This window comes from Micromonospora sp. LHW51205 (assembly GCF_003315815.1).
Taxonomy (GTDB): domain Bacteria; phylum Actinomycetota; class Actinomycetes; order Mycobacteriales; family Micromonosporaceae; genus Micromonospora; species Micromonospora chalcea.
This window is the reverse complement of sequence record NZ_QMEZ01000001.1, coordinates 511605-568145: the sequence shown is the minus strand read 5'-3', so window position 1 is coordinate 568145 and position 56541 is coordinate 511605. Positions and strand designations below refer to the sequence as shown.

The 56541-nt window shown below is 73.7% G+C and carries 54 protein-coding genes and 1 tRNA gene (2 of these 55 running past the window's edge); 25 read left to right on the top strand and 30 right to left on the bottom strand.

Annotation, left to right across the window (positions count from 1 at the left end; genetic code table 11):
* Positions 1-387, bottom strand: the start of a protein-coding gene (locus DQE82_RS02585) for a cellulose binding domain-containing protein (protein ID WP_043326220.1). The gene continues 750 nt to the left of window position 1, outside the view; 387 of the gene's 1137 nt are visible here — the first part of the coding sequence; it begins with the start codon at positions 385-387; the stop codon falls past the left edge of the window.
* 329 nt (positions 388-716) lie between these two features.
* On the opposite strand from DQE82_RS02585, the gene DQE82_RS02580 reads away from it, so the two are divergent.
* Positions 717-1823, top strand: coding sequence for an FAD-dependent monooxygenase (locus DQE82_RS02580; RefSeq protein ID WP_043326218.1), 1107 nt, complete (start codon positions 717-719; stop codon positions 1821-1823).
* Between the two features lie 127 nt (positions 1824-1950).
* The gene (ctaD, locus tag DQE82_RS02575; protein ID WP_113971902.1) at positions 1951-3708 is read left to right on the top strand and encodes a cytochrome c oxidase subunit I; all 1758 of its coding nucleotides are present in this window, start codon (positions 1951-1953) and stop codon (positions 3706-3708) included.
* A 678-nt stretch (positions 3709-4386) separates the two neighbouring features.
* Here ctaD and DQE82_RS02570 read toward each other — a convergent pair.
* From DQE82_RS02570 to DQE82_RS02555, 4 genes are read right to left on the bottom strand one after another with little or no spacing between them, the layout of a single operon-like run.
* Positions 4387-5628, bottom strand: a complete 1242-nt coding sequence (locus DQE82_RS02570) for an MFS transporter (RefSeq protein WP_113971901.1) — start codon at positions 5626-5628, stop codon at positions 4387-4389.
* A gap of 39 nt (positions 5629-5667) precedes the next feature.
* Positions 5668-6249 carry an isochorismatase family protein gene (locus tag DQE82_RS02565; protein WP_113971900.1) on the bottom strand — a complete coding sequence of 194 codons (582 nt, stop codon included), beginning with the start codon at positions 6247-6249 and terminating at the stop codon, positions 5668-5670.
* A gap of 11 nt (positions 6250-6260) precedes the next feature.
* Positions 6261-7547 carry a nicotinate phosphoribosyltransferase gene (locus DQE82_RS02560; protein ID WP_043326210.1) on the bottom strand — a complete coding sequence of 429 codons (1287 nt, stop codon included), beginning with the start codon at positions 7545-7547 and terminating at the stop codon, positions 6261-6263.
* 16 nt (positions 7548-7563) lie between these two features.
* Positions 7564-10236, bottom strand: coding sequence for a LuxR C-terminal-related transcriptional regulator (locus DQE82_RS02555; protein ID WP_113971899.1), 2673 nt, complete (start codon positions 10234-10236; stop codon positions 7564-7566).
* A 192-nt stretch (positions 10237-10428) separates the two neighbouring features.
* Here DQE82_RS02555 and DQE82_RS02550 point away from each other — a divergent pair, with 192 nt between their 5' ends.
* The 9 genes from DQE82_RS02550 (at position 10429) to rdgB (ending at position 17177) form a co-directional block, all read left to right on the top strand.
* A complete protein-coding gene (locus DQE82_RS02550) occupies positions 10429-11958 on the top strand; it encodes a hypothetical protein (RefSeq protein WP_113971898.1) in 1530 nt (509 codons plus the stop codon).
* A gap of 115 nt (positions 11959-12073) precedes the next feature.
* Positions 12074-12364, top strand: coding sequence for an ATP-dependent Clp protease adapter ClpS (clpS, locus tag DQE82_RS02545; protein WP_030501849.1), 291 nt, complete (start codon positions 12074-12076; stop codon positions 12362-12364).
* The gene (locus DQE82_RS02540) at positions 12361-12864 is read left to right on the top strand and encodes a DUF2017 domain-containing protein (RefSeq protein WP_030501848.1); all 504 of its coding nucleotides are present in this window, start codon (positions 12361-12363) and stop codon (positions 12862-12864) included. Before clpS ends, DQE82_RS02540 begins: the two co-directional genes overlap by 4 nt.
* A gap of 54 nt (positions 12865-12918) precedes the next feature.
* The gene (locus tag DQE82_RS02535; protein WP_030501847.1) at positions 12919-13407 is read left to right on the top strand and encodes a Mov34/MPN/PAD-1 family protein; all 489 of its coding nucleotides are present in this window, start codon (positions 12919-12921) and stop codon (positions 13405-13407) included.
* Positions 13408-13474: 67 nt separating this feature from the next.
* Positions 13475-13813, top strand: coding sequence for a MoaD family protein (locus DQE82_RS02530; protein WP_030501846.1), 339 nt, complete (start codon positions 13475-13477; stop codon positions 13811-13813).
* Between the two features lie 11 nt (positions 13814-13824).
* A complete protein-coding gene (locus tag DQE82_RS02525; protein ID WP_043326204.1) occupies positions 13825-14790 on the top strand; it encodes a PLP-dependent cysteine synthase family protein in 966 nt (321 codons plus the stop codon).
* A 224-nt stretch (positions 14791-15014) separates the two neighbouring features.
* Positions 15015-15761, top strand: coding sequence for an MBL fold metallo-hydrolase (locus tag DQE82_RS02520; protein WP_043326202.1), 747 nt, complete (start codon positions 15015-15017; stop codon positions 15759-15761).
* Positions 15762-15834: 73 nt separating this feature from the next.
* Positions 15835-16563: a ribonuclease PH gene (gene rph / locus DQE82_RS02515; RefSeq protein WP_043326200.1), complete on the top strand. Its 729-nt coding sequence runs from the start codon at positions 15835-15837 to the stop codon at positions 16561-16563.
* Positions 16560-17177 (top strand): RdgB/HAM1 family non-canonical purine NTP pyrophosphatase, encoded by a 618-nt coding sequence (rdgB, locus tag DQE82_RS02510; protein ID WP_043326198.1) that lies wholly within the window; start codon positions 16560-16562, stop codon positions 17175-17177. Before rph ends, rdgB begins: the two co-directional genes overlap by 4 nt.
* Before the next feature lie 2 nt (positions 17178-17179).
* Here the strand turns inward: rdgB and hutH are convergent, their stop codons facing one another.
* Genes hutH through DQE82_RS02480 form a run of 6 tightly spaced genes read right to left on the bottom strand, consistent with a single transcriptional unit; the run spans position 17180 to position 24981 of the window.
* On the bottom strand, positions 17180-18718 hold the full coding sequence (gene hutH / locus DQE82_RS02505) for a histidine ammonia-lyase (RefSeq protein ID WP_069087525.1): 1539 nt from the start codon (positions 18716-18718) through the stop codon (positions 17180-17182).
* Positions 18715-19884: an imidazolonepropionase gene (gene hutI / locus DQE82_RS02500; RefSeq protein ID WP_064446923.1), complete on the bottom strand. Its 1170-nt coding sequence runs from the start codon at positions 19882-19884 to the stop codon at positions 18715-18717. The genes hutH and hutI overlap by 4 nt, the downstream gene beginning before the upstream one ends.
* Positions 19881-21245: a formimidoylglutamate deiminase gene (locus DQE82_RS02495; protein WP_199495957.1), complete on the bottom strand. Its 1365-nt coding sequence runs from the start codon at positions 21243-21245 to the stop codon at positions 19881-19883. The genes hutI and DQE82_RS02495 overlap by 4 nt, the downstream gene beginning before the upstream one ends.
* A complete protein-coding gene (locus DQE82_RS02490) occupies positions 21242-22462 on the bottom strand; it encodes an allantoate amidohydrolase (protein WP_113971896.1) in 1221 nt (406 codons plus the stop codon). Before DQE82_RS02490 ends, DQE82_RS02495 begins: the two co-directional genes overlap by 4 nt.
* 11 nt (positions 22463-22473) lie before the next feature.
* The gene (hutU, locus tag DQE82_RS02485; RefSeq protein WP_113971895.1) at positions 22474-24120 is read right to left on the bottom strand and encodes a urocanate hydratase; all 1647 of its coding nucleotides are present in this window, start codon (positions 24118-24120) and stop codon (positions 22474-22476) included.
* A 12-nt stretch (positions 24121-24132) separates the two neighbouring features.
* Positions 24133-24981 (bottom strand): MurR/RpiR family transcriptional regulator, encoded by an 849-nt coding sequence (locus DQE82_RS02480; protein WP_113971894.1) that lies wholly within the window; start codon positions 24979-24981, stop codon positions 24133-24135.
* A gap of 114 nt (positions 24982-25095) precedes the next feature.
* On the opposite strand from DQE82_RS02480, the gene DQE82_RS02475 reads away from it, so the two are divergent.
* Positions 25096-26289, top strand: coding sequence for a hypothetical protein (locus tag DQE82_RS02475; protein ID WP_113971893.1), 1194 nt, complete (start codon positions 25096-25098; stop codon positions 26287-26289).
* 13 nt (positions 26290-26302) lie between these two features.
* Here DQE82_RS02475 and DQE82_RS02470 read toward each other — a convergent pair whose 3' ends face one another.
* Positions 26303-27907, bottom strand: a complete 1605-nt coding sequence (locus DQE82_RS02470) for a hypothetical protein (protein WP_147265115.1) — start codon at positions 27905-27907, stop codon at positions 26303-26305.
* Between the two features lie 153 nt (positions 27908-28060).
* On the opposite strand from DQE82_RS02470, the gene DQE82_RS02465 reads away from it, so the two are divergent.
* Positions 28061-29764, top strand: a complete 1704-nt coding sequence (locus tag DQE82_RS02465) for an O-antigen ligase family protein (protein ID WP_147265114.1) — start codon at positions 28061-28063, stop codon at positions 29762-29764.
* On the opposite strand, the gene DQE82_RS02460 is transcribed toward DQE82_RS02465, so the two are convergent.
* The 8 genes from DQE82_RS02460 to rfbA are packed head-to-tail and all read right to left on the bottom strand — an operon-like array spanning position 29680 to position 37403.
* Entirely contained in the window at positions 29680-30972 is a 1293-nt protein-coding gene (locus tag DQE82_RS02460; protein ID WP_113971890.1) for an acyltransferase, read from the bottom strand. The two genes, DQE82_RS02465 and DQE82_RS02460, sit on opposite strands and share 85 nt — an antisense overlap.
* Before the next feature lie 15 nt (positions 30973-30987).
* The gene (locus DQE82_RS02455) at positions 30988-31794 is read right to left on the bottom strand and encodes a glycosyltransferase family 2 protein (protein WP_231915517.1); all 807 of its coding nucleotides are present in this window, start codon (positions 31792-31794) and stop codon (positions 30988-30990) included.
* Between the two features lie 23 nt (positions 31795-31817).
* A complete protein-coding gene (locus tag DQE82_RS02450; RefSeq protein WP_233514569.1) occupies positions 31818-32726 on the bottom strand; it encodes a glycosyltransferase family 2 protein in 909 nt (302 codons plus the stop codon).
* 5 nt (positions 32727-32731) lie between these two features.
* On the bottom strand, positions 32732-33808 hold the full coding sequence (locus DQE82_RS02445) for a glycosyltransferase family 4 protein (protein ID WP_113971888.1): 1077 nt from the start codon (positions 33806-33808) through the stop codon (positions 32732-32734).
* Positions 33805-34656 (bottom strand): glycosyltransferase, encoded by an 852-nt coding sequence (locus DQE82_RS02440; protein WP_113971887.1) that lies wholly within the window; start codon positions 34654-34656, stop codon positions 33805-33807. The genes DQE82_RS02445 and DQE82_RS02440 overlap by 4 nt, the downstream gene beginning before the upstream one ends.
* 1 nt (position 34657) lies before the next feature.
* Positions 34658-35926 (bottom strand): hypothetical protein, encoded by a 1269-nt coding sequence (locus DQE82_RS02435; RefSeq protein WP_233514568.1) that lies wholly within the window; start codon positions 35924-35926, stop codon positions 34658-34660.
* Positions 35923-36525, bottom strand: a complete 603-nt coding sequence (locus tag DQE82_RS02430; RefSeq protein ID WP_064446934.1) for a dTDP-4-dehydrorhamnose 3,5-epimerase family protein — start codon at positions 36523-36525, stop codon at positions 35923-35925. Before DQE82_RS02430 ends, DQE82_RS02435 begins: the two co-directional genes overlap by 4 nt.
* The gene (gene rfbA, locus DQE82_RS02425; RefSeq protein WP_043326169.1) at positions 36522-37403 is read right to left on the bottom strand and encodes a glucose-1-phosphate thymidylyltransferase RfbA; all 882 of its coding nucleotides are present in this window, start codon (positions 37401-37403) and stop codon (positions 36522-36524) included. Before rfbA ends, DQE82_RS02430 begins: the two co-directional genes overlap by 4 nt.
* Positions 37404-37489: 86 nt before the next feature.
* Between rfbA and rfbB the strand changes: the two genes are divergently transcribed.
* The gene (gene rfbB / locus DQE82_RS02420; RefSeq protein WP_113971886.1) at positions 37490-38491 is read left to right on the top strand and encodes a dTDP-glucose 4,6-dehydratase; all 1002 of its coding nucleotides are present in this window, start codon (positions 37490-37492) and stop codon (positions 38489-38491) included.
* Positions 38488-39366: a dTDP-4-dehydrorhamnose reductase gene (rfbD, locus tag DQE82_RS02415; RefSeq protein WP_030501823.1), complete on the top strand. Its 879-nt coding sequence runs from the start codon at positions 38488-38490 to the stop codon at positions 39364-39366. The genes rfbB and rfbD overlap by 4 nt, the downstream gene beginning before the upstream one ends.
* Here the strand turns inward: rfbD and DQE82_RS02410 are convergent.
* Both DQE82_RS02410 and DQE82_RS02405 read right to left on the bottom strand, forming a co-directional pair.
* Positions 39335-40777: a sugar transferase gene (locus DQE82_RS02410; RefSeq protein WP_069087512.1), complete on the bottom strand. Its 1443-nt coding sequence runs from the start codon at positions 40775-40777 to the stop codon at positions 39335-39337. The genes rfbD and DQE82_RS02410 overlap by 32 nt on opposite strands.
* Positions 40778-40886: 109 nt before the next feature.
* Positions 40887-41954: an LCP family protein gene (locus tag DQE82_RS02405; RefSeq protein ID WP_043326162.1), complete on the bottom strand. Its 1068-nt coding sequence runs from the start codon at positions 41952-41954 to the stop codon at positions 40887-40889.
* Positions 41955-42119: 165 nt separating this feature from the next.
* On the opposite strand from DQE82_RS02405, the gene DQE82_RS02400 reads away from it, so the two are divergent.
* Positions 42120-42419, top strand: coding sequence for a hypothetical protein (locus DQE82_RS02400; RefSeq protein WP_043326160.1), 300 nt, complete (start codon positions 42120-42122; stop codon positions 42417-42419).
* 71 nt (positions 42420-42490) lie between these two features.
* Positions 42491-43489 carry an expansin EXLX1 family cellulose-binding protein gene (locus DQE82_RS31360; protein ID WP_113971885.1) on the top strand — a complete coding sequence of 333 codons (999 nt, stop codon included), beginning with the start codon at positions 42491-42493 and terminating at the stop codon, positions 43487-43489.
* A 139-nt stretch (positions 43490-43628) separates the two neighbouring features.
* Here DQE82_RS31360 and DQE82_RS02390 read toward each other — a convergent pair whose 3' ends face one another.
* The 3 genes from DQE82_RS02390 to bcp all read right to left on the bottom strand — a co-directional run bounded on the left by DQE82_RS02390 (position 43629) and on the right by bcp (position 44895).
* On the bottom strand, positions 43629-44156 hold the full coding sequence (locus DQE82_RS02390) for a GNAT family N-acetyltransferase (protein WP_064446937.1): 528 nt from the start codon (positions 44154-44156) through the stop codon (positions 43629-43631).
* An 84-nt stretch (positions 44157-44240) separates the two neighbouring features.
* Positions 44241-44316: transfer RNA gene (locus DQE82_RS02385), tRNA-Leu, on the bottom strand.
* Positions 44317-44424: 108 nt separating this feature from the next.
* Positions 44425-44895, bottom strand: a complete 471-nt coding sequence (gene bcp, locus DQE82_RS02380) for a thioredoxin-dependent thiol peroxidase (RefSeq protein WP_043326156.1) — start codon at positions 44893-44895, stop codon at positions 44425-44427.
* 123 nt (positions 44896-45018) lie between these two features.
* Here bcp and DQE82_RS02375 point away from each other — a divergent pair, with 123 nt between their 5' ends.
* From DQE82_RS02375 to DQE82_RS02360, 4 genes are read left to right on the top strand one after another with little or no spacing between them, the layout of a single operon-like run.
* Positions 45019-45738, top strand: a complete 720-nt coding sequence (locus tag DQE82_RS02375) for an energy-coupling factor ABC transporter permease (protein WP_043326154.1) — start codon at positions 45019-45021, stop codon at positions 45736-45738.
* Positions 45735-46172, top strand: coding sequence for a PDGLE domain-containing protein (locus DQE82_RS02370; protein ID WP_064446938.1), 438 nt, complete (start codon positions 45735-45737; stop codon positions 46170-46172). Before DQE82_RS02375 ends, DQE82_RS02370 begins: the two co-directional genes overlap by 4 nt.
* A gap of 2 nt (positions 46173-46174) precedes the next feature.
* Positions 46175-46945 (top strand): cobalt ECF transporter T component CbiQ, encoded by a 771-nt coding sequence (cbiQ, locus tag DQE82_RS02365; protein ID WP_043326150.1) that lies wholly within the window; start codon positions 46175-46177, stop codon positions 46943-46945.
* Positions 46942-47703, top strand: a complete 762-nt coding sequence (locus DQE82_RS02360; protein WP_113971884.1) for an energy-coupling factor ABC transporter ATP-binding protein — start codon at positions 46942-46944, stop codon at positions 47701-47703. Before cbiQ ends, DQE82_RS02360 begins: the two co-directional genes overlap by 4 nt.
* A gap of 246 nt (positions 47704-47949) precedes the next feature.
* Here DQE82_RS02360 and DQE82_RS02350 read toward each other — a convergent pair whose 3' ends face one another.
* From DQE82_RS02350 to DQE82_RS02335, 4 genes are read right to left on the bottom strand one after another with little or no spacing between them, the layout of a single operon-like run.
* Entirely contained in the window at positions 47950-49041 is a 1092-nt protein-coding gene (locus tag DQE82_RS02350) for a hypothetical protein (RefSeq protein ID WP_231915520.1), read from the bottom strand.
* Entirely contained in the window at positions 49038-49754 is a 717-nt protein-coding gene (locus DQE82_RS02345; RefSeq protein WP_043326145.1) for a thioredoxin domain-containing protein, read from the bottom strand. Before DQE82_RS02345 ends, DQE82_RS02350 begins: the two co-directional genes overlap by 4 nt.
* A complete protein-coding gene (locus tag DQE82_RS02340) occupies positions 49747-50271 on the bottom strand; it encodes a MauE/DoxX family redox-associated membrane protein (RefSeq protein ID WP_113971883.1) in 525 nt (174 codons plus the stop codon). The genes DQE82_RS02345 and DQE82_RS02340 overlap by 8 nt, the downstream gene beginning before the upstream one ends.
* A 30-nt stretch (positions 50272-50301) precedes the next feature.
* Positions 50302-50889 (bottom strand): sigma-70 family RNA polymerase sigma factor, encoded by a 588-nt coding sequence (locus tag DQE82_RS02335; RefSeq protein WP_064446940.1) that lies wholly within the window; start codon positions 50887-50889, stop codon positions 50302-50304.
* A 222-nt stretch (positions 50890-51111) separates the two neighbouring features.
* On the opposite strand from DQE82_RS02335, the gene DQE82_RS02330 reads away from it, so the two are divergent.
* The 3 genes from DQE82_RS02330 (at position 51112) to DQE82_RS02320 (ending at position 54522) form a co-directional block, all read left to right on the top strand.
* A complete protein-coding gene (locus tag DQE82_RS02330; protein ID WP_113972345.1) occupies positions 51112-52779 on the top strand; it encodes a copper resistance CopC/CopD family protein in 1668 nt (555 codons plus the stop codon).
* A gap of 16 nt (positions 52780-52795) precedes the next feature.
* Positions 52796-53530 carry a YcnI family protein gene (locus DQE82_RS02325; protein ID WP_043326141.1) on the top strand — a complete coding sequence of 245 codons (735 nt, stop codon included), beginning with the start codon at positions 52796-52798 and terminating at the stop codon, positions 53528-53530.
* Positions 53531-53670: 140 nt separating this feature from the next.
* Positions 53671-54522, top strand: a complete 852-nt coding sequence (locus DQE82_RS02320) for a hypothetical protein (protein ID WP_113971882.1) — start codon at positions 53671-53673, stop codon at positions 54520-54522.
* Between the two features lie 100 nt (positions 54523-54622).
* Here the strand turns inward: DQE82_RS02320 and DQE82_RS02315 are convergent, their stop codons facing one another.
* Positions 54623-55918, bottom strand: coding sequence for a glycosyltransferase 87 family protein (locus DQE82_RS02315; protein WP_113971881.1), 1296 nt, complete (start codon positions 55916-55918; stop codon positions 54623-54625).
* Between the two features lie 74 nt (positions 55919-55992).
* Between DQE82_RS02315 and orn the strand changes: the two genes are divergently transcribed.
* Positions 55993-56541, top strand: the 5' portion of a protein-coding gene (orn, locus tag DQE82_RS02310; protein ID WP_082931010.1) for an oligoribonuclease. 42 nt of this gene lie beyond the right edge of the window; the window shows 549 of its 591 coding nt (coding positions 1-549); the start codon lies at positions 55993-55995; its stop codon lies beyond the right edge, outside the window.

The following is a 56541-nucleotide window of genomic DNA, read 5'->3' as shown; positions in this document are numbered from 1 at the left end:
GAAGATCGCGCCGCTGACGTAGTTGTAGCTGATGCTGGACGGTGCGCTGCTGATGTTCTTCACCTGCACCGGCAGGTTCGTGCCGGGCGAGCAGTTGGTGTAGTGGCAGCCCACGAAGATCGACGGGTAGGCGACCGGCGCCCCGTTTGTCGGCGCGGAGCCGTCCGCCCGGGTGATCGAGAAGCCGGTCGAGGTGACGTTGATGCACTGCTGGGCGCTGGTGCCCCAGCGGTTGTTCTGCACCACGTACTTGCCGCCGATGGTGGTCGAGCCGTACTGCTCGCAGATCTGCGTGTCGGCGGAGGCGGTGCCGCCGAGCGCTACGGCGACGATGGTGCCGGCGGCCAGCAGGCCGGCTGCGGCGAGAGCCCTGAGTGGACGCTTCATGATGCTCCTTGGCTCGGCGCGGGGACGGCGCCGGTTCGGTCGGTGCTACGGACGGGAGCGCTCCCACGGTGCAGGGAATACATTTACATGTCTCAAATCATTGCGCAAATGCGCCGGGCTCGTTAACGCTCCGCGTACGGCCGGTGGTGCGACCGAGTGCCGCGGCCGACCCCTTCCCCCAGATGGAGGCGGGATTCCTGCCGGTGGGACGGGGTGTGCCGCCGACCGGCGGTCCGTGCCAGGGCGAGCGGGCACTTCCGCCGCCTGGTTGCGGCGAGTAATGTCTTGCCTCCAACGCGTGCCGTTCCCCTCCGGAGGCGTAACCCACCATGGGTGGTTCACCCCTGCGCGTCCTCGTCGTCGGCGCGGGCATCGCCGGACTCGCCGTCGCCCGGGCGCTTCGCCTGGCGGGATTCCGGCCCGACGTCACCGAGCGGCTGCCACCCGCGGAGTCGACAGACACCGGCCTCTACCTGCCGGGCAACGCGGCCCGGGCGATGCGCCGGCTCGACCTCGACGGCCCGCTGCGCCCGCTCGGCCAGGTGATCCACCGGCAGCGCTTCCTCGACGCCGCCGGTGCGCCGCTGTGCGAGGTCGACCTCGACGCGCTCTGGACCGGAGTGGGGGAATGCCGGGCGCTGCCCCGGGCCGAGCTGCACCGGGTGCTGCTCACCGGCGCCGGCGGCGCGGTCCGCCACGGCGCCGAGGTCAGTACCGTCGACCCGCTGCCCGGAGGCGTGGCGGTCGGCTTCACCGACGGCACCAGCGCGGAGTACGACCTGGTCGTCGGCGCGGACGGCCCACGCTCGGCGGTACGCACGCTCGCCGCGCTCGGCGGGCCGCCCCGCCCCGCCGGTCACGTGGTCTACCGGGCCCTCGTGCGCGGCGGCCCGCGGATCGCCGACTGGACCGCCCTGCTCGGCCAGCGGGCCGGGTTCCTGGTGGTGCCGCTCGGCGCCGGGCGGCTCTACTGCTACGCCGACGAGGCCGGCACCGACCTGCCCGCCGACCCGCTCGCCCGGCTGCGCGAGCTGTTCGGCTCCTACGGCGGCCCCGTCCCGGAGGTGCTGGACGCGCTGGAGACGGTGTGCGTCGAGCGCACCGAGGAGGTCGAGCTGGGGCGGTGGTTCCACGGCCGGGTGCTGCTCGTCGGTGACGCCGCTCACGCCACCGCGCCGACGCTCTCCCAGGGCGCGGCCATGGCGCTGGAGGACGCCGTCGTGCTCGCCGAGTCGCTGCGCGCCGCCGGCAGCGTCGACGCCGCGCTGCTGGCGTACGAGAGTCGCCGCCGCCCGCGTACCCGCTGGGTGCGGGACCGGACCCGGGACCGCAACCGCACCCGCGACGTGCCGCCGGCGCTGCGCGACCCGTTGCTGCGCGGACGCGGCGGACGGATCTTCCGGGAGCACTACCGGCTCCTGACCGGCCCGCTCTAGGCGGCCGGAGATCGTAGCCGCCCACCCCACGCGGCGGGGCCACCTACCGGGGACTATCCTCCTTGCGGATGACGGCTGCGCCGATGACCAGCGCGCCGAGCGGGACAACCAGAACCGGAGGCCACTCGTGACCACCGTCGCACCCAAGCCGGTCGTGACCCGGCCCTGGCCGGTCCGGGAGCCGGTCAAGGGGTCGGCCCTCGCGCGGCTGTTGCGCACCACGGACGCGAAGCAGATCGGGATCATGTACATGGTCACCGCGTTCGTGTTCTTCATGATTGGTGGCCTGATGGCCCTGATCATGCGTGCCGAACTGGCGCGGCCGGGCCTGCAGTTCCTGTCGCCCGAGCAGTACAACCAGCTCTTCACGATGCACGGCACGATCATGCTGCTGTTCTTCGCGACGCCGATCGTGTTCGCCTTCGCGAACTACGTGGTGCCGCTGCAGATCGGCGCGCCGGACGTGTCGTTCCCGCGGCTCAACGCCTTCGCGTACTGGCTCTACCTGTTCGGCGGCACGCTCGCCACCGCGGGCTTCATCGCCCCGGGCGGCGCGGCCGACTTCGGCTGGACCGCGTACACGCCGCTGAGCACCGCCGACCACGCCCCGGGCGTCGGCGCGAACATGTGGGTCGTCGGCCTGGCCATCTCCGGTCTGGGCACGATCCTCGGCGCGGTCAACCTGATCACCACGATCCTGACCCTGCGCGCGCCCGGCATGACCATGTTCCGGATGCCGATCTTCACCTGGAACATGCTGGTCACCAGCCTGCTGGCGATCCTGGTCTTCCCGCTGCTGGCCGCCGCGCTGTTCGCGCTCGCCGCGGACCGCCTGATGGGCGCCCACGTGTACGACCCGGCGACCGGCGGGCCGATGCTGTGGCAGCACCTGTTCTGGTTCTTCGGCCACCCCGAGGTGTACATCATCGCGCTGCCGTTCTTCGGCATCATCAGCGAGATCATCCCGGTGTTCTCCCGGAAGCCGATCTTCGGCTACAAGGGCCTGGTGGCCGCCACCATCGCCATCGCCGCGCTGTCGATGAGCGTCTGGGCGCACCACATGTTCGCCACCGGCCAGGTGCTGCTGCCGTTCTTCAGCTTCCTGAGCTACCTGATCGCGGTGCCCACCGGTATGAAGTTCTTCAACTGGATCGGCACCATGTGGCGGGGCCAGATCACCTTCGAGACGCCGATGCTGTTCTCGATCGGCTTCCTGGTGACGTTCCTCTTCGGTGGTCTCACCGGTGTGCTGCTGGCCAGCCCGCCGCTCGACTTCCACCTGCACGACTCGTACTTCGTGGTGGCGCACTTCCACTACGTGCTCTTCGGCACCATCGTGTTCGCTGTCTTCGCCGGCATCTACTTCTGGTTCCCGAAGATGTTCGGCCGGATGCTGGACGAGCGCCTCGGTAAGATCCACTTCTGGCTCACCATGATCGGCTTCCACACCACGTTCCTGGTGCAGCACTGGCTGGGCAACGAGGGCATGCCGCGCCGGTACGCCGACTACCAGGCCATCGACGGCTTCACCACGCTGAACACGATCTCCACGATCGGCGCGTTCATCACCGGTATCTCGACGCTGCCGTTCATCTGGAACTGCTGGAAGTCGTACAAGACCGGCCCGGTCGTCGAGGTCGACGACCCGTGGGGCTACGGCAACTCGCTCGAGTGGGCCACCAGCTCCCCGCCGCCGCTGCGCAACTTCGACCGCATGCCGCGCATCCGCTCCGAGCGGCCGGCCTTCGACGCGAAGTTCCCCGAGCTGGCCGCCGGGCAGAGCCTGGCCGGACCGCCCGAGGGTGGTGCCAAGCCGCTGACCAGCGAGGCCAACGGTGGTGCCAGCTACCAGGAGGACACCGCAGGCAACCTCGACCAGCGCTGAGTTTCGCGCCGTCACGTCGAGCCGGGCGCCGCACTCCCCAACGGGGGTGCGGCGCCCGCCCTTTTCCCTGCCCGCCCTGTCCCGCCTGTCCCGATCCGCCCGTCCCCGTCGATCATGAAGTTGACGGCAGTTCGTGTCCGTTTTGTCGCTGCCAACCTCATGATCGACGGGGTGAGGCGGGGTGAGGCGGGGGCGCGGCACCAGTTCGGGGAAGTGGTGGTGTCCGGGGTACCTGGACCCAGCCACTTCCCCGTTCTGGCTTCGCTCTGCCTTGGGCGCTCCGGTGATCAAGGAGTTTGTGTCGTCCTGGGGTGCCTGAGGGGACGCCAACTCCTTGGTCAACTTGCAGGGTGGTGGGGTTCGGGGCCGGGGACATCGCGCGGGCACCAGTTCGGGGGAGTGGGGGTATCCGGGGTGCGTGGACCCAGCCACTTCCCCGTTTTGGCTCCGCCCCTGCCTCGGGCGCTCCGGTGATCAAGGGGTTTGTGTGGTCCTGCGGTGCCTGAGGGGACGCCAACTCCTTGGTCAACTTCGGGGAGGGTGGGGTTCCGGGCCGGCGGGGGCGTCACGCAGGCACATGTTCGGGGGAGTGGGGGTGTCAAGGGCACCTGGACCCAGCCACTTCCCCGTTCTGGCCTCGCCCTCCGCCTCGCGGAGACACGAACTCCGGCCGAGGGGTCAGCGGGGGGCTAGGGCCAGGTCGGGATCCAGGGTCGGGGTGGGGGCCGGGGTGCGGCGGTGGCGCAGCTCGATCGGGAGCACCACCAGCGCCACCAGCGCCCCGATCGCGCCGGTGACCGCGAAGCCCCACGCGGGCGCGGAGGCGTCGATCACCGCGCCGGCCAGCGGCGCGCCGAGCGCGATGCCCACCGTCACGGCGGAGCCGTGCAGCCCCATCGCCACACCGCGTACGGAGGGCGGGGCCAGCCGGCTGACCGCGTCGGAGGTGGACGCGAGGGTGGGCGCGCAGAGCGCACCGGCCGGGATCAGCGCGAGACAGAGCAGCCACCAGTGCGATCCGCCCAGCCCGACCGGGATGGTGGCGAGGCTCAGCGCCGCCACCAGCGCCAGCGGGGAGAACGAGCGGCGTACCGCGCCGTACGCGAAGCCGCCCACCAGCGAGGCGACCGCCCAGGCGGCGAGCACGACGCCGGTCCAGCCGACCTCGCCGCCGGAGCGGAGCACGGCGACCACTGCGACGTCGGTGCCGCCGAGCACGAGGGTGGCGGCGAGGCTGACCGCCAGCACGGCGAGCAGGCGCGGGGTGAGCCACTCGCGGCGGTGTACCGGGCGCTGCGGCCCGGTCTGCTCGTCGGCGGTCCGCACCGGCGGGTTGAGCAGCCAGAAACAGATGCCGGAGCCGACGATCCCGGCGCCGACCGCCCACAGCGTCAGGCGCGGCGTGACGGCGGTGGCCAGGGCGACGGCGAGCGCCGGGCCGACCATGAACGACAGCTCCATCGCCATCGAGTCCAGCGCGTACGCGGGGCGGCGCTTCTCGGCCGGCACGAGCGCGGCGATCGACTGGCGGATCATCGAGAAGATCGGCAGCGCGAGCAGCCCGGCGAGGAACGCGGCCGGCAGCAGCACCGGGTACGGCAGTGTGGGCGCGGCGGACCAGAACAGCGCCTCGGCGACGGTGGTGAGCACCAGCACCGGCCGCAGTCCCCGGCGGTCGATGAGCCGCCCGAGCAGCGGGGCGCCGACCGCCGCGCCGATGGTCGACGCGGCGCCGACCAGGCCGGCGGCGCCGTAGCCGCGGCCCAGGTCGAGCACCACGTAGAAGGTGAGCGTCACCCCGGTGGCGGTGAGCGGCACGCGGGCCAGCACCGACACCAGCAGCAACGATCGGACACCGGGTAGGGCGAGCGCCTCCCGGTAAGGCTTCAGGTTCACGACGGTCCGTACCTCCGGCGTCATCCTGGGGCCGGGGTACGACACCCGCAAGCGATTACCGGGTCAAGCGGTGGCGATCACAGGCTCGCCCACCGTGGTCACCCCGGCGCCGTCGAGGGCCCGCAGCGCCACGTCGAGCGTGTCCGGCGCGACGGCGGCGGTCAGGTCGAGCAGCACAGTGGTCCGGAAACCCTCCCGGGCGGCGTCCAGCGCGGTCGCGCGCACGCAGTGGTCGGTGGCGATGCCGACCACGTCGACCCGGTCCACGTCGTGCCGGCGCAGCCAGTCGGCCAGGCACTCGCCGTCGGGCGCATGGCCTTCGAAACCGGAGTACGCGGCCGCGTGCTCGCCCTTGTGGAAGATCGCCTCCACCCGGTCGGTCGCCAGCTCGGGGTGGAACTCGGAGCCGGAGGTGCCGACCACGCAGTGCCGGGGCCAGGAGTCGACGTAGTCCGGCGGGTCGCCGAAGTGCGCGCCCGGGTCGATGTGGTAGTCCTTCGTCGCGACCACGTGGTCCCACCGGTCCGGCTCGGCGGCGAGCAGCCGGGAGATCCCGGCGGCCACTCCCGCCCCGCCGCCGACCGCGAGGGAGCCGCCCTCGCAGAAGTCGTTCTGCACGTCCACGATGATCAGGGCGTTCGCCATCGGGTTCCTCCTCAGCTCGCGGGTACGACGGTGACGGGGACGGCCGGGTCGCCGGCGGAGAGCTTGAGCCCCTCCCACGGGATGGAGATCAGGCACTGGCGCAGGTGGTCCCGCGACTCCTCCAGCGTGGGCAGTGTCTCCGGCTCGCCCGACACCACGTACGAGCGCTGGAGCAACCGGTCGTTGGGCTGCCGGTCCGGCACGCCCTGCGGGACGATGACCTCCTCGGTGGCGGTCCCGGTCGGCTTGTGCCGGCGGACCGCGACCTTCCGGCCGCCGATGGTGGCCTTGTGCTCGGAGCGTTTGACCACCGGCCGTCCCTCCACCTCGACCAGCTTGTAGACCAGTCCGGCGGTGGGCGCGCCGGAGCCGGTCACCACGGCGGTGCCGGCGCCGTACATGTCCACCGGTTCGGCGGCGAGCGCGGCGATCGCGTACTCGTCGAGGTCACCGGAGACGATGATCTTCGTCTCGGTGGCGCCGAGCGAGTCGAGCAGCTCGCGGGACTGCTGGGCGATCACCGCGAGGTCGCCGGAGTCGATCCGGACCGCCCGCAGCTCCGGCCCGGCCACCGCGATCGCGTTGCGGATGCCCTGGGCGATGTCGTACGTGTCGACCAGCAGCGTGGTGTCCTTGCCCAGCGTGGCGACCTGGGACGCGAACGCGGCCCGCTCGTCGTCGTGCAGCAGCGTGAAGGCGTGCGCGGCGGTGCCCGCGGTGGGGATGCCGTAGCGCTGCCCGGCGGCCAGGTTGGAGGTGAACCGGAACCCGGCCAGGTACGCGGCCCGCGCCGCGGCGACGGCGGCCTCCTCGTGCGCGCGGCGGGAGCCCATCTCGATCAGCGCCCGCCCCCGTGCGGCGGTGACCATCCGGGCCGCGGCGGCGGCGACCGCGCAGTCGTGGTTGAGCACCGACAGCACGAGCGTCTCCAGCACCACGCACTCGGCGAACGTGCCGGACACGGTGAGGATCGGGGAGCCGGGGAAGAACAGCTCGCCCTCGGCGTAGCCGTCGATGTCGCCGGTGAAGCGGTAGTCGGCCAGCCACTGCGCGGCCCGGTCGTCCACCACACCGGTACGGCGCAGGAAGTCGATCTCGGCCGGGTCGAACCGGAAGTCGCGGATCATCTCGATCAACCGGCCGGTGCCGGCGACCACCCCGTACCGGCGCCCGGCCGGCAGCCGCCGGCTGAACACCTCGAAGACGCAGCTTCGGTCGGCCGTGCCGTCACGCAGCGCGGCGCTGACCATGGTCAGCTCGTAGTGGTCGGTCAGCAGCGCGGGGCGAAGGGTGCTCACCGCTCCAGCCTAGAGTTCAGTCCGGCTCCGTGCCGTCGTGCCCCGGCATCGACCGCAGCGCGGCCCGCAACTCGCCGCGCCCGGCGACGCCGAGCTTGCTGTAGACGCGCTGGAGGTGGTTCTCCACCGTTCGCGTGGACAGGAACAGCCGCTCCGCGATGGCCCGGCTGGTCACCCCGTCGGCGGCCAGGCGGGCGACCTCCCACTCCCGGTCGCTGAGCGTCGGGCGGAGCCGCCGCAGCGCCGGGGTGGAGATCTCGTCGCAGCGGCGCAGCAGGTCGGCGAGGCGTTCCCGGACCGGCCCGGTGGCGCCGGCGCGGGCGTTCCGCGTCCGGTGCAGCGCCATGGCGGTCGCCTCGGCGGCGTACACGGTCAGCTCGCGGTCGGCGAAACCGTCGGCGACGGCCAGCAGGGCGTCCGGGGCGCCGTCGGCGGCGGCCCGGCCGAACCGGGCGACGAGCGGCGGCAGCACGCCGTCGACCCGCTCGGAGAGCTCGGCCAGGCGTTGCGCCACGGTGCGCCGGCCGCCGTCGGTGCAGGTCGGGCCGACCGGCGCGGCGGCCTGGTCGAACCGGACCAGGTCGAGCAGGACGAGCAGCTCGTGCCCGGCCAGGCCGTCCTCGCGCAGCCGGTCGGCGAGCGCGCACAGGTGCTTGGTGGCCGCCGGCAGGTCACCCGTCGCGGCCTGGACCGCGCCCCGGGCCTGCTCCAGCCAGGGATAGAGCACGGCCATGCCGGGGGCGTGCGTCCGGTCCGCCTCGGCCATCGCGTCGGCCGCGTGCGTCACGTCCCCGCGCAGCGCGGCGGCCTGGGCGCGCTCGGCGTGCGCCAGCCCGGCGTACACGCGGCTGGTGGCGAGCACCGCGCACGCCTCCAGGCTGGTCCGCAGCGCCTCGTCGCCGCGCCCGCGCAGCCGCGCCGCGTACGCCTGGAGGATGGCCAGGTAGCCGGTGCCGAGCCGGAAGTCACCGGCCCCGGCCAGGTCGGCGAACTCGTCGGCGACTATCGCGTCGATGCCGGGCAGGTCGCCGGAGAGCGTCAGCCGGGTGCCCCGGGCCAGCTCCATGGCGAGCTGGAGGTAGGGCATGTCGGCCCGCCAGCACGCCGCCTCGGCCTGGACCCGGGCGATCGCGGTGGCGCTGCGCTGATACTGCCCCTGCGCGGCCTGGAGGTGGGCCAGCGTGCAGCGGGCCAGCTCCCGGGCGGCCATCGGGGCGGCCGGGCGGTCGAGCACCTCCTGGGCCAGCCGTACCGCGACGTCGACGTCGAGCCGGTGCAGTCGCATGATGGCCTCGAACGCGCGTACGCGAGTCCGGTCGGCGGGGTCGCGCAGCTCCTCGCCGCGCGCGGCGATCTCCTCCACCGTGGACTCCCGGTTGAGTCCCCAGTAGCTGACCATGCCCCGGACCGTCAGCCACCGGCTGCGCCGGCGGTCGTCGTGGATCTCCCCGGCGACCTGGTCGAGCACGCTGATCGCCTCGTCCGGCCGGTCGCCGAACATCAGGATGGTGGCCAGCAGCTCGGCCGCGTCGGTACCGCCGCCGGCCTCCAGCGCGGCGCGGGCCAGCCGGGTGGCCAGCGGCACGTCGTACCGGCCGAACGCCTGGACCGCCGCGTCGAGCAGCAGGGCGACGTCCTGCGCCGTGCCCGAGTCGAGCCGCCACACCGCGACCCGCAGCAGGTCGTCGCGGCGGCGCGTGCCGACCTGCTCCAGCAGCCCGGCGAGGGTGGCCTGGAGCCGGCGGGTGCGGCTGACCGGGCAGTGCCGGCGCATCACCTCGCCGTAGAGCGGGTGCGCCAGGCGGACGTTGAGCCGCCGGTCGTCGTGGATCAGGGTGATGAGCCCGCGCTCCTCGGCCGTCTCCACGTCCGCCGGGTCGACCGCCCGTTCCAGCAGTTGCAGGCCCAGCGGCTCGCCGAAGGCGACCAGCTCGACCACCGCCCGGACGCCGGGGGTGAGCTGCCCGATCCGGGTGTCGATCAGGTCCGTGAGGCTGGGCGCCAGCTCCAGCCGCCCGGTCCAGGTCCAGATCCCGTACGTGCGGCGCAGCTCGTCGTCGGCGGCCAGGACCAGCTCGCGCAGCAGCAGCGGGTTGCCGGCGCAGAGCTGGAAGAGCCGGTCGGAGGAGCCGGCGTCGACCGGTCCACCCAGGATGGCGGCGAGCAGACCGGTGGTCTCGCTGCGGCCGAGCGGGCCCAGTTCGACCAGTTCGACCAGGTCGTCGGTCCAGAGCGCGCGGATCGGCAGCGGGATCTGCTCGCCGTTGCGCAGCGTCCCGATGACTGTGGCGTTCTCGGAGCGGGCGACCAGGTGCACCAGCGCGGCCGAGGGTGGGTCGAGCAGGTGCGCGTCGTCGATGGCGAGGACGATGGGCCGGCCGGCGGCCTGTTCCTGCAGCACGTCGACGGCCCAGCGCAGGATTCCGGCGGGGGAGAGCCCCTGCGGCTGGGTGGCGGGCAGCACCTGGACGAGCCCGCCGAAGGGGAGCGCGGCGGTGGTGGCGCTGGCCGCGATGGACCAGATCGCGTACCGCTCGGGGGAGAGCTCGGAGACGCCCTCGCGCAGCAGCCGGCTCTTGCCGACCCCGGCGTCGCCGCTGAAGAGCAACCCGCGCCCTCCGGGTCGGCCGATCGTCGACAACAGACGGTTGAGTTCATCCCTACGGCCGACGAACTCCCACCTACTCATCGGAGCAGCATATCGACCGTGTTCCGTCCGCGTGCGGGCCGTTACGCAGTGAAGTTGAGTAATCTGGCCGTTACCCATGAGTATCGGAGGTGTTCGTTGTCGGATGGCCGACAGCCGTACTCTTCCGACAGCCCCTGCAACCAGGGAAAAGCCGCGACCGGCACCCCGGTCGCCTGACCGGGAGGCCACCTGATGACGCCGGGTCCACTCCCCTCGGTCGACGTGCCCGACCCGCGCCGTCAGGCCGGCCCGCCCGGGTGCGCCCCGCTGCCGACCCGGCTCGGGGCGGCCACGCCCGGACCGGACGATCCGATGGCCGTGGTCGTCGCCGGCCCGGCCGGCGCCGGCCGGCGCGAGGTGATCGCCGGCCTGCTCGGGATCGACTCCGCGACGCTCGCCGTGCCCGTGGGAAGCAACCTGCTGGTCCAGCACGCCGCCGAGAAGGCGACCCGCGCCGCGTACGTCCCGGGCTACCGCCAGCCGCACGCCTACGGCGCCGACCCGATGGCGACCGGCCCGGCGCTGGCCCGGCCGCCACGCCGGGTCGAGCTGAGCCTGCCCGACCCGCTGCTGCGGCACTTCGCCGTGGTCGACACGCCGGACACCGGCACGCTCGGCGTGGCCGGCGGCCGGGTGCTGCGCGACGCCGTCGGCCGGGCCGGCGCGCTGCTCTTCGTGATCTCCGCCGACCAGGCGTTCAGCGCGGCCGAGCTGCACCTGCTCGCCGAGATGGCGCGCGCCCGGGTCGAGGTGTTCTTCGCGGTCACCCCCGGCACGACCGGCTGGACCGCGTCGGCCGACGGCCCGGCGGCGGAGGCCACCGGTCCGTCCGCCCGCCGGCTCGACCCGGTGTCGGTCTCCATCGAGGCGCACCGCGCGGCGCTGCTGGCCGCGGTGCCGGCGCTCACCCCGGCCCGGTGGTTCCCGGCCCGCCGGGCCGAGCTGCCGCACCTGCGGCGTGCCCTGGTCGGCTGGGCCGCCGACGAGGGACTGCGCCGCGGCAGCGCAAGTCCGCCGGTGCCGCCCGGCGCGCACGGCCGGGTGCCGGTGCTGGCCGGCGTCGAGCCCGGCGAGCTGGCCGACCGGATCGACAGGGGGTCACGAGCCTGCGCCCGCCGGATCCGTCAGCACCTCGCCCTGGAGTTGGCGAACATCCACCTGCGGGTGGTGCAGGAGATCGTCTTCGGGGTCGGCTGCGCCGGCCTGCCGCAGATGCTCGACCGCGAACTGGAGGCGCTGTCGCTGCTCGCCACCGCGCAGTGCGACGAGGCCGTCCGCGGTCTCGTCGACGCCGCCGCCGCCCGGGTCTTCGGCGCGCCGCTGGCAGAGGGCGTACGCGGGCGGATCGCGCACGCGGTGCGCTGTAGCCTGGCCGACCATCCGGACGGCCGGGAGCTGGACCGGGTCCTCCTGGTCACCAGCACGGCCGGGGTCGCCGCGCTGACCGGCGAAGGCGCTCTCGACGCCCTGGCCGGGCTGCCCGGCGGGCAGCGGGACGAGATGCTCCCGCCCGTGGGCGTCGCCCTCAACGGCGGCTGCTGGCAGCACTGGCGGGCGACCGACAACAACGACCCGAACGCCGCCCGGTCCTGGGCCCAGCGCGCGCTGCGCGAGGTCGAACTCGAACTGTCCCGCGAGGTGTCCCGCCGCTTCGAGGTGATCCGTCTCTCGCTGACCGGGGTGCTCGCCGATGCTGTCGACCACGGCATCCTGCTTGCCTGACCACGGCGCGGGCACACCGCGACCCGGGCTCGCGTACGCGGCCCGGGCGGGTGACGACGGCCGCCGCGGCGTTCCGGTTCATCGGTTCCCCGGATCCGGTGGCACGATGGGGGGCATGGCGGCTCCACAGGTTGCGCCGGTCGAGACGCCGGACACCGAAGAGGTGCCGGTCTCCGACCGGCCGTGGGTGACCATCGTCTGGGACGATCCGGTCAACCTGATGACGTATGTGACCTGGGTGTTCCAGAAGCTCTTCGGATACAGCCGGGAGAAGGCGGAGCGGCTCATGCTGGACGTGCACCACAAGGGCAAGGCCGTGGTGTCCACCGGCGCCCGGGAACGGATGGAGCACGACGCGGCGCAGCTGCACGCGTACGGTCTCTGGGCGACGGTGGAGAGGTCATGAGCATGTTCCGCCGCCGGGGCGACCACTACGTGGCGACGTTCGCCGTCGACGAGGTCCGGGTGCTGCGCAAGGTCGCCGCCGAGGTGGTCGGGCTGCTGACCGACGGCTTCGACCACGGTGACCCGGTGGTCGGCCGGCTCTTCCCCGACGTCTACCCGGACGACGACGCCGGCACCGCCGAGTTCCGCCGCTACACCGAGGGCGATCTGAAGACCGGGAAGATCGACCAGGCGGGCGCGATCCTCGCCGCCCTGCCCGACGGCGACTCCGGCGGCGAGGTGCGACTCGACGCGGAGGCGGCCGAGGCGTGGCTGCGCGCGCTCAACGACGCCCGGCTGGCGATGGGCGTACGCCTGGAGATCAAGGACGGCACCGACCTGGGTGAGGAGCTCGACGACGCGGTCGCCGAGGACCCCGGTTCGTCCCGGGTGTTCCAACTGTCGGTCTACGCCTACCTCGGTTATCTGCAGGAGTCCCTGCTCAACGCGCTCATCGACTGAGTGGTGACGGTTGCCACCTCGCCGCCCGGCCCGGCCAGGGGCTAGGCTGGTGGCGTGCTGAGCATCGACCGGTCGATCATCGACGCGATCGTCGCCCACGCGCGTCGGGACCACCCGGACGAGGCGTGCGGCGTGGTCGCCGGCCCCGTCGGCAGCGACACCCCGACCCGGCACATCCCGATGGACAACGCGGCCCGCTCCATGACCTTCTACGAGTTCGACTCGATGGAGCAGTTGCGGGTGTGGCGGGAGATGGACGACCGCGACGAGGAGCCGGTGGTGATCTACCACTCGCACACCGCGACCGAGGCCTACCCGTCCCGCACGGACGTCTCCTTCGCCGGCGAGCCGGGCGCGCACTACCTGCTCGTCTCGACCCGCGAGCCCGACACCGAGGAGATCCGCTCCTTCCGGATCGTCGACGGCGTGATCACCGAGGAACCGGTGAAGATCGTGGATGCCGCCGTGGACCCGAACGCCGTCCAGTCCTACATGTTCGGGCAGAGCCCGGCGACGGTCGACTACGAGTGTTCCGACCGCTGACCTTCAGCGCCGGCACCTTCCTTTTCCCGTCACCTGGCACCATCCCGAACGAGGAGCACGAGACATCATGGCCATCGAGGTTCGCATCCCCACCATCCTGCGCAGCTACACCGGCGGCGCGAAGGTCGTCGAGGGCAGCGGCGACACGCTCGCCGACCTGATCGCCGACCTGGATTCGCGGCACGGCGGCCTGAAGGCCCGCCTGGTCACCGACGCGGGCGTGCTGCACCGGTTCGTCAACGTCTACGTCAACGACGAGGACGTCCGTTTCCTGGGCGCGCTCGACGCCAAGCTCAACGACGGCGACAGCGTGACCATCCTGCCGGCCGTGGCCGGTGGCGCGTTCGGCTTCGCGGCCGCCGCGGCGATCGCCTCGCACGCGGTCTCCACGCGCGCCGCCCGCTGAGGGGGCCCGCGATGGCGCGGTACGACAGCCTGCTCGACGCGTGCGGTGGCACCCCGCTGGTCGGGTTGCCCCGGCTCTCGCCGACGGTTCCCGCTGGGGCGCCGCCGGTGCGGCTCTGGGCCAAGCTGGAGGACCGGAACCCGACCGGCAGCATCAAGGACCGCGCGGCGCTGTACATGGTGCGCGCGGCCGAGGAGGCCGGCCGGCTCCGTCCCGGTGACACGATCCTGGAGCCGACCAGCGGCAACACCGGCATCTCGCTGGCCATGGTGGCGAAGCTGCGGGGCTACCGGCTGGTCTGCGTGATGCCGGAGAACGTCTCCACCGAGCGGGTGCAGCTGCTCCGGATGTACGGCGCGGAGATCATCTTCTCGCCGGCCGCCGGTGGTTCGAACCAGGCCGTCGCGACCGCGAAGCAGATCTCCGCCGAGCACCCGGACTGGGTGATGCTCTACCAGTACGGCAACGAGGCGAACGCCCGGGCGCACTACGAGACGACCGGACCGGAGCTGCTGCAGGACCTGCCGGGCATCACCCACTTCGTGGCCGGGCTGGGCACCACCGGCACGCTCATGGGCACCGGCCGCTTCCTGCGGGAGAAGGTCGACGGGATCCAGATCGTGGCGGCCGAGCCGCGGTACGGCGAGCTGGTCTACGGTCTGCGCAACATCGACGAGGGCTACGTGCCCGAGCTGTACGACGCGGGTGTGCTGTCCCGCCGCTTCTCCGTGGGCACCCGGGACGCCGTGCTGCGGACCCGGCAGCTCGTCGAGGTGGAGGGCATCTTCGCCGGGTTCTCCACCGGCGCCATCCTGCACGCCGCGCTCGCGGTGGCGCACGAGGCGGTCCGCGACGGCCGCCGCGCCGACGTGGCGTTCGTGGTCTGCGACGGCGGCTGGAAATACCTGTCGACCGGCGCGTACGGCGGCACGCTCGCCGACGCCGAGGAGTCGCTGGAGGGGCAGCTCTGGGCCTGACGGTCCGGCGGCGGTCCGGCCGGTGGTGTCCCCGCCGGCCGGACCGCCGCGCCTGCCCGGAGCGGACGTGTATGGGTGTCACGTTGATGACAACTTCCGGCAGATGATTCTTGCCCGACCGGGGCGGCGCGTAGGCTGCGCAGCGTGGCGAGCGCGTCGGTAGAGATCATCGGCGGCGTCGCCGCCGGCGCATCGACTACTCATGGTGAGATCGAGGCCACCGGATGAGACTGACCGTCCTCGGCTGCGCGGGCAGCTTCCCGGGCCCCGAATCGCCCTGCTCGGCCTATCTCATGGAAGCCGAGGGCTTCCGGCTCCTGATCGACTTCGGCGTGGGTTCGCTCTCCACGCTCCAGCGCTACGTCGGGCTGCACGCCCCCGACGCGGTCCTCCTCACCCACCTGCACTGCGACCACATGTTCGACGCGGTGTCCTACGTGGTGGTGCGCCGGTACGCGCCGGACGGTCCGTACCCGCCCCTGCCGATGTACGCCCCCTCCGGCGCGCCCGACCGGCTCGCCGCCGCGTACGGGCAGGAGGAGGGCTCGGTGGAGGACGTCTACCAGTTCTACGGTCTCCAGCCGGGCACGTTCCCGATCGGCCCGTTCAGCGTCACCGTCGACCGGATGAACCACCCGGTCGAGACGTACGGGGTGCGGTTGGAGCACGGCGGGCGGGTGTTCTGCTACTCCGCCGACACCGCGCCCTGCGAGGCGTTGCTGCGCCTGGCCCAGGACGCCGACGTGTTCCTCTGCGAGGCGAGCTACATGGACGGCGTGGAGAACCCGCCGGATCTGCACCTGACCGGCCGGGAGGCGGGCGAGGCGGCCACCAAGGCGGGCGTGGGGCGGCTGCTGCTCACCCATCTCGTACCGGCCTGGGGCAGCGAGTCGCAGACGGTGGAGGCGGCGGCCGGGGCGTACGCCGGGCCGCTGGACGTGGTGCGGCCCGGCGCCTGCTACGACGTGTGACCCCGGCGGCGGCCGGGCCGTGTCGGCGGACACCCGCGGACGATCCGATCACCGCACCGCATAGGGTGCAGGCATGGCGCGACCTGACGGGCGGGAGCCCGACCAACTCCGACCGGTGACCCTGACCCGGGGCTGGAGCACCCACCCGGAGGGTTCGGTGCTCGTCGAGTTCGGCGCGACCCGGGTGCTCTGCACGGCGAGCGTCACCGAGGGCGTGCCGCGCTGGCGCAAGGGTTCCGGGCTGGGCTGGGTGACAGCCGAGTACGCGATGCTGCCCCGGGCCACCAACACGCGCTCGGACCGGGAGAGCGTGCGCGGCAAGGTCGGCGGGCGTACCCATGAGATCTCCCGTCTGATCGGCCGCAGCCTGCGTGCCTGCGTGGACCTCAAGGCGCTCGGCGAGAACTCGATCGTGCTCGACTGCGACGTGCTCCAGGCCGACGGCGGCACCCGGACCGCGGCGATCACCGGCGCGTACGTCGCGCTGCACGACGCGGTGACCTGGCTGGCCGAGCGCAAGGCGCTGGCCGGCAAGGTGGAGAAGGTGATGCACCGTTCGGTGGCGGCGGTGAGCGTCGGGGTGATCGGCGGCGAGCCGATGCTCGACCTCTGCTACGCCGAGGACGTCACCGCCGAGGTCGACATGAACGTGGTGTGCACCGGCGCCGGCGACTTCGTCGAGGTGCAGGGCACCGGCGAGGCGGGTGTCTTCGCCCGCGATCAGCTCGACGCGCTGCTCGACCTGGGCGTGGCGGGCTGCCTGGAACTGGCCGACGCGCAGCGGAAGGCGCTCTCGTCATGAACAAGGTCCTGCTGGCCACCCGGAACCGGAAGAAGCTCGTCGAGCTGCAGCGGATCCTGGACGGCGCGCTCGGCGCGCACCGGATCGCGCTGCTCGGCCTCGACGACGTCGAGGAGTACCCGGAGCTGCCGGAGACCGGCCTCACGTTCGGCGAGAACGCGCTGATCAAGGCGCGGGAGGGCTGCCGGCGTACCGGCCTGCCGACGATCGCCGACGACTCGGGGCTGGCGGTGGACGCGCTCAACGGCATGCCGGGTGTGTTCAGCGCCCGCTGGTCCGGCCGGCACGGCGACGACCACGCCAACCTCCAGCTCGTGCTGGACCAGGTCGGCGACGTGCCGGACGAGCACCGGGGCGCGGCGTTCGTCTGCACCGTCGCGCTGGTGCTGCCGGGCGGCAAGGAGCACCTGGTCGACGGCCGCCAGTCCGGCCGGCTGCTGCGCGCGCCGCGCGGCGAGGGCGGCTTCGGCTACGACCCGATCTTCCTGGGCGACGGGCAGGAGCGCACCAACGCGGAGCTGACGCCCGAGGAGAAGGACGCGGTCAGCCACCGCGGCAAGGCGCTGCGGGAGCTGGCCAAGCTGGTCGCGAAGGTGCTCCCGCCCGCCACCTGAGATCAGCCCAGCGGGCCGATCTCCCGTTCGATCGCCGCGCGCAGCTCCGGGCCGCGTACCACGTCGCGCGCCGCCTCCATCAGCGGCGCGAGGAACACGTCCGGTCCCGGCTCGCCGATCGTGCGGCCGAGCACGTCGAGCGCCGCCCGCCCGGCCGGTGACGGCGTCAGCGGGGCGCGGAGCTGGAGCCCGCGTACGGCCGCCAGCAGCTCCACCGCGAGCAGGCTGGTCAGGTTGTCCAGCACGGTGCGCAGCTTCTTGGTGGCCGCCCAGCCCATCGAGACGTGGTCCTCCTGCATGCCGCTGGTGGGCAGCGAGTCGACCGAGGCGGGCGCGGCGAGCCGGCGGTTCTCCGCCACGATCCCGGCGGCGGTGTACTGGGCGATCATCAGCCCGGAGTTCACCCCGGCGTCGGGGGACAGGAACGCGGGCAGCTCCCGGGAGCGGGTGACGTCCAGCAGCCGGTCCACCCGGCGTTCGGCGATCGCGCCCACCTCGGCGGCGGCGATGGCCAGGTAGTCGGCGGCGAAGCCGAGCGGCGCGCCGTGGAAGTTGCCGGTCGACTCGACCCGCCCGTCCGGCAGCACCACCGGGTTGTCCACCACGGACAGCAGTTCCCGGCCCGCGACCACCTCGACGAAGTCGAGCGTGTCCCGGGCCGCGCCGGCGACCTGCGGGGCACAGCGCATGGAGTACGCGTCCTGCACCGCGTGCGCCAGGTCGTCGCGGTGCGAGTCCATCACCGCCGAGCCCTGCAGCAGCCGGTGGATGTTCGCCGCCGAGGCGGCCTGGCCGGGATGCGGGCGGATCGCGTGCAGCTCGGGCAGGAAGGGCCGCTCCGAGCCGAGCATCGCCTCGATGGCGAGCGCCGCTGTCACGTCCGCCATGGCGAACAGGTGCCGGGCGTCGGAGACGGCCAGCAGCAGCATGCCGAGCATGCCGTCGGTGCCGTTGATCAGCGCCAGCCCCTCCTTGGCGGCCAGCGACACCGGCTTCAGCCCGACCTGGTGCAGCGCGTCGGCGGCCGGGACGCGCTCCCCGGACGGGCCGAGCACCCAGCCCTCACCGAGCAGCACCAGCGCGCAGTGCGCCAGCGGCGCCAGGTCGCCGGACGCGCCGAGCGAGCCGTGCTCCGGCACCCACGGGGTGACGTCGTGGTTGAGCAGGTCCACGAGCGCCTCGGCGACCAGCGGGCGTACGCCGGAGCGGCCGAGCGCCAGCGAGCGGACCCGCAGCAGCATCATGGCGCGTACCACCTCGCGCGGCATCGGCGCGCCCACCCCGGCGGCGTGCGAGCGGATCAGCGCGTGCTGCAGCTCGGCCCGGCGCTCCGGTGCGACGAACGTGTTGGCGAGCGCGCCGAACCCGGTGGAGACGCCGTACACCGGCCGCCCGGCCGCCTCGATCCGGTCCACGATGGACCGGGAGGTCGCCATCGCCTCGGTGGCGGCCGGGTCGAGCACGACCTTGGCGGTGCCGCGGGCCACCGCGAGCACGTCGGCGGGGGTGACCCCGGTGGACAGGATGGTCACTGTGGTCATCGCGGCACTCCGTTGTGCAGAACCTGGCGGATCAGTGGCACCCCCGGCCGGTAGGCCAGGTGCAGGTGGGACGGGGCGTCGAGGATGATCAGGTCGGCCCGCGCCCCGGGGGTCAGCCGCCCCACGTCGGTGCGGCGCAGCGCCGCCGCCCCACCGGCGGTAGCGGCCCACACCGCCTCCGCCGGGGTCATCCGCATCTCGCGTACGGCGAGCGCGACACAGAACGGCATCGACGACGTGTACGACGAGCCGGGGTTGCAGTCGGTGGCGAGCGCGACTGTCACGCCCGCGTCGAGCAGCCGCCGGGCGTCCGGGTACGGCGACCGGGTGGAGAACTCGGCGCCGGGCAGCAGCGTGGCGACCGTCTCCGAGCCGGCCAGCGCGTCGACGTCGGCGTCGGTCAGGTGGGTGCAGTGGTCGACGCTGGCCGCGCCCAGCTCAACGCCGAGCCGTACGCCCGGCCCGGGGCCGAGCTGGTTGGCGTGCAGCCGTACGCCCAGACCGGCGGCCTGCCCGCAGGCGAGGATCGCCCGCGCGTGGTCGGCGTCGAACGCGCCCCGCTCGCAGAACACGTCGATCCAGCGGGCGTACGGCGCGGCGGCGGCGAGCATCGGCCCGCAGACCATGCCGACGTAGTCGTCCGGGCGGTCGGCGTACTCGGCGGGGACCACGTGCGCGCCGAGGAACGTGGTGTCCTCGGTGAACTCGGCGGCGATGCGCAGCGAGCGGGCCTCGTCGGCGACGGTGAGGCCGTACCCGCTCTTGATCTCGACGGTGGTGGTGCCCTGCCGCAGCATCTCCGCGCGTAGCCGGCCCACAGTGGCGCGCAGGTCGCCGTCGGAGGCCGCGCGGGTGGCGCCGACTGTGGTGCGGATGCCGCCGCCGGTGTAGGGCTCGCCGGCCATCCGGGCGGCGAACTCGGCGGCCCGGTCCCCGGCGAAGACCAGGTGGGCGTGGCTGTCCACGAAGCCGGGCAGTACCGCCGCGCCACCGGCGTCGATCCGCCGGTCGGCGGCGGGCGCGTAGCGGGCCGACCCGATCCAGGCCACCTGGCCGTCCTCGACCAGCAGCGCGGCGTCGCGCCTGATGCCCAGCGGGTCGCCGTCGCGGCCGTCGTTCGTGACCAGCTCGCCGATGTGGTCGACGAGCAGGCTGCCGCGCGTCACGAGTCCTCCTTCGCGGTCACCGCCGCGATCGCGTCCCGCAGCTCGGTGGGCACGTCCACGGTCAGGTGCCGGCCGCCGTCCACCACCGGCCTCCCGTCCACGATCACGCTCGTCACGTCGGCGGCGGTGGCGGCGAAGAACGCGCCGGCCGGCGGCACCCCGGCGGTGCGGGCGCTGTCCAGCCGTACCGTGACCAGGTCGGCCCGCTGCCCGACGGCGAGCCGGCCGGCGTCGCCCCAGCCCAGCGCGGCGTGGCCGCCGACGGTGGCGGCGCCGAGCAGCTCGACCGGCGTGAAGTGCCCCCGCCGTCGGGTACGCAGCCGCTCGTCCATCTCCAGCGCGCGGGCCTCCTCGAATAGGTCCACCACGGCGTTGCTGTCGCTGCCCAGGCTCAGCGGGCTGCCCGCGTCGGCCATCCGCCGCACCGGGCCGACCCCGTCGGCCAGGTCGCGTTCGGTGGTGGGGCAGACGCAGACCCGGGTACGGCTGTCGCCGAGCAGCGCCACGTCGGCGGCGGTCGGGTGGGTGGCGTGCACCGCTGTGGTGTGCGGGCCGAGCACGCCGTGGTCGGCCAGCAGCCGCGTCGGGGTGCAGCCGTGCACGGCCCGGCAGGCGTCGTTCTCGGCCGGCTGCTCGGACAGGTGCACGTGCAGCGGCAGCCCGTTGCGGTCGGCCCAGCCGGCCACGGTGGCGAGCTGCTCGGCCGGGACCGCGCGCACCGAGTGGATGGCCGCGCCGAGCCGGACGTGGTCGTCGGCCGGCCCGAACGCGTCCACCCGCGCCGCCCAGCGCAGCGCGTCGCCGTCACCGAACCGGCGTTGCGGCCCGGTCAGCGGCGCGCCGTCCACGCCCCCGGCCAGGTACGCGGTGTCCAGCAGCGTGATTCGGATCCCGGCGTGCGCGGCGGCCTCCACCAGCGCGGCGGACATCGCGTTCGGGTCGTCGTACGGGGTGCCGCCGGGACCGTGGTGCAGATAGTGGAACTCGCCCACGCAGGTGATCCCGGACAGCGCCATCTCCGCGTACACGGCGCGGGCCAGCGCCAGGTAGGTGTCCGGGTCGAGCCGGGTCGCGATCGCGTACATCAGGCTGCGCCAGGACCAGAAGTCGCCGCGCCCGTCGTGGGTGCGCCCGCGCAGCGCGCGGTGGAACGCGTGCGAGTGCGCGTTCGCCAGGCCGGGCACCGTCAGGCCGGGCAGCCGTACCGCGTCGTCGAGCACCTCCACCCCGGCGGTCGGCGGACCGTCCCCGGTCAGCGGGGTGACAGCGGTGAGCCGCCCGTCGGTCGCCTCGATCAGCACGTCCCGCGTGGGCTCGGCGCGGTCGGGCAGCCAGGCGTACTCGGCCAGCCAGCGGGTCAGCGGCATGCCAGCTCCTCCAGGACCCGGGCCAGGGCGGTCACCCCGACGGCGCAGTCGGCGTCGGTGGCCGCCTCGGCGGGGGAGTGCGACACCCCGGTCGGGTTGCGCACGAACAGCATCGCGGTGGGCAGGTGCGCCGCCAGCACCCCCGCGTCGTGCCCGGCGCCGGTGGGCAGCACCGGCGCGCCGAGCAGCGTGACCAGCCGGTCGGCCAGCCCGCGGTCGAACGCGACGAGCGGGGTCGCCGACTCCTGGGTGCAGGTCAGCGCGGTGCCGTCGCGGCCGGCCCGGTCGGCGGCCTTGGCGCGTACCGCCTCGACCAGACCGTACAGCGTCTCCGCCTCGGCCGCCCGCGCGTCCAGCCAGCCGGTGACCCGGGATGGGATCGCGTTCGTGGCGTTCGGCTCGACCGACACCCGGCCCACTGTGGCGTGCGCGTCGCGCAGCCGGGCCTCCTTGTTCGCCGCCAGCACGGTGAACGCGTAGGTGAGCATGGGATCGCGGCGGTCGGCCATCCCTGTCGTACCCGCGTGGTTGCCCTCGCCGGTGAAGTCGAACCGCCACCGGCCGTGCGGCCAGATCGCGGAGGCCACCGCGACCGGCGCGTCCTGGTCGACCAGCGCGCGGCCCTGCTCGACGTGCAGCTCCACGAAGGCCGCGAAGCGGCCGAGCAGCGCCGGGTCGGCGCCCGCCGGCCGCTCGCCGAGCGCCTGCGCGAAGGTCGTCCCGGCCTGGTCGCGCAGCCCGGCCGCGCGGTCGACGTCGATCTCGCCGGTGAGCAGCCTCGACCCCAGGCAGGGTACGCCGAACCGCGCGCCCTCCTCCTCCACGAACGCGGCCACCACCACCGGCCGTTCCGGGGTGATGCCCGCGGCCCGCAGCTCGTCCACGGCGAGGAACGCGCTGACGATGCCGAGCGGACCGTCGTACGCGCCGCCGTGCGGCACCGAGTCGAAGTGGCTGCCGGTGAGCACCGCGTCGCCGGCCTCCGGGTCGCCCCACCAGGCGAACAGGTTGCCGTTGCCGTCCTGCTGAACCGGCATCCCGCGGGCGTCGGCCTGGTTGTGGAACCACTCCCGCAGCCGCAGCTCCGGTTCGGTCAGCGCGTAGCGCAGGTAGCCGCCGCTGCCCTCGTCGCGCCCGATCGGCGCGATCTCGTCCCACAGCTCCCGGAACCGGTTAGGAAGGGACCCTTCCCATGCAGAATGCGTTAACAAGGGGCCCTTCCTTACTCGGCCATCGGGACGCGGACGCCGGTGCGCTCGGCCACCGCGCGGGCGTCGTCGTAGCCGGCGTCGACGTGCCGGATGACGCCCATCGCCGGGTCGTTCGTGAGCACCCGCTCGATCTTCTGCCCCGCGAGGGCGCTGCCGTCGGCCACGCAGACCTGCCCGGCGTGGATGGACCGGCCGATGCCGACGCCGCCGCCGTGGTGGATCGACACCCAGGACGCGCCGCTGGCGGTGTTCACCAGCGCGTTCAGCAGCGGCCAGTCGGCGATCGCGTCGGAGCCGTCGGCCATCGCCTCGGTCTCCCGGTAGGGGCTGGCCACGCTGCCGCAGTCCAGGTGGTCCCGGCCGATCACCACCGGCGCGCTCAGCTCGCCGGACGCGACCATCTCGTTGAACCGCACCCCGGCCCGGTCCCGCTCGCCGTAGCCGAGCCAGCAGATCCGCGCCGGCAGACCCTGGAACGCGACCCGCTCGCCGGCCATCCGGATCCACCGGGCGAGGGACTCGTTCTCCGGGAACAGGTCGAGGATCGCCCGGTCGGTGGCGGCGATGTCCTTCGGGTCGCCGGAGAGCGCGGCCCAGCGGAACGGGCCCTTGCCCTCGCAGAACAACGGCCTGATGTACGCGGGCACGAACCCGGGGAAGTCGAACGCCCGCTCGTATCCGCCGAGCTTGGCCTCGCCCCGGATCGAGTTGCCGTAGTCGAAGACCTCCGCGCCCGCGTCCAGGAAGCCGACCATCGCCTCCACGTGCTTCGCCATCGACGCGCGGGCCCGGTCGGTGAACTCGGCCGGCTTGGCCGCCGCGTAGTCCCGCGCGTCGCCCGGGTCCACGCCCTCCGGCACGTACGACAGCGGGTCGTGCGCGCTGGTCTGGTCGGTCACGATGTCGATCGCTACGCCCCGGCGCAGCAGCTCGGGGAAGACGGCGGCGGCGTTGCCGACCACGCCGACGCTGAGCGCCCGCCGGTCCCGCCTGGCCGCGAGCGCCCGCTCGATGGCGTCGTCCAGCGAGTCGGCCACCTCGTCGAGGTAGCGGTCGTGCACCCGGCGGTCCAGCCGCGACCGGTCCACGTCCACGATCAGGCAGGCGCCGCCGTTCATGGTGACGGCGAGCGGCTGCGCCCCGCCCATCCCGCCGCAGCCGGCGGTGAGCGTCAGCGTGCCGGCGAGCGTGCCCCCGAAGCGCTTGGCGGCGACGGCGGCGAACGTCTCGTACGTGCCCTGGAGGATGCCCTGGGTGCCGATGTAGATCCACGAACCGGCGGTCATCTGCCCGTACATGGTCAGGCCCAGCGACTCCAGGCGGCGGAACTCCGGCCAGGTGGCCCAGTCGCCGACCAGGTTGGAGTTGGCCAGCAGCACGCGCGGCGCCCACTCGTGGGTCCGCATCACACCGACCGGCCGGCCGGACTGCACCAGCATCGTCTCGTCGTCGCGCAGCTCGGTGAGCGTGCGCACGAGCGCGTGGTACGACGGCCAGTCCCGGGCCGCCTTGCCGGTGCCGCCGTAGACCACCAGGTCGTCGGGGCGCTCGGCCACCTCCGGGTCGAGATTGTTCATCAGCATCCGCAGGGCGGCCTCCTGCGGCCACCCCTTCGCGGTGCGGGTGACGCCGCGGGCGGCGCGGACGGGCTGGTGCATCTCGTACTCCTCTCAGCCGAGGAACAACTGGCGGCGGGCGGCGGACGACTCGAACGCCTCGAGCCGGTCCTGGGTCTCGGCCGGTGCGGCGTCGCAGATCGCCTGGAGCACCACCATGGCCAGGGTCATCGGTGCGGTGTGCAGGTCGAAGACGAGGTCGGCGCCGACGGCGGCGGGCAGCACCACCTGGGCGTGCTCGGTGGCCGGGCTCACCGGCGAGTCGGTGATCGCCACGACGGTCAGGCCGGCGTCCCGGGCCTCGCGCAGCGCCTCCAGGGTCTCCCGGGGGTAGCGGGGCAGCACGAACGCGAGCATGGCCGTCGCGCCGGCCGCCACCGCCTGGTCCAGGCGGTCCACGAGCATGCTGCCGCCGTCGTCGAACACCCGTACGTCCGGGTGCACCTTCGCCGCGAAGTAGGCGAAGTAGGCGGCCAGCGGCGCGGCGGCCCGCAGCCCGAGCACCGGCAGCGGGCGGCTGGCGGCGAGCAGGCGGCCCACCTCGGCGACCCGGTCGGCGTCGGCGAGCTGCGCGGCGAGCCGGTCGAGGTTGTCCCGTTCGGCGCGCACCGCCCGTTGCAGGGCGTTCCCGGCGCGGTCCTGGTCGGCGGCGTCGCGCGCGCCCAGCTCGCGCAGGCGGCGGCGCAGCGCGGGGTAGCCGTCGTGGCCGAGCGCCATGGCGAACCGGGTCACCGACGGCTGGCTGACGCCTGCGAGCTCGGCCACCTCGGCGGCGGACAGGTACGCCGCCGCGCCCGCGTGCCGCACCAGGCAGTGCGCGATGCGGCGCTGCGTCGGGGTGAGCCGTACGCCGTGGAAGAGGTCGAGCAGGCGGTCAGGGGAGGCCGCACCGCTTTCATTCACGAGCCGACTCTATGCATGAAAACTTTCAGAGCGCAAGCGTCGCGCGACCGCAGGGAGGTCCGATGAGCGTGCTCTCTGTACTATCCGCACGGCGGGTGAACAGAGGAGTGGGGCATGCAGCCGGAGGGGCCGTACAGGTTCACCGAGACGTTGGGCGAGTGCCAGGTCGGCCGGGCGTGGGCGGCTCTCGACGGGCAGGACCGCCCGGTCACCGTCGCCGTCCTCGAAGGCGCCGCCGCCGGTGACCAGCGCTGGCGGGAGGCGTTCGCCAACGCGGCGAACGTGCTGGCCCAGACCCCCGGCGGCCACCGGTACGTCAACGCCGACTTCGCCGCCGCCGAGCCCTGGATCGCGTACCCGTCCGAAGAGGAAGGTGCGGCCGAGCGGCTGTTCCGCAGCCTCGGCATGGACTACCAGCGCACCCCGACGGCCGAGATGCTCCCGCCGCCCCCGGCCGCCGCCCCGGTCTCCCCGCCGTCCCAGTTGCCGTGGGTTCCGCAGCCCTGGGCGATGGCGGCTCAGCCGATCTCCGGCGCGCCGATGTCCCCGGCCGCCGTCTCCGCGACCTCCGGGGTCCCCGCGCAGTCCGCCGTCTCCGCGCCACCCGCCGTCGGCTCGGCGCCGGTGGCCACCGACCCGCTGGACCCGTCCGGCGGACGCCGGATCGCCCCGGTGCAGCCGGCGCCGAAGCGGCGCGACTGGATCTCGATCGTCGGCGCCCTGGTGCTCACCCTGGTCGCCGGCACCGCCGGGTTCTTCCTGGGCGCAGGGCGCGAGAAGGAGGCCGCGACGCCCACGCCGTCGGCCAGCCCGTCGTTGCCGCCCTACGAGGCCACGCAGCTCGCCATCAACAAGGCCAAGTTCGAGGGTGAGCTGGCCCCGCTGGTCGAGCCCTGGCTGACCCGGATCGGCGGCTGCACCGTCTACGACCAGCCGGGCGCCCCGAAGCTGCCGGCGGACGAGAAGGGGCACGTGTTCTGCCACTACGGCGGCGCGTGGCTGCACTTCACGCTCTACCCGGGACAGAAGCAGAAGGACACCGCGCGGGCGTACCGCCAGCAGCTCAACCTCGCCGGCGGCTCGCTGGCGCCGGGGCTGCGCGAGGCGAGCACCACGAAGGGCGGGGTGACCGGCAAGCCCGGCAGCTACGTCGAGTACGCCTTCGAGGGCGAGGACGGCCGGGCGATCTGCGGCGTCTGGTGGGACCCCGACGACATGCAGGGGGCCTTCTACATCGAGACGCTCTGCAAGGACGGTGTGGACGGCGACTGGGACGCCCTGCGCGACCTGTGGCAGCGCGGCAGCTGACCGCCGCGCCGCGTCATGCGGCGCTGATCCGCGCGACCGGCTCGACCCCGCCGGTGACCTGCTCGACGCGGTAGGCGGCGAGCGCCTGCCGCCAGGCGTCCACCTCGTCGCCGACGACGTGCGAGCGGATCAGCCAGACGCGCGCCCCGTCGCCGCGCTCGGCCGCCAGCTCGACCGCGTGCCGGAGACCGGCCTGCACCGCAGTGGTGTCGTGGCCGGGCACCACCACGACGTCGGGCCGGTCGGGCATGTCGACCCACCAGCCCACCGTGTTGCCGTGCGGCACCACCAGTCTCAGCCGCTCGTGCCGGGAGTAGAACGCGAACCCGTACCAGGCCGCGTTGTTCATGACCACGACGTCGTTCGGGAGCCGGTGCCGGGCCACGTACTCGGTCGCCGAACGCACGTCGGTGACGGCGATCGCCGTGTAGTAGAGCCCCGGCTCGTTCCCGTCGAACCGGTACCAGTGGCTGTTGCCGGCCGCGTACCCCCCGAGCACTACCGCGCAGGCGGCAGCGGCCAGGACGGCGGGCCGCACCCGGGGGAGCCGGCGGCAGGCCAGGTCGGCCGCGCGGCTCGCCGACCCGGCGACCCCGAGCCCGGCCACCGCGGCGGCGGTGACGAGCAGGAAGTGCGAGGTACGCAGTTCCAGCAGCGGATAGACCTTCGCGACGCCGACGATCGTCGCCACCACCGGCAGGAGCATCACGGCGACCGCGGCGGCGGGCCGGCCGTGCCGGCGGAGCGTCAGCGTGCCGGCCACGAGCAGGGCGACCACCACCAGCCCGGGCGCGCCGACCACCGGCATCAGCGTGTCGACCTGCCGCGCCAGGTAGCCGGGCAGCTCGGTGACGCCGGGGAAGTTGCCGGCCCAGAACTGCTGCATGGGTACGTTGCGGCCCTGCATCGAGATGCCGAAGTAGACGCCGGTGAGGACCAGCCCGGCGTTGAGCCCGGCCACCGCCACCTCGACCAGGCGTAGCCACTGCCGCCGGACCGTGGTGACCAGCAGCAGCCCGCCGAACGCGCACGGCGCCACGATCGCGGTGACGTGGCTGACCAGCATGCCCGCGGCGACGGCGGCGGTCAGCACGTTGAGCCGCCGCCGCGACCACCGTTGCTCGACCCAGGCGACCAGGGCGAGCACGCCCACGGCCACGGCGGCGTCGGCGGTGTACTGCTTGAGGTCGTGGCGCACCTGCTGGGCGGGGAGCAGCAGGACCGCCGCCGCGCAGGCCGCGCCGGCCACCACGCCCCGGCCGGGCGTCGACCACCGCAGCGACCTGCCGAGCCCGTACGCCGCCACGACCGCGAGCCCCTGGAACGCCAGGGTGACCAGCCGCAGGTCGTCCGGGTCGGGCACCAGCCGCAGCAGGAAGCTCCAGCCGAGCGGGCTGGACGACGTGGTGACCGGCAGGTCGCCCAGCGGGAACCGGACGGACAGCGCGACCCACGCCTCGTCGAGCCAGTACGGCGCGCCGAGCATGGTCTTGACGTCGTGCAGGATCGGCAGCAGGCACAGCAGCGCGAGGACGGCGGTGCTGTCCCACAGGATCGGGCGGGGCCCCGGCGGTCGGCCCGCCGCCGCGCCGGTTCTGTCCACATCGGCTGGTTCCACCCGTGTCACCACGTAGATCCCTATCCCCGCCTGCCGACCGGCCGTCACCCTAACCCACCACTCAGGTGCGTCGACAGGCCCGGAACTGCGGGTCCGCGTCCCCGTCCCCGGGGCTGGTGCCGATCGGCCACTGCTGATCCGTACGATCGTGCGGTGCGCGTGTTGGCTGACCGGATCAGGGGCGTGGAGCGCAGGGTCCGCTACCTCGGCCTCGGCCTCGTCGTTCTGGCGGCCGGGTTCCTGCTGACGGGCAGGTGGCAGCTCGCGCTCGGGGTCGCCGTCGGCGCCCTGCTCGGCTGGGTGCTGACGGACCCGGTCCGGATCACCTGGGCGGTCTTCGTCATCGCGTTCGCCGTCCCGGTGACCATCGACGTCGGCTATCCGACGAATCCCTCGTACGCGCTGCTGCTGGTCCTGTTCCTCCTCGCCGCGTGGGGGCGGGTGCTGCGCGCCGAACGCGACGGGTGGCCGCCGAAGGCGCTCGCGGCGGCGCTTCTGCTCCCGGCGTGCGCGGTGCTCGCGGGGCTGGTCCACTGGCACGGGGTGAAGCCGATCGCGGTCGGCGTCGCGCCCCTGCTGTGCTTCGGCGTGCTGGCCTGGCACCTCGCCGAGGAGGCACGGCACGACCGGCGGGCCGTCCGGCGGATCGCGGAGGCGCTCACCTGGTTCAGCGTCGCCGTGGCAGTGTTCGCCAAGTACCAGACCGCTTCCCGGAGCTGGCCGATCTTCGACCAGTTCGCGTACGACTGGACCTACACCTCGGCGTTCGACGCGACCCGGGCGGTGGGCCTGTCCGGGCACCCCATCATCTACGGCACGTTCGCCATGGCCATGGTGCTCGTCGCGCTGACGCTCCGGGGCCGGTTCTGGTACGTGCCGGTCACCGCCAACCTCGTCGGCCTGGTGCTCTCCGGCACCCGCAGCGCCTGGGTGGGCACGGTTCTCGCGCTCTGGCTCTGGCTGTTCTTCCAGTGGCGGAAGGTCAGCTGGCGCGGCCTGGGCGCCGCTGCCGCCGTCGCCGCGGTCACCTTCACGCTCGTGGCGGTCAACCCGCCGGCCCTGCGGCCCGACACCACCACCGCCGCACCCACGCCGAGCCCGGCCGCTCCGGCAGCGAGTTCGGCGGCGCCGGCCCCCGAATCGCCCGCTGCCACGCCGAGCCCGGCCGCGCCGAGCCCTGCCGCGCCGAGCCCGGCCGCGCCGAGCCCGGCCGCTCCGGCGCCTCCGGCGGCGAGTTCCCTGCCGCCGGAGCCAGTCGCGCCGACCTCGGCCGCGCCCACCGCCAGCGCCGTGGACTCCGTCGACGTGGCGGGATCACGGATCTCCGACCCGGCCAGCGCCGACGCACGCTTCACGCGCATGAGCGTGGTCTGGGACGGCATCACCCGCGACTGGTCCACAGTCGTCTTCGGCAACGGGCCGGAGGCCAACGTGCGCTTCCTGGAGAACGTCGGCATCGGCGACGGCCAGGCCCAGGTCTTCGACAACACCTACCTGACGTTCTGGTACAACTTCGGCCTGATCGGACTGGCCTGCCTGCTGGCGCTGCTGGTGCTGCTCTACCGGCACCTCCGGTCGCTGCCGGCCCGCCTCCTGCTGGTCGGGTTCGCGGCCCAGATCTTCTTCTTCGACGTGTGGCTGTGGCTGGGCGCCGTAGCCGTGCTGCTCCTGGCGGTCGCGCTGGGCGCCGCCGACAACCCGTCCCTGTCGGCGCGGGCGCTACCGGTGCCGCGTCGCCGGCAACCTGGCGCGCAAGCCGCCGCCGGCCCCCGTCAGCCAGCGGCCGGCGCGGCGGCCGGATCCGGCTCGGCGCCCGCCGCGCGCCCGGGCAGTGCAGGCACGTCGGGACCGTCCTGACCCGGCCGATCGTCCGGCGGCTCGCGCAGCGCGGGCGGCGTCCAGTCCTTTCCCCGCAGCGCCGGCTTCTCCACCAGATGCCAGGAGAGCATCGCCAGCCCGAGGCTGAGCACGGCGCTGACCAGGAAGAACCCGGCCACGCCGAGAGCCGGCAGGCCGAACTTGGCGAGCACCTGCTGCACCACGAACGAGTAGATGTAGACCCCGTACGAGTAGTCGTTGTCGCGGCCGACGCGGTGCAGCACGCGCGGCAGCCGTACGGCGAGCCAGAGGACGGCGTACGCGTAGGCGAGCAGCGCCGGTGCGAAGAACGCCCCGTCGACGGCGTACACCCCCGGGCCGACGAAGTCGCCCCGCACGGCGAGCCAGCCGACCGTGCCGAGCGCGAGCACGCCGAGCAGGTCGTTCATCGGCAGCCGGTCGCGGTACAGCTCGGCGGCCCCGCCGGCCAGGAACATGAACCCGAACCAGAGCAGGTAGGTCTTCTGCAGCGCGCCGAGCATCGGCAGCGGACCGACCGCCCCGCTGGTCCAGAGCGCCGCACCGGGCTGGAGGTGGTTCCAGCAGAGGACGCCGAACACCGCGACCACGGCGAGCAGCGTGACCCAGCGGAGCTGCCGGCGCAGGACGGTCAGCGCGGCCAGGACGGCCACCGCCAGATAGCAGTAGATCTCGTAGGCGAGCGTCCACAACGACCCGTTGATCGTGTTCCCGCCCTGCCAGTGCCAGTACGGCGTGTCACCGCGCAGCAGGTCGGCGATGCCGAACTGCCGCAGCCCGCCCCACCAGTTCAGTCGCAGGTAGTCGAGCACGCCGCCCGGGCTGCGCCACAGCCCGTCGAGCGTGCCGTGCCGGTCGAGGTACAGCAGGGGCGCCACGACCAGGCCGGTGAACAGCAGGCAGACCCACAGCCCGGGCCAGATCCGCAGCGCCCGGTGCCACAGGAAGCGGGGCACCGAGTTGCGTCGCGCCGAGCCGACGACGAGGAAACCGGAGATCGTGAAGAAGCCCGCCACCGCCAGGGCGCCCAGGTCGACCCGGTGCAGCAGCGGACGCCCGAACCCGAGGGCGGCGGTGTGGGACAGCACCACGGCCAGCGCGAAGACGAGCCGCAGCGCGCCGAAACCGTTGGCCCGCCCGTGGTACGCGCTCGCCAGCGGCTGCGACACGAGCGCACGCCGGACGGCGGCCTTCAGGAGGGGAGACACGCGGACCGACCCGGCTCAGCCGGCCACCGGCGGGCGGGGCGCGGGCACCCGTGAACCGATCAGCCCGGCCGCCCGGTGGTGCCGGCGGGCAGCCGGCGGCAGGCCGACCAGGAACTCGGGGAACATGCCGAAGAAGATCCGGGCGCTGCGCAACTCCAGCGTGTGCGCCGGTGACCACCGCACCGAGTTCGTCGCCCGCGCCCAGTGGTGGGTCCACCGCACGTCACCGAGCAGGGCGACCGGGAAACCGCGCTGCCACGCCCGCAGGCCCAGCTCGTGGTCCTCGTAGTAGAGGAAGAAACGCTCGTTCCATCCGCCCAGCTCGACGAGGTCCCCGGTGCGTCCGGCGACCGCCGCCCCCATCAGCCAGGCGACGTAGCGGACCTCGCCCGGCTCGGCCACCATCCGGTACGACTCGTGCAGGCGGGACAGCGGCCACAGCTTCCGGTTGCCGAGCTTCGCGGTGGCGTACGGGAAGCCACGCCCGTTTGGTTGCGGGGTCCCGTCGGTGGAGAGCAGTTGGGGCGCCACCAGTCCGCCGTGCGCGTCCAGGTGCCGCGCGAGCGCCTCCAGCCCGTCCGGGCGGACCTCCAGGTCCGGGTTCGCGAAGAGGACGTACCTGCCGGCGGCCTCGTGCAGCGCGACGTTGTTGGCGCGGGAGAAGCCCACGTTCTCCGGCAGCCGGACGACCCGCGCGCCCAGCTCCCGGGCCACCGCCGCCGAGTCGTCGGACGACGCGTTGTCCACCACGATCCACTCGTACGGCTTCTCGCCGCGCCAGCAGCGGCGCAGCGTGTCCGCCGAGTTGTAGGTGACAGTCACGACACTCCACGGGTGTCCCGTCATCACGCTCTCCGAACTGTCAGATAGCTGAGCAGGGTCGCGAAGCCGAACCGCTTGCCGGTCCACTGTCGGCGGGCGGCCGGCCCCTGCCGCAGGCCGTGTCCCACGCCGCGCAGGAACGGCCGCAGCAGGCCCTGGCGGACCCGCCGGGCGGCGAGTGCGACGTGCGCCAACGCGAGGACCGGCAGCGCGACGAGCAGCAGCGGCCAGGTGAGCGTGCGCGCCGCGACCAGGAGCCGGTTGCGGGCCAGGAGGAAGGCCCGGAATCCCTGCAGCCGGTCGTCGCCGTCGACGCTGTGCCCACCGGCGTGCGGCAGCATCAGATCCAGCGCCCGGGTACGAACCCCCGAGGCGTGGAGCCGCAGGGCGAGGTCGGCGTCCTCACCCCAGGCGAACAGGTGCTCGTAGAACCCGCCGAACCTGCGGTACAGCTCGGTGGGGAAGACCGCCGCGCCGCCGGACGGGCCCAGTGGCGCCCGTGCCGTCGTGGCGGACCGGTCGATGAACAGCGAGACCGGATTCAGGTCGATGCCCACGTACTCGCCGCCGTGCATGGCCAGGCCGACCGCGACCGGGGTGCCGGGGTCCTCCGCGACGGCGGCGCAGATGCGGGCCAGCGCGCCGTCGGGCAGCCAGACGTCCGGATTCAGCAGCAGCACGTGGCCGGTGGTGGTGGCCGCGACGGCCCGGTTGCAGCCGGCCGCGAACCCCGGGTTGGACGAGTCGGGAAGGTACCGGTACCGGTCCTGGTCGAGGCAACCCGCGATGATCTCCGCGCAGCCGTCCTCGGGCCAGTTGTCGGCGAAGACGAACCGCACCGGCAGCCCTTCGGCGCTGCGTACCCAGGTGGGCAGCGTCTCGGCGAGCATGCCGGCGGACCGGTAGAGCACCGTGACGACAGTCAGTTCCACGGCGGTCACCGCAGCGACCGGTACAGGCTCTGCCAGCGCGTCACGCACCGGTCGAAGGCGTACTCCTGGGCGTACCACTCGGCCACGCCCCGCCGCTCCTCGGCGGGCCCGGCCTGGGCCAGCGCCCGGCGGACGGCGCCGGCCAGCGCGGCGGGGCTGGGGTCGGCCCGGACGGCGAGCGTGCCGGTGGCGTGCCGGGTGACCTCGGCCAGCCCGCCGGCCCCGGTGTGCACCACCGGTACGCCCAGGGACAGCGCCTCCAACGCGCTGAGCCCGAACGACTCGACCCGCGACGGCACCAGGAGGCAGTCGATCCCGCGGAGGAAGTCCGCCGCGACGACCCGGCCGACGAGTTCCAGGTTCGGCCGGGCCGCGATCGGCAGCGAGCCGGCCCCGGCGACCCGGACGTCCATCTCCGGCAGGTGCGCGGCGGTCTCGGCCAGCAGGTCCGCGCCCTTCTCCCGTTCCAGCCGGCCCAGGTAGCCGACCACTGGACGCCGGCCGGGTGCCGGCGCGTCGGCGGGTTTCGGGGCGGGCCAGTCGGCCGGCAGCGGGTTGGGGATCAGGTGGACGTTCCGGACGCGGCCCCGCTGACGCAGCTCGGTGGCCTCGAACTCGGACACCGCCACCGTCGCGTGCGGCCGGAGGCGGCGCATCGCCAGGTCCAGCGTGATGTTGGACTGGGTGGCGGCCCTCTGCTGCCACGACCCGGCGGTGTCCCGGTACTGCCAGAGGCTGTTGTGCAGGGTGACCACGAGCGGGGTGCGGTCCAGGCTGAGCGCGGCCCGCGCGTGCATCGCGGCGGACAGCAGGTGGGCGCAGACCACGTCCGGCTTCACCTCGCGGACGAGACGGCGGATCTGACGCGCGTAGCCGAGGTCGATCCGGCTGGTCGCGCCCAGCCCGACCCACGGCACCCCGGCCTCGCGCAGCGACCGGCCCACCTCGTCGTCCGAGGTGGCGGCCACCACGTCGACACCGGTACGGGCGTGCGCCGGCACCAGCTCGGCGAGCATCCGTTCCGCGCCGCCCAGCTGCCGCCGCCCGGAGCCACCGGTCGTGCAGACGAAGAGCACCTTCACGACGCACGCAGCCCCGCGACGGCCCCGCGCGCGATCGCGCGGCGCACGGAGTCGCGGCCCACCGCCGCCCGCAGCAGGATGCCGCAGACGTACGCGGTGGCCGCCACGCGACCACGGCGGCCGCCCAGGTCCCGGCTGGCCCGGATGAACTCCCGGGTACGCCGCTCGGAGATCTCCTCCGCCGACCAGCGGCGCTTGGCGGTCGCGTCGTCCTCGTGCATGATCACGGCGTCGGCCACGTACGCCAGCCGTTTGCCCTGCCGGCGTACCGCCCAGCACAGCCGCATGTCCTCGGAGTAGAAGAACGACGTCTCGTCGACTCCGCCGATGGCGTCGAAGGTGCTGCGCCGCAGCGCGACGAACGGCCCGGTCAGCCAGTCCGCCTGCTCCGGGGGCGCGACGATCCGCAGGCGCGGCACCACGAGGCTCAGCCCGGTGGCGTGGCCCAGCCCGACCCCCATGGTCAGGAACCGGCCGCCCTCGGTCTGCGGCACGCCCTCCGGCGTCACCACAGCGGGGAAGGCGGCGCCCACCTCCGGGTCCTCCAAAGCTGTCAGCAGCCGGGCCACCGCGTCACCGTGCACGACGATGTCGTTGTTGGAGAGGATGACGTGCGCCCTGCTGGTGTGCCGTACGCCGAGGTTCATGCCGCGGGCGTACCCCAGGTTCGAGCCGGACTGGACGTAGGTGACGCCCTGCTGGGCGCAGAACTCGCTCAGCGCCTCGCGGATCTCCGCCGAGCTGCCGTTGTCCACCACGACGATCTCGGCCTCGGCGGGCAGGGACAGCACGCAGTCGCGGGTGCGGTGGAAGTCCTCCCAGGCGAGAACCACGATCGAGACGTCCAACTCACACCATCCCAGGATTCGGCGGCTGCGCCCGGCGCAGGCTCGCTCTCGACGCGAACGCGTGTACGGCGTAGGCGAGCGAGGAGGCGATCGCCGCCCCGACCACACCGGCCCACGGGATGACGCCGAGGTATGCCGGAACCGCGACCGCCGACGTGACCACGGCGACCACAGTGGTCGCCCTCTCACCCCGCCGCTTCAGCAGCAGGGCGCTCCAGCTCTTTCCGGCCGCCGTGGCCAGCGAGCCCGGCAGGAGCAGCAGCCCGAGGAGCCAGGCGTGCCGGTACTCCGGCGCCAGGAAGCCCAGCACGCCGAGCCCGACGATCGCGGCCAGGGCGATCGGCAGGGCCGCCGTCACCACCGCCCGCGTCGGGTCCGGGCCGTTCCCGCCGTCCCGGTCGGCGAGGATGCGCTGTGCCCGCACCACGGCTCCGGCCTGCGCGAACTCCAGGGCGGCGACCGCCAGCGCGTAGACGCCGAGCGGACCGGCCCCGGCGAACCGGGCCACCAGGACCTGGTTGAACCGCAGCGTCATCATCTGCGCGAAGATGCCCAGGTGCAGGCTCCCGGCCGCGAGCAGGTCGGCCCGGAGGTCCGCGCCGGTCGAGGTGGGCGCCGGGGCCGCGCCGGCCCGCCGCAGCCGGACCAGGACCAGGCCGCACACGGCGAAGGCGCTGAGCCACTGCACCGCGAGCCACACCATGCTCCACACGCCGCCGTCGAGCCGGCCGGCGGCGTAGAGGGCGGCGTACCCGGCGACCAGGACCGCGCCGCTCGCCGCGCGCATCGCGTAGACCAGCCGGAAGCTGCGCTGCCGCAGGGCGAGCGACGAGACCGTGTTGAACACGGTCAGACCCACCGCGGACCCGACGCCGACCAGATAGGCGCCGACGCCCGCCGCCGCGGTGAGCAGCGCGGCGGCGACACCGGAGAGGAGTACGGCGACGCCGAGGATCGCGATCACGTACGCCCGTCCCCGGGACTGCACCCAGCCGGCCGGACGCGAGATGAGGAAGGTGTCGAGCGACAGCCCGCCGACGGCCGCGCCGAGCGTCGCGCTCACCATGTTTGCCGACAGTTCGCCGCGCTCCGCCGCGGGCAGCGCCACCGACATGACCGCCGCCAGGCCGGTCAGTCCCAGCGCGCCGAGATAGAGGCGCTCGGGCGCGACGAGCCGCCGCAGCAGACCGGCCGCCCGGCGCCCGGACGGAGGCGTCGTGCCGGGGTCCGACGAGGACTGCGCGGCGTCGACCAGCGAACCGCCTGTCACTCGTCGCCCCCGAACGGTGCGGCACAGGTGCGGGTACTGCGGTAGTCGGGCAGGAGCCCGGCCGTACGCGCGTGGGCCAGGCTCGGCGCGGCGGCGTCCCGGGCCGACAGCACCGGCGCCTCGGCCGGCCAGTCGATCGCCAGGTCCGGGTCGAGAGGGTGCACCGTGTGCTCGGCGCCCGGGTTGTAGGTGGTGGAGCAGAGATAGCTGAGCGTGGCGTCGTCGGTCAGCGCGCAGAAACCGTGCCCCAGGCCCTCGCTGAGATAGACGGCTCGCCGGTCGACGTCATCCAGCCGCACCGCCTCCCACCGGCCGAACGTCGGCGAGCCCACCCGGATGTCCACCACCAGGTCGACCACGGCCCCGCGTACGCAGGTCACGTACTTGGCCTGGCCGGGCGGGACGTCGGCGAAGTGGATGCCGCGGACCACGCCCCGCGCGGAGACGGACAGGTTGCCCTGGGCCAGCCGCAGCGGACGCCCGACCACCTCGGCGAGCCGGTCGAACCGGTACCACTCCATGAACAACCCGCGGGAGTCGCCGTGCTGCCGGGGCGTGATCTCCCACGCCCCCTCGATACTCAGCGGCCGGATCTTCATCCTTCGGTCCCGCTCCGCTCGGCCAGCAGGCCCAACAGGTATTCGCCGTAGCCGCTGCGGGTCAGCGGATGGGCGAGCACGCGCAGCCGCTCGTCGTCGATCAGCCCGGACCGCCAGACCACCTCCTCGACGCAGCCGATCTTCATGCCCTGGCGCTCCTCGATCACCCGGACGAACTCCGCGGCCTGCATCATCGAGGTGAACGTGCCGGTGTCCAGCCACGCCGTGCCCCGGTCGAGGACCGTCACGGTCAGCTCGCCCCACGCCCGGTACGTCTCGTTGACCGCCGTGATCTCCAGCTCGCCGCGCGCGCTCGGCGTCAGCTTGCGGGCGATGTCGACCGCCCGGTTGTCGTAGAAGTAGAGGCCGGGCACCGCGTACCGGGACCGGGGACGGGCCGGCTTCTCCTCGATCGAGAGCACCCGGCCGTCGGCGTCGAACTCGACCACGCCGTACGCCTGCGGGTTCGCCACCGGGTACGCGAAGACCCGGCCGCCCGCCGGTTCGCCGTGCTGGGCGAGCTGCCGGCCGAGCCCGACGCCGTGGAAGATGTTGTCGCCGAGGATCAGCGCCACCGACTCGTCGCCGATGAAGTCCGCGCCGAGCACCAGCGCCTGCGCGATGCCCTCCGGACGGGGCTGTTCGGCGTACGCCAGCCGCAGCCCCCACTGGCTGCCGTCGCCGAGCAGCCGCTCGAACTGGGCGCGGTCCTCCGGAGTGGTCACCACCAGGATCTCCCGCACGCCGGCCATCACCAGAGTGGAGAGCGGGTAGTAGACCATCGGCTTGTCGAACACCGGCATCAGCTGCTTGGAGACGGCCCGGGTGATCGGCCACAACCGGGACCCGGTGCCGCCGGCGAGAAGGATTCCACGCACTCGCGGAGACTACCCGTGACGCCGTCACCACCGTGGCCCGTCGACGTCCCGCCTGCGCTGCGGGTACGGCGTAGACTCCTCCACCCGTGAGGATCCTCGTCACCGGCGGCGCCGGCTTCATCGGGTCGGAGTACGTGCGGATGCTGCTGGGCGTGCCCGGCGGCGACGCGGCCGGGGTGCCCGCGACGGCGCCCACGGCGCTCACCGTGCTGGACAAGCTCACCTACTCCGGCAACCTGGCGAACCTGGCCCCGGTACGCGACGACCCGCGCCTGCGCTTCGTGCACGGCGACATCTGCGACGCGGCGCTCGTCGACGAGGTGGTGCCCGGCCACGACGTGATCGTCCACTTCGCCGCCGAGTCGCACGTGGACCGCTCGATCACCGGCGCGGCGCCGTTCGTCACCACGAACGTGCTCGGCACCCAGACGCTGCTGGACGCCGCGCTGCGTCACGGCGCCGGCCGGTTCGTGCACGTCTCCACCGACGAGGTGTACGGCTCGATCGACTCCGGCTCCTGGACGGTGGACTGGCCGCTGTCGCCGAACTCGCCGTACTCCGCCTCGAAGGCCGGGTCCGACCTGCTGGCGCTGGCCTACCACCGCACCCACGGCCTGGACGTGGTGGTGACGCGCTGCTCCAACAACTACGGGCCGTACCAGTACCCGGAGAAGGTCGTCCCGCTGTTCGTGACGAACCTGCTCGACGGCGGCACCGTGCCGCTCTACGGCGACGGCGGCAACGTGCGGGACTGGCTGCACGTGCACGACCACTGCCGGGGCGTGGCGATGGTCCAGGAGAAGGGGCGGGCCGGCGAGGTCTACCACATCGGCGGCGGCACCGAGCTGACCAACAGGCAGCTCACCGAGCGGCTCCTGGCCGCCTGCGACGCCGGCTGGGACCGGGTCGTCCCGGTCACCGACCGCAAGGGCCACGACCGCCGCTACTCGCTGGACATCAGCAAGATCAGCGACGAGCTGGGGTACGCCCCGACCATCGACCTCGACCGGGGGCTGGCCGAGACCGTGCGCTGGTACCGGGACAACCGGGCCTGGTGGGAACCGCTGAAGACGGCCGGCCACCGGTGACCCGGGTGCTCGTCACCGGCGCGGGCGGCATGCTGGGGCGGGACCTGCTCGCCGTGCTGCGGACCCGGCCGGACCTGTCGGTCACCGCCGCCACCCGCGCCGGCCTCGACGTCACCGACGCCCACGCCGTCCGGGACGCGGTGAGCGGGCACGACGTGGTGCTCAACGCCGCAGCGTGGACCGACGTGGACGGCGCGGAGACCCGCGAGGCGGACGCCACGGCTGTCAACGGCGACGCGGTCGCCCACCTGGCCCACGCCTGCGCCGGGTCCGGCGCGCGCCTGGTGCACGTCTCCACCGACTACGTGTTCGCCGGGGACGCGGTCGAGCCGTACCCGGAGGACGCCCCGACCGGCCCGGTCAACGCGTACGGGCGCGGCAAGCTCGCCGGGGAGCTTGCGGTGGCCCGGCTGCTGCCCGAGACCGGGTACGTGGTGCGTACCGCCTGGCTCTACGCCACCCACGGCCGCAACTTCGTCACCACGATGCTGCGGCTGGCCGCCGAACGCGACCGGCTCGACGTGGTGGACGACCAGCGCGGGCAGCCCACCTGGTCGTACCGTCTCGCGGAGCGGCTCGTGGCGCTCGCCGACGCGGCGCTGGCCGGCGACGCGGCGCCCGGGACGTACCACGGCACCGCCGCCGGCGAGACCACCTGGTACGGCCTGGCCCGCGCCGTGTTCGCCCTGCGCGGCCTGGACCCGGACCGGATCCGGCCCACCACCAGCGACAGTTTCCCGCGCCCGGCGCGGCGTCCCCGCTACAGCGTGCTCGCGCACGGCCGGTGGGCCGCGGCGAAGCTGCCGCCGCCGGGGGACTGGTACGCCGACCTGGCCGAGGCGCTCAGCCTCCACCGCCCCGGAACACCTCGCTGACGGTACGCAGCACGATCTTGATGTCGAGCCAGAGCGACCAGTTCTCGACGTAGTAGTTGTCGAACCGCGCCCGGTCCGAGATCGGCGTGTCCCCGCGCAGGCCGCTGACCTGCGCCAGCCCGGTGAGCCCGACCGGTACGCGGTGCCGCATCGCGTAGGTCGGGTACTCCACCGAGAACTTCTCCACGAAGTACGGCCGCTCCGGGCGGGGCCCCACCACGCTCATCTCACCGCGCAGGATGTTCCACAGTTGCGGCAGCTCGTCCAGCGAGGTGCGCCGCATGAACCGCCCGATCGGCCCGACCCGCTGATCGTGGGCGATGGACCAGGTCGTCTGCGACTCGTGCTCGTCCTCCGGGCGCATCGACCGGAACTTGATGACGTGGAACGGCTTGCCGAACCGGCCGATGCGCTCCTGCCGGAAGAACACGCCCCGGCCGCCGTCGAGGAACGTGGCGAGGGCGCAGAGCAGCAGCAGCGGGCTCAGCACCACCAGCGCGGTCACCGCGAAGACCACGTCCGAGGCCCGCTTGAGCCGCCACCGGGGGCCGGTGAGCGTGGTGTCGCCGATCTTGACGATCGGAATGGCGCCGATGTGGTCGGGGTAGCCGCCCTGCGACCGCGAGCCCCACAGCCGGGGCACCGCCCACAGGTCACACCGCGAGCTGGCCGGACGCAGCAGCGACTCCATCAGCTCCGACTCGGAGCAGTCCGGGTCGGCGATGACCAGGACCTCGCACTCCAGCATGTCGGTGAGCTTCTCCAGGTCGTCGATCGTGCCGATCAGCGGCAACGCCCCCATGCGGGGCCTCGACGGGGCGTCCACCGCGCCGACGAACCGCAGCCCGTACTGCGGGTGGCGGCGCAGTAGCCGGGCCAGCTCCCCGCCGATCGGACCGCCGCCGATGACGATGGTGTTGCGCTCCACCCACCGGCGCTTACGGGCCAGCAGGACGAGCCGGCTGTTCAGCGCGCGCCCGACGATCACCAGGCCGGCGGAGAACGCGACGCCCTGGACGAAGCCGCTCACGTGCGGCACCGAGTCGTGCCGCAGCGCCGCGATGATCGCCACCACCGCGCCGGAGGCCAGCAGCCGCCCGCCGAGGCTCGGCAGCTCGTCCAGGATGCTGATGTGCCGGCGCGGCCGGTACAGTCCGCCCGCCGCGAAGAAGCCCACCGTCAGGGCCGCGTTGGCCAGCGTGCCGCGCCAGTAGTTCTGGGTCAGCAGCAGCGGCGCGAGCAGCGCCGCCACGTCGATGGGCGCGGTCACCATCCACGCGCGCACCCATCGGGTACGCGTCGACGCCCGCGACCCGGCGTAGGGCAGGACCGTTGTCGTGTCCAGGCCGCTGTTCATCGGCGGATCGCTCGACGGCGCGGCCGGATGCTCGAACGCCGGAAGGCGTGGCATTGTCGATCCTCCCCCGTGACGCCGCCGGCCCGGATGCGGAGACCGACGACGATCGCAGGATACGAGCGGCCCCGCCGCGCCGCCACCACCGGCATGGCAGATCGACGTCCTACTTTCCGCTGACGGCGAGAATCTCCGGGACCGAGTCGCGGCGGACCGCGTCGAACAGCGTCTTCGCGCGCGCCGGATCCGGGAACACGACGCTCTCGCTGCCGACCCGGCCGGTCCCCTTCACCGGGCAGGTGAAAAACGTCAGATTGCCGCTGCGCAGGCCACGCATCTCCATCGCGAGGTCCACCAGAGACAGTGATTTGTCGACGGCCACCGAGTTCGACGTGGCGCGGACGAACGAGTTGAGCTTCGCCGGGTTGGTCATCACCCCGCCCGAGGCGGCCTTGTCCAGAATGGCCTTGATCACCTGCTGCTGGTGCCGGATGCGGGCGAAGTCGCCGTCGGGGAAGGCGTGCCGTTCCCGCGCGTAGTCGAGCGCGGCGGCGCCGTCCATGGTCTGGCGGCCCTTCTTGAACGTCCGCGTGCCGATCAGCGAGTAGTTCGTGGTGAACCCCTTCTCCACGTCGATCTCGACACCGCCCAGCGCGTCGATGATCTCCTTGAAGCCGGCAAAGTCCACCATCGCCACGTTGTCCACCCGTACGCCGCTGAACTTCTCCACCGTCTGCACCATCAGCGGCACACCGCCCCAGGCGTACGCGGCATTGATCTTCGCGTCGCGACCGCCGCGACCCTCCTTCGACTTCGGGACGGCCGTCCAGGTGTCCCGCGGGATCGAGATGAGCTGGGCGCTCGACCGGTCCTTCGGCAGGTGGGCCAGGATGATCGTGTCGCTGCGCGAACCGCCGGTGCTCTCCGGGTCGCGGGAGTCGCTGCCCAGGATCATGATGTTCATGGCGCCCTTGACCTCGACCTGCGGGCGCGACTCCTCCGGTACGCCCTCGAAGGCGTCGACCCGTTCGATCGACTTGTCGACGGAGCGGTAGTACAGGCCGCCGGCCAGCGCGCCCCCGCCGGCGAGCAGCACCATCACGAGCAGCACGATCAGGGCGATCCGGCGGCCCCGGCGACGGCGCGGCGCCTTCTCCCGCACCGGCTCGCCCGCCTCCACATCGGAGACCCCGGAGCGGGCGTCGGAATCGGCGAGCTGATGGCGATCTGACATGCTGCGATGCTACTGATTCGCGCTGCGCCGCGGGGGGACCCTCGGACGGCAGGCGGTGGGCCTCGGCACCGGTCGGCGAGCCGCACGACCGGCGTGCCGGGCCTTGCCGTGAGGAGCGTCACGGATCGATGATGGTGAGGCAGCCAGGTCGACCGAGGAGTCGAGATGCAGGTTATCCACCAGCCCCGGGTGGCGTGGGACGCGGCCCGCGTCATCGGCGCGTCGATCCACGACGAGGAACTGTTCCGCTGGCTCTACCGTGTACTCGGCGATCTGCTCGGCCCCGCCACATGGGCGGCCCTCGACGAGACCCGCGACCGGGTCCGTTGGTCCGGCGACGAACGGATCCCGGTCGAGACCGGAGTGTGGCGCGTCCGCCTGGAGGACTCGCTGCGCGGACGCCCCGACCTCGCCGACGAGCTGGCCGGCATCGTCGCCACCGCCCGCGCGGTCCGGCCGTACTAGCCGCCGCGCCGGTTTAGCTTTCGCTTAGCTCGCTTGTCCGGCGGCACGCCGGTCCGGCAGCATCGACCGGCGTGACCGACGGCACCGTACCCCACCCGCCGACCGACGACCACGCGCCCGCCAGCCGTGCGGCCACGCGCCGTCGCCGGCTCGCCGCCGCCGGTCTGGTCACCGTCGCGGCGGCGGTCGCTGTCGCCCTCGCGGTACGCGGCGGCGCCGCCCCCGCCTGCGCGGCCCCGCCTCCACCCGCCGGCGTCCCGGTCCTGGCGGCGGGTCCACTCGGCGCCGCTCCGCCCGTCGGTGGGACGACCCGCAGCGGCAAGGCCACCTTCTACGACTCCGCGGGCGCCGGCGGCAACTGCTCCCGCCCCGCCGCCCCGGCCAACCGGATGTACGTCGCGCTCGGCCCGGGCGAGTACGCGGCCGGCGCCTCCTGCGGCGGGTTCCTCGACGTCACCGGTCCGCGCGGCACGGTCCGGGTGCTCGTCATGGACCAGTGCCCGGAGTGCGCCCCCGGCCACCTCGACCTGTCCGCGGAAGCGTTCGCCCGGATCGCCGACCCGGTGCAGGGCGTGGTGAAGGTCAGCTACCGGGCCGTGGTGAACCCGCCGCTGCCCGGGCCGCTCACCTTCCGCATGAAGGAGGGCTCGTCGCAGTGGTGGTTCGCCGTCCTGGTCGGTGACCACGGCAACCCGCTGCGCTCGGTCGAGGTCCGGCAGAACGGATCGTGGCGGGCGGCCCAGCGGCAGGACTACAACTACTGGCTGATCGATTCCGGCGCCGGCCCCGGCCCGTACACGATCCGGGTCACCGACGTGTACGGCAACCGCGCGACCGCCACCGGCGTCCGGATGCTCCCGGGCCAGGTGCAGCGCAGCGCGGTCCGGATGTACGGCGCGAAGCCCGCCGCCACCACGCCCACCCCGAAGAAGCCCCGCCCCACCTCCCCGCCCCCGTCCACCCCGACCCCGACCGCATCCACCCCCACCCCCGCGGCCCCCACGTCAGCCCTCGCGGACCCCGTCGTGCAGGCAGCCGCCACCCCACCCACCCCCACAAGCTGCGCCTAGCCCTCGCCCGCCCCTCGCCCCCGCCCTCGCTGATCTTGCACTTGGGGACCCGTGCGTGTCGTGAATGCCCGATCTGCCGGGGCCATGAGTGCAAGATCAGCGAGGGCGGGGGGAGGCGGGGCGGGGCGAGTCGGGGGGGTCAGGTTGGGGTGGGGAGGTCCAGCCACATGAGGATCTCGTCGCGGGCGTCGGTGGCGGACAGGCGCAGCGCTGCGGGGAGGCGGCCGATCTCGCGGTAGCCGAGGCGCTTGTAGAAGCGGTCCAGCCCCAGCCCGTCGCGGACCGTCACGTGCAGCGCCGCCAGGCCCAGCCCTCGGGCGATCCGCTCGGCCTCGCGCATCAGCGCCGCGCCGTGGCCGCGCCCCTGCGTGTCGGGGTGCACCATGACGCGCTTGAGCACCCGCCAGTGCGTCTTGAGGTGGAACCGGTTGTCGGCGATGACCAGCACCGCGACCAGCTTTTCGCCCTCGTGGCCGACGAGTAGCCGGTCCGGCCCGTCCGCGACCTCGTCGAGCGTGGAGGTGGCGAGCGGGCGTACCTCGTCGGCGGTCACGGGGGCGACGAAGCCGACGGCGCCGCCGGCGTTCGTCACGTCCACCCAGAGCGCGATGATCTGTTCGCGCAGCTCGGGGGTCAGGTCGGGGTCGAGGGAGAAACGCAGGTCCACGCCGTAATCCTGCTCGTGGCGACGCGGTGCGGACCCGCGTTCGTGACCTTCCCGACAGTCGCCGGTGCGCGTGGCACCGGCGACTGGTAGGGCCGGCGGGATTCGAACCCGCACTGGTGCGGACCTAAACCGCATGCCTCTGCCGTTGGGCTACGGCCCCTTCATCGTGACCACCGCCCGCGGACCGGTGTCACAGCCTCCGGATCGTAGACCACATTCGGGGTCACCACTGCGGCGCGGCCGTCACGAGCCGGACCGCGCGCCGACCTCAGTCGAGCCCGAGATCCCGGCGCAGCTTGGCGACGTGGCCGGTGGCCCGCACGTTGTAGAACGCCTGCTCGATCTTGCCGTCCTCGTCCACGACGAACGTCGAGCGGATCACGCCGGTGACCGTGCGGCCGTACATCTGCTTCTCGCCGAACGCGCCGTACGCGGTCAGCACCGCCTTGTCCGCGTCGGAGACCAGCGGGAACGTGATCGCGTCCCGCTCGCGGAACTTCGCCAGCTTGGCCGGCTTGTCCGGCGAGATGCCCACCACCTCGTAGCCGGCGGCCTGCAGGGAGGCGAGGGAGTCCCGGAAGTCACATGCCTGCTTGGTGCAGCCGGGCGTCATGGCGGCCGGGTACGCGTACAGGATGACCTTGCGGCCGCGCAGGTCGGCCAGGGAGAGTGTCCCGCCGTCGTCGGTGGGGAGGGTGAATTCGGGGGCGGGGTCGCCGGGCTTGAGGCGGTCGGTCATGGCGGTGACGATACCGCCGGGCCGGTGCGGTCGGCGGACGGCGACGCGCGGACGCGGTGACGGCCATCATGAGGTTGTTGCCAGATATTGGCAACAGTGCCTTCCTGGAAATACGCTGAGCGCGTGGACACCCTGGCGATGCACATCTCCAACGGGATCATCAACGGTCCGGTCGCCGCGATCTTCGCGGCTCTCGCCCTCGCCGCGCTCGCGTTCTGCGTGATGCGGGGACGAGCCGACCTCGACGACCGGCTGGCCCCGATGGCCGGGCTGGTGGCGGCGTTCATCTTCGCCGTGCAGATGCTCAACTTCCCGATCTTCACCGCCGGGGTCAGCGGCCACCTGCTCGGGGGCGCGCTCGCGGCGATGCTCGTCGGCCCCTGGGTCGGCGCGCTCTGCGTGGCCGTGGTGCTCATCGTGCAGGCGCTGGTCTTCGGCGACGGCGGCGTGGCGATGCTCGGCCTCAACATCACCAACATGGCGCTGCTCGGCACCGCCGCCGCGTACCTGCTGATCGCGCTCCTGCTGCGTGTGCTGCCGCGTACCCCGGCCGGCCTGGCGGTGACCGCGTTCGTGTCCGCGCTGGTCAGCGTGGTGGTCGCGTCCCAGGGCTTCGTCCTGCAGTACTGGCTGGGCGGCACCACCGACCTCGGCGGCAACCTGACCGGCCTGGCCGGCACCATGGCCTTCGCCCACCTGCTGATCGGCATCGGCGAGGGCCTGATCACCGCGACCACCGTGGTCACCGTGGCGAAGGTCCGGCCCGACCTGGTGTACGCGCTGCGCGCCCTCAAGCCGGTCACGCCGGCTCCCGCCGTCCCGGTCGCCGGAGGTGCCCGATGAGCAAGCGTCAGTGGCCGTTCCTTCTCGGCGGCCTGCTGGTGGCGCTGCTGCTGGCGGGCGTGGTCAGCAACTACGCCTCCTCGCACCCGGACGGGCTCGACTCTTCGCTGCTCAAGGGCTGCACGGTGAACGCCGACGACGAGATCACCGGCGGCAGCTGCCCGGCTCAGGAGGCGAAGGACCACGAGCTGGCGGACAGCCCGCTGGCCGACTACGGCGTACGCGGAATCGGCAACGACTTCGTCTCCACCGGCCTGTCCGGCGTGCTCGGCGTGCTGCTCACCTTCGCGTTCGGCGCCGGCCTGTTCTGGCTGGCCCGCCGCCGCGGCCCCGCCACGCCCGCCACGTCCGCCGGCCCCGGGGCGCGTGACACGACCACCGCGAGCGCCGACCCGGCGGACGACGCAGCGACCCCGTCCACCGGCAGCCGCTGACCATGGGCGCCGGGCACGCGCACGTCCTCTACCGCGAGTCCGGCTCGCCGGTGCACCGCCTTCCACCCGAGGTGAAGATCGCCGCGATGGTGCTGTTCACCGTCGCGGTGGTGGCCACGCCCCGGGAGGCGTACTGGGCCTTCGGCGGGTACGCGCTCCTGGTCGCCGTGGTGGCCGCGCTGGCCCGGGTCGGCCCGCGCTGGCTGCTCAGCCGGGCGCTGATCGAGCTGCCGTTCGTGCTGTTCGCGTTCGCGCTGCCGTTCCTCGGGGCGGGGGAGCGGGTCGAGGTGGCGGGGCTCGCCCTGTCCGTGGACGGGCTGCACGGCGCGTTCAACATCCTCGCCAAGGGCACGCTCGGCGTACTCGCGTCGCTTCTGCTGGCGGCGACCACGACGACGCGGGACCTGCTGCTCGGCCTGGACCGGCTGCGGTGCCCGCAGATCCTCACCCAGATCGCCACGTTCATGCTGCGCTACCTGGAGGTGCTGGTCGGCGAGGCCCGCCGGATGCGGGTGGCGCGGGTGTCGCGCGGCGACGACCCGCGGTTCCTGTGGCAGTTGCGCGGCTTCGCGGCCGGGGTCGGCGCGCTGTTCCTGCGCGCGTTCGAGCGCGGCGAGCGGGTCTACCTGGCGATGCTCTCGCGGGGCTACACCGGCCGGATGCCGGCGGTGTGGCAGGGGGCCGGCGCGGCCACCGCCGGCCAGTGGGCGGTCGCCGCGACGGTGCCGGCGATCGCGGCCACCATCGCCGCCGTCGCGCTCGTCCTGCAATGATCGGGTACGTGCAGCAGCCGCCCTCCCTGGACGTCAGCGGCGTCCGGTACGCGTACCCGGACGGTCACGTCGCCCTGCACGGCGTGGACCTGACCGTGCCGCGCGGCGATCGGGTGGCGCTGCTCGGGCCAAACGGCGCCGGCAAGACCACGCTCGTGCTGCACCTCAACGGCATCCTCACCCCGACCGAGGGCACGGTGAGCGTCGGCGGCCTCACCGTCACCCGGGACCGGGACACGCTGGCCGAGGTACGCCGCCGCGTCGGCATCGTCTTCCAGGACCCGGACGACCAGCTGTTCCTGCCCACGGTCGCCGAGGACGTGGCGTTCGGCCCGGCCAACCTGGGCCTGCGCGGCGCCGAGCTGGCCGCCCGGGTCGACGAGGCGCTCGCGGCGGTCGGGATGAGCGCGCACCGGGACCGCGCCCCGCACCACCTGTCGTTCGGGCAGCGGCGCCGGGTGGCGGTGGCCACTGTGCTGGCCATGCGCCCGGAGATCCTGGTGCTGGACGAGCCGTCGTCGAACCTCGACCCGGCCGCCCGCCGGGAGCTGGCGGAGATCCTGCGCGCCCTGCCGGTGACGCTGCTCATGGTCACGCACGACCTGCCGTACGCGGCCGAGCTGTGTCCCCGCTCGGTGATCCTGGACGGCGGCCGGATCGTCGCCGACGCCCCGACCGCGGACCTCCTGTCCGACGAGGCGCTGCTGACGGCCCACCGCCTGGAACTCCCCTACGGCTTCGCCCCCCGCCCGTCCTGACCCCGCCCTGGCCCCTCCCTCCCTCCCTCCCTCCCTCCCTCCCTCCCTCCCTCCCTCCCCCCCTCCGCCGCGATCTTGCACTTTCCGCCCGGGCATTTCGGGCAAAAGCCGCGCGCTCCGGGCGGCAACTGCAAGATCGCGCCGCCCGGGGGGGGTGAGTGCGGCGGGAGTGGAGCGTGATGGGTGTGTCGAGGGGGGTTTGACACCCGTGGTGTTCCACTCGGGCTGCCCGGCGCTCGCAGATGGTCAGGGCGTGGGGGTTGGGTGGGGGGTGGGGCGGGCTGCTCTTGCTGCGGTGCGCAGGCGCAACAGGCCCGCCGCGACCGCGCCGGCTCCCGTCGCCAGGCCGACCACCACCAGCACCCGCACCAGGACCGGCGGGCCGGCGGCCGGGGGGATCGCGCGGGACAGCGCGGCGAGGTTCGTCACCCCGGCGAACACCGTCAGGCACGCGCCGGCCAGCGCCAGCACGAAGTCGGCGGCCGGGCGGCGGGCCAGCGCGTACCCGCCCGCGGCGAGCGCGCCGAGGCCGGTGAGCAGCGTCCACACCTGCCCGGTGAACAGTTCGGCGAGCATTCCGCCGAGGCCCGGGGTGCCGGTGTCGAACGCCCGGGCGACGGTGAGCGCCACTGTCGCCGCGCCGCCCAGGGCGAGCAGTGCGCCCACTCCGCGCAGCGCGCGTACCCCGGCGGTCGTGCCGCCCGGCGCGAGCCCGGCCGCGCCGATCACCAGGAAGCCGAGCGTGGCGGCCACCCACCAGGGGTACGGGTCGGGCGGCGGCACCCAGTCCAGTGTGCCGCGTACGGCTCCGGTGGTGTCACCGGCGCGCAGCGGCACCGCCCAGTCGCGTACCCGATGTTCCCGGTCCGGGTCGGCGGCGACGGCGGCCGGCGGCGCGTCCTCCCGCCACAGCGTGCGCTGGTCGTGCCAGCGGGCGGTGGGCCCGTCGTCGATCCGCCGCCAGTCCGGCGCGGCGGCCGGGTTCGCCTCGGCCGGCAGCCGGGTCTCGCCGGCCAGCGTCCGGTTCAGGTACGTGGCGGGGGAGTGGACGTTCTCGTACACGCCGCCCGGGCCGACGCGCAGGTACGGCTCGCCGGAGTAGCCCATCACCGTGACGTCGGCGCCGGTGTCGTTCGTCAGCTCCAGCCGTGCGCCGGCCTCCACCATGCGGGCGCTGAGCCCGGGGCGGTCGGGCTCGACGCCGGTGATCGTGGCGCGGTAGTCGGTGCCGTCGGGCGCGTCCGCGCCGTGCGCGGCGGCCGGCGCGGCGAACGTGAGCAGGGCGACGGCCGCGCCGGTGAACACCAGCGCGGCCCGGCGCAGGGGTGCGGGGATCACTTCCCGGCCGCCTCCACCGCTGCCCTGATCCCCTCGGGGCTGCGGTCCCGCAGCTCACTTCCGTTGATCTTGATGGTCGGGGTCCCGGTCACGCCGGCCTTGCTCGCCTCGTCGGTGACGTGCTCGGTCCACGACCGGTACGTGCCGTCGGAGACGCAGGACGCGAACTCGTCCCGGTTCAGCCCGACGCCCGCGCCGATGTCGACCAGCTCGTCGTTGCTGAGCCCGGCGCCGCCCTCCGGCGGCTGCTTGGCGAAGAGCTGGTCGGTGAACTCGCGGAACTTGCCGCCCTGCGCGGCGCAGCCGGAGGCGGCCGAGGAGCGGGTGGAGTACTCGGTGGTGGAGAAGCGGTTGAGGAAGGCGACCGGGTGGAACACCAGCTTGGCCTTGCCCTCGGTGACGAGCTGGTTGAGCGTCTCGCCGTTGATCTGCTGGAACTGCTTGCAGGCCGGGCAGAGGTAGTCCTCGTACAGGTCGATGGTGACCGGCCCGGTGCCCTGGACGATGCCGGTGCCGGCGTCGTTCGCGCCGGGCGGCGCGGTGAAGTCGTCCGACTTCTGGCTGGAGTAGACGGCCCAGCCGATGCCACCGGCGATGACCAGCACCAGCACGGCGGCGATCGTGGTCCAGAGCGTGCGCTTGCGGCGCTTCTCCCGGGCGATCTGCTCGCGTACCACCCGCGCCGCGTCCCTGCGGCCCTTGCGGCTACTCATCGGTGTCCTCCACGGTGTCGTCGCCGGCCAGCCAGCCGTCCACCGAGAACGGCGAGCGGGGCCAGATCAGCAGGAACCCGGCGAGCGCCAGGAACCCCAGGTCCCGGAGGATCTCCGGGAGGTAACTGGGTGTCTCGCCGGCGGCGAGCTGGCCGCCGCTGCCGAAGCACCCGCAGTCGATGGCCAGGCCGCGCGCCCAGGCCGAGGCGATGCCGGCGATGAAGACCACGAGCAGCACCGCCGAGATCCCGGCGCTGACCCGGGTGGCCAGCCCGGCGAGAAGCAGCAGACCCAGGGCCAGCTCGACGAAGGGCAGCGCCGCGCCGATCACGGTGGCCAGCTCGTACGGCATCACCTGGTAGGCGTTGACGGCCCGGCCGGAGGCGGCGAGATCGCCGACCTTGGTGCCGCCGGCGATCAGCCAGACGGCGGCCAGTCCGAGGCGGGCGGCGACGCCGAGCCAGGGGCGCAGGGTCTGCCAGCGGCCGGCCGGGGAGGGGGAGGGGGTCACAGTCATTCGTCGTCCGAGCGTCACGAAAGGTTCCCGCTATCCGGTCATCGTGTCGCCGACGGCGCCGACCAGTTCGTCCCGGGCGCGGGCAACCCGGGAGCGGATGGTGCCCACCGGCACCCCCTCCACGTCGGCGGCCTCGGCGTAGGACAGGCCGAGCAACTGGGTGAGCACGAACGCGGAGCGCCGCTCGGCCGGTAGCCGGCGGACCAGGTCGGTGGCGCCGAGCTGACCGGCCGGGTCCGGGTAGGGGCGGTCGGTGGCGGCCTGGGCGGCGAGCCGCGCGTCGAGCCGCCGGCGGCGTACCACCGTGCGCAGGTGGTCGGCGCAGGCCCGGCGGGCGATGCCGAGCAACCAGGTACGCACGCTGGAGCGCCCCTCGAAGCCGGGCAGCGCCCGGAACGCCCGCAGGTACGTCTCCTGGGTCAGGTCGTCCGCGCTGTCCGGGTCGACGAGCGCGGCGGCGAAGCGCCACACCTCGGCCTGGGTGGCCCGGACGAGGGCGGCCTGCGCGTCGCGGTCCCCGTCGCGGGCGGCGAGCGCCCAGCCGGTGGCCGTGTCCCGGACAGCCTCGGCGGCCGCCTCGGGGCGGTCGTCGGCGGTGTCACGCGAGCCGGGGATCACGTCACCCGAGGTTACGCGGCGTACCTGGAGGGGACAGGGTCCTTCGGCCCATTCCGTGGTCCCGCACACGCCGGGAACTTTTTCCCGCCGCCGTCCGACTACCCTCCCATGACCTCCGAGCAGGCCCGGCGTGGCGCGCGCCGCCGCGCCGGGTGGGCGCTCGGTCACGCCCGCCCGGGACCGGCTCGCCGGATCGGCTCCGGTTCGGGAACCATGGCGGTCATGACTGCTGCCGTACGCCGCCCGTCCCGGGCCGTCGCCGCCCGCTTCGGGGCCGTCGCCGGGCTGCTGCTCCTGCTGGTCGCCCTGCTGCTCGTCCCGGCCACCCCGGCCAGCGCCCACGCGGTGCTGGTGAGCAGCAGCCCGGCCGCCTCCGCCGTGGTGCCCGACGCGCCCGCGCAGGTGGTGATCACCTTCAGCGAGAGCGTCCGCAAGGTGCCCGGGAAGGTCCGCGTGATCGCCCCCGACGGCTCGCGGGCCGACCGGGGCGAGCCGACGTTCCAGGGCGCCGAGGTCACCATCCCGGTGGACCCCGGCGCGGGGCGCGGCACCTATCTCGTGAGTTACCGGGTCATCTCGGCGGACAGTCACCCGGTCTCCGGCGCCTTCACCTACTCCGTCGGCGCGCCGTCCGAGCCGCCGACGGACAGCGGCACCGACAACCGGGCGAACCCGGTGACCGAGACCGCGGTGAAGGTGGCGAAGTACGCCGGCTACGCCGGGTTGCTGCTGCTCGTCGGCCCGGCGCTGGTGCTGGCCGCGCTCTGGCCGCGCCGGCTGTCCCGCCGCGGCCCGGCCCGGCTGGCCTGGACCGGGCTGGGCGTGCTGGCGGTGGCGACGCTGGCCGAGATCTGGCTCCAGGTGCCCTACGTCAACGGCGGCGGCCTGTTCGACGTGACCGGCTCCGGGCTCGGCGACGTGCTCGGCAGCGCGTACGGCACGACCCACCTGGTCCGGCTGGGCCTGCTCGCCGCGGCGGCGTTCCTGCTCCGGCCGCTGTTCGCCGGCCCGGTCGGCCGCACCGACGGGATCATCCTCGCCGTTCTCGGCGGCGCCGCGCTGTTCACCTGGCCGCTCGCCGGGCACGCGGCGGCCTCGCCGGCCCCGGCCGTGTCGGTGGTGGTGGACGCGGTGCACCTGGGCGCCATGGCGGTCTGGCTCGGCGGCCTGGTGATGCTCGCGGTGTTCCTGCTGCGCCGGGCCGACGAGCGCGAGCTGGACGCGATCCTGCCGATCTGGTCCCGCTGGGCGGCGCTCGCGGTGGCCGCGCTGCTGCTGGCCGGCACCGTGCAGGGGCTGATCGAGGTGGCCAGCCTCCAGGCCCTGATCGACACCACGTACGGGCAGCTGCTGCTCGCCAAGATCGCGCTGTTCGCGCTGGTGATCGGCGTGGCCGCGTACTCCCGGGCGCTGGTGCGGCGGCGGGTCGCCGCCGGACGGCCGGGCTCGATGCGGCGGGCGGTGGTGGCCGAGCTGGTGATCACGGCGGTGGTGCTGGGCGTGTCGGCGACACTAGTGCAGACCACACCGGCGCGGACCGCCGTCGCGGACGCGCCGGGCGCCTCGCCCGGCTACTTCTCCACCACGCTGAGCAGCCCGATCTACTCGCTGCAGGTCGAGCTGGACCCGGCCGAGACCGGCAACAACTCGATGCACCTGTACGCCTACACCCCGGACAACCGGCCGCAGCCGGTGCAGGAGTGGAAGGTGACCGCCGCCCTGCCGTCGGCCGGGATCGAGCCGATCACGGTTCCGCTGCTGCCGTTGAGCGACAACCACGCCACCGGGGAGGTCAACCTGCCGGCCCGTGGTGACTGGCAGTTGCGCATCACCGTCCGCACGTCCGACATCGACCAGGCCACGGTGACCGCCACCGTGCCGATCAAGTAACGGGAAGGTCCCACTGATGATCCGTCTCCGGCGCTCCGCGACCGTCGCCGCGCTGACCCTGACCGCCGTCGCCACGACCGTGCTCGGCCTGGCCGGGCCGGCCTCGGCGCACGTCACGATCAACCCGGCCGAGGGCAAGCAGGGCGGCTACGGCCGGTTCGCCTTCCGGGTGCCGAACGAGAGCGACACGGCGTCGACGGTCAAGGTCGAGGTGAACCTGCCGGAGAACGCACCCGTCGGTTCGGTGTCCACGATGCCGGTGCCGGGCTGGACGGTGGCGGTGGAGAAGCGCAAGGTCGACCCGCCGATCGAGGTGCACGGCAGCCAGCTCACCGAGGCGGTGTCGAAGCTCACCTTCACCGCGGCGCCGAACGGCGGCGTGAAGCCGGGCGAGTTCCAGGAGTTCCCGGTGTCGATGGGCCCGCTGCCGCAGGTCGACACGATGGTGTTCAAGGTGCTCCAGACGTACTCCGACGGCAACGTCTCCCGGTGGATCGAGGAGCCGACGCCGGGCGCGGAGGAGCCGGAGAACCCGGCGCCGGTGCTCAAGCTGGCCGCCGCCGAGAACGCGCCCGCCTCGCCGGGCGCGAGCGCGCCGGCCGCCGCGGCGGCCGACGACGATGACGACGACGCCGGCTCCGGCGCGGCGACCGCCCTCGGGGTGGCCGGTCTGGTCGCCGGACTGGCCGGCCTGGTCCTCGGCGGTCTGGCGTTCGCGCGTACCCGGCGGGAGCCCGCGGCGAAGTCCTGAACGCGAGCGACGCACCGGCCCGGCGGAACGATCCGCCGGGCCGGTCGCCGTCCCGGCCGGGTGCCGCCGATATCCGGCGATCGGCCGACCCGCGTCGGTAAGGTCGGCCGGGTAGTTGGCTACCGAGAGGGACGACGCGAATGCGTTTCGCACGCACGATCGCCGGCATGGTGCTGCTGGCGCTGGGGGTTCCGGCCCTGCTGGCCGGCGCCGGCCTCTGGCTCGCGGCCGGGCATGCCGACCCGGACGGCGGTTTCGGCGCCCGGTTCGAGCCGGTCCGCACGCCCGCCCGCGCGGTGCTGGTGACCGACGTGGACGCGCTGCTGCGCACCGACCTGCCGGTGGCGCGCACCGGGCAGGCCCGGCTGCACCTCACCGCGCGGGACGACCACGGCCCGGTCTTCCTCGGCCTCGCCCCGGCCGACGAGGTGCGGCGGTGGCTGGCCGACGTCCCGCACAGCACCGTGCGCCGCGTCGCCGTCACCCGGGGCCCGCTTCCGGTCGATCTCGACCCGGCCACCGCCGGCGACGGCGTCGCCGTGCCGCTGGCCCAGCCCTTCTGGGTACGCGAGGGCATCGGCTCGCTGGAGTGGAGCCCGGCCGAGCTGGGTGGCCGGTCGTTGAGCCTGGTCGTGATGCGCGTGGACGGCGCCGACGGGCTCGACCTGCGGATGCGGGGCGAGCTGCGGGCCGGCTGGTTCCCCGGGCTGGCGTGGGCGCTGCTGACCGGCGGGACGCTGCTGGTGGTCCTCGCCGTGGTGGTGCTGCTGCGGCCGCTGCGGCCGCGTGAGGTGGTCTTCGTGGTCGAGCCGGACCAGGTGCCGGTGCTGGCCGGGCGCCTCGGCGTCACCTCGCTGAGCGGGCTGGGCCGGCAGCCGGGTCCGGCGTCGCGGCCCGAACGGCATCTGGTGGCGGTGGGCTCGGGCACCCACGGGCGGACCCGCGCGGCGATCGCCCCGCCGCCCGGCCGGTGCCCGGACGACCAGGACTGACCGGAAGAACCGAACGGCCCTCCGCGCTGCCGACGCGGAGGGCCGTCCTCACCGGGGGATCGGTGCTACCTGGGAGAAATCTGAGGTAGTTGAGACCAGATTAGCGCTGATCGCCGTTTGTTGCGAGGTGTGTCCGTTCAGTCCGTGTTATCTGAGGTTCGTCCCGGTGGTGGCGGATCGGGAGCACCACCAGCAACAGCAGGCTGAGCAGCACGTACACGTTGCGCACGACGAAGTCGACCGGGTCGTCCGTGTGCACGATGGCGGTGCCCCAGTCCTGGAACGTCACCAGGCCGTACACGATCGGCAGGCCGACCACGGCGGCCAGCGCGAACAGCCCGCCCCGGCGGCGCGCCCCGGCCGGCGTCGCCGGATCGGCGTCCAGCGCCGCGTCGACGAGCACCACCACGGCGGGGATGAACCAGTAGAGGTGGTGGATCCAGGTGATCGGGCTGACCAGCCCGCCCACCAGGCCGGTCACTGTGAGCCCCACCAGCGCGTCCCCGGCGCGCGCCGCCCGCGCCGCGCGCCACAGGCCGAACGCGGCCACCGCCAGCGCGAGCAGCAGCCACAGCAGCCGGTCCGCCTCGGCCGACGCGGACAGGCGGCTGAGCAGCCCGAACAGCGACTGGTTGCCGGTGTAGTCGGTGCGGCCCACCCGGTCGGTGGCCCACAGCTCGTGGGTCCAGAACCGCCACGAGTCACCGGGCGCGACCGCCGCCGCCAGCAACGTGGCCGCCGCCGCGGTCGCCGCCGCCACCGCCGCCGCCCGCCACTTGCGGGCGACCAGCAGGTAGAGGACGAAGATGCCGGGGAAGAGCTTGAGCGCCGCGGCCAGTCCCACGCCCACGCCGGCCCAGCGTCGCCCCTGGGGTACGGCGAACAGCAGGTCGGCCAGGATCAGCACCACCAGCAGCATGTTGATCTGCCCGAGCGTGAGCGTCTCCCGGGTGCTCTCCACCGCCAGCACCAGCAGCACGGCGACCGTCAGCCCGAACCCGCGCGGCAGGTCGTGCCGCCGCAGCACCGGCAGCACCAGCCAGCGGGTCGTCACCACCACGGCGGCCACGGTCAGCACCACGAACGTGGCGACCGCGACGCCGAGCCGCAGATAGCCGAACGGCAGCAGCAGCAGCGCCGCGAACGGCGGATAGGTGAAGTAGAGCGCGCCCTGCACCCGGTCCGGCTGGACGTAGTCGTAGAGCGGATGCCCGGCCGCCCACCAGTCCATCGCCGACATGTAGATCTTCTGGTCGTAGTAGTCGTGGCGCAGGTTGGGCAGGTAGAGCGCCGGCAGGATCGCGACCAGCGCCAGCACCGCTACGACCCGCCGGACCGTACGCGCGCCCACGTCGCCGCGGGCGACGGCGGGTGGGGCGGCGGGTTCGGCTGGCACGCAGGAAACCCTAGCGGTCCACGTCGGCCACCGTGCCGAGGCGCGGGCGGGTCGGCGGCGCGTAGTCTGTTCCGGTGGCTGATCTTCTCGTCTGGATCGACTGTGAGATGACCGGGCTGGACCTGCGGCGGGACGCGCTGATCGAGGTCGCGGCGCTGGTCACCGATCCCGATCTCAACGTGCTCGGTGACGGCGTCGACGTGGTGATCCACGCCGACGACGAGGTGCTCGACGGCATGCCGGAGATCGTGCGCAGCATGCACGCCAAGTCCGGGCTCACCGAGGAGGTACGCCGCTCCACGGTCACCCTGGCCGAGGCCGAGGACATGGTGCTCGACTACGTGACCAGCTACGTGAAGGACCCACGTACCGCGCCGCTGTGCGGCAACTCGATCGCCACCGACCGGGGCTTCCTGGCCCGCGACATGACCCGGCTCGACGCCCACCTGCACTACCGGATGATCGACGTGTCGTCGATCAAGGAGCTGTGCCGGCGCTGGTACCCGCGGGTGTACTTCGGGCAGCCGCAGAAGGGCCTGGCCCACCGGGCGCTCGCCGACATCCGGGAGAGCATCCGCGAGCTGGAGTACTACCGGCGGACCGTGTTCGTGCCGCTGCCGGGC

What these genes read in the sequence shown, in the direction of transcription:
- DQE82_RS02580 (WP_043326218.1), top strand. Translation starts at nt 717, where the DNA reads ATGGGTGGTTCACCCCTGCGCGTCCTCGTCGTCGGCGCGGGCATCGCC.
- DQE82_RS02570 (WP_113971901.1), bottom strand. Translation starts at nt 5,628, where the DNA reads ATGACGCCGGAGGTACGGACCGTCGTGAACCTGAAGCCTTACCGGGAG.
- DQE82_RS02565 (WP_113971900.1), bottom strand. Translation starts at nt 6,249, where the DNA reads ATGGCGAACGCCCTGATCATCGTGGACGTGCAGAACGACTTCTGCGAG.
- DQE82_RS02555 (WP_113971899.1), bottom strand. Translation starts at nt 10,236, where the DNA reads ATGAGTAGGTGGGAGTTCGTCGGCCGTAGGGATGAACTCAACCGTCTG.
- DQE82_RS02550 (WP_113971898.1), top strand. Translation starts at nt 10,429, where the DNA reads ATGACGCCGGGTCCACTCCCCTCGGTCGACGTGCCCGACCCGCGCCGT.
- clpS (WP_030501849.1), top strand. Translation starts at nt 12,074, where the DNA reads ATGGCGGCTCCACAGGTTGCGCCGGTCGAGACGCCGGACACCGAAGAG.
- DQE82_RS02540 (WP_030501848.1), top strand. Translation starts at nt 12,361, where the DNA reads ATGAGCATGTTCCGCCGCCGGGGCGACCACTACGTGGCGACGTTCGCC.
- DQE82_RS02530 (WP_030501846.1), top strand. Translation starts at nt 13,475, where the DNA reads ATGGCCATCGAGGTTCGCATCCCCACCATCCTGCGCAGCTACACCGGC.
- DQE82_RS02525 (WP_043326204.1), top strand. Translation starts at nt 13,825, where the DNA reads ATGGCGCGGTACGACAGCCTGCTCGACGCGTGCGGTGGCACCCCGCTG.
- DQE82_RS02520 (WP_043326202.1), top strand. Translation starts at nt 15,015, where the DNA reads ATGAGACTGACCGTCCTCGGCTGCGCGGGCAGCTTCCCGGGCCCCGAA.
- rph (WP_043326200.1), top strand. Translation starts at nt 15,835, where the DNA reads ATGGCGCGACCTGACGGGCGGGAGCCCGACCAACTCCGACCGGTGACC.
- rdgB (WP_043326198.1), top strand. Translation starts at nt 16,560, where the DNA reads ATGAACAAGGTCCTGCTGGCCACCCGGAACCGGAAGAAGCTCGTCGAG.
- hutH (WP_069087525.1), bottom strand. Translation starts at nt 18,718, where the DNA reads ATGACCACAGTGACCATCCTGTCCACCGGGGTCACCCCCGCCGACGTG.
- hutU (WP_113971895.1), bottom strand. Translation starts at nt 24,120, where the DNA reads ATGCACCAGCCCGTCCGCGCCGCCCGCGGCGTCACCCGCACCGCGAAG.
- DQE82_RS02475 (WP_113971893.1), top strand. Translation starts at nt 25,096, where the DNA reads ATGCAGCCGGAGGGGCCGTACAGGTTCACCGAGACGTTGGGCGAGTGC.
- DQE82_RS02430 (WP_064446934.1), bottom strand. Translation starts at nt 36,525, where the DNA reads ATGAAGATCCGGCCGCTGAGTATCGAGGGGGCGTGGGAGATCACGCCC.
- DQE82_RS02410 (WP_069087512.1), bottom strand. Translation starts at nt 40,777, where the DNA reads ATGCCACGCCTTCCGGCGTTCGAGCATCCGGCCGCGCCGTCGAGCGAT.
- DQE82_RS02405 (WP_043326162.1), bottom strand. Translation starts at nt 41,954, where the DNA reads ATGTCAGATCGCCATCAGCTCGCCGATTCCGACGCCCGCTCCGGGGTC.
- DQE82_RS02400 (WP_043326160.1), top strand. Translation starts at nt 42,120, where the DNA reads ATGCAGGTTATCCACCAGCCCCGGGTGGCGTGGGACGCGGCCCGCGTC.
- bcp (WP_043326156.1), bottom strand. Translation starts at nt 44,895, where the DNA reads ATGACCGACCGCCTCAAGCCCGGCGACCCCGCCCCCGAATTCACCCTC.
- DQE82_RS02370 (WP_064446938.1), top strand. Translation starts at nt 45,735, where the DNA reads ATGAGCAAGCGTCAGTGGCCGTTCCTTCTCGGCGGCCTGCTGGTGGCG.
- cbiQ (WP_043326150.1), top strand. Translation starts at nt 46,175, where the DNA reads ATGGGCGCCGGGCACGCGCACGTCCTCTACCGCGAGTCCGGCTCGCCG.
- DQE82_RS02360 (WP_113971884.1), top strand. Translation starts at nt 46,942, where the DNA reads ATGATCGGGTACGTGCAGCAGCCGCCCTCCCTGGACGTCAGCGGCGTC.
- DQE82_RS02345 (WP_043326145.1), bottom strand. Translation starts at nt 49,754, where the DNA reads ATGAGTAGCCGCAAGGGCCGCAGGGACGCGGCGCGGGTGGTACGCGAG.
- DQE82_RS02340 (WP_113971883.1), bottom strand. Translation starts at nt 50,271, where the DNA reads ATGACTGTGACCCCCTCCCCCTCCCCGGCCGGCCGCTGGCAGACCCTG.
- DQE82_RS02330 (WP_113972345.1), top strand. Translation starts at nt 51,112, where the DNA reads ATGACTGCTGCCGTACGCCGCCCGTCCCGGGCCGTCGCCGCCCGCTTC.
- DQE82_RS02325 (WP_043326141.1), top strand. Translation starts at nt 52,796, where the DNA reads ATGATCCGTCTCCGGCGCTCCGCGACCGTCGCCGCGCTGACCCTGACC.
- DQE82_RS02320 (WP_113971882.1), top strand. Translation starts at nt 53,671, where the DNA reads ATGCGTTTCGCACGCACGATCGCCGGCATGGTGCTGCTGGCGCTGGGG.